This window comes from Undibacterium sp. GW821-FHT11B02, assembly GCF_058808955.1.
Map to the genome: position 1 here is coordinate 230,686 of NZ_JBXASD010000009.1, position 57,671 is coordinate 288,356.

Annotated in this window: 51 protein-coding genes (2 of these 51 only partly in view); 18 read left to right on the forward strand and 33 right to left on the reverse strand. The window is 48.5% G+C overall.

The window, feature by feature from the left end; translation table 11 throughout:
- From AC1RVX_RS20215 to AC1RVX_RS20230, 4 genes are all read right to left on the reverse strand, one after another.
- Nucleotides 1–182: the 5' end (the start) of a type II secretion system protein gene (locus AC1RVX_RS20215; protein WP_493218400.1), read on the reverse strand. Its footprint begins 385 nt before the window's first position; 182 of the gene's 567 nt are visible here — the first part of the coding sequence; the start codon lies at nucleotides 180–182; its stop codon lies beyond the left edge, outside the window.
- 258 nt (nucleotides 183–440) lie between these two features.
- A complete protein-coding gene (locus tag AC1RVX_RS20220; protein WP_493218401.1) occupies nucleotides 441–1,661 on the reverse strand; it encodes a BT3233 family polysaccharide utilization protein in 1,221 nt (406 codons plus the stop codon).
- 31 nt (nucleotides 1,662–1,692) lie between these two features.
- The gene (locus tag AC1RVX_RS20225; protein WP_493218402.1) at nucleotides 1,693–3,099 is read right to left on the reverse strand and encodes a glycoside hydrolase family 88/105 protein; all 1,407 of its coding nucleotides are present in this window, start codon (nucleotides 3,097–3,099) and stop codon (nucleotides 1,693–1,695) included.
- Nucleotides 3,100–3,168: 69 nt separating this feature from the next.
- The gene (locus AC1RVX_RS20230) at nucleotides 3,169–3,867 is read right to left on the reverse strand and encodes a FadR/GntR family transcriptional regulator (RefSeq protein WP_493218403.1); all 699 of its coding nucleotides are present in this window, start codon (nucleotides 3,865–3,867) and stop codon (nucleotides 3,169–3,171) included.
- A 165-nt stretch (nucleotides 3,868–4,032) separates the two neighbouring features.
- On the opposite strand from AC1RVX_RS20230, the gene AC1RVX_RS20235 reads away from it, so the two are divergent.
- On the forward strand, nucleotides 4,033–5,025 hold the full coding sequence (locus tag AC1RVX_RS20235) for an alpha/beta fold hydrolase (RefSeq protein ID WP_493218404.1): 993 nt from the start codon (nucleotides 4,033–4,035) through the stop codon (nucleotides 5,023–5,025).
- 46 nt (nucleotides 5,026–5,071) lie between these two features.
- Here AC1RVX_RS20235 and AC1RVX_RS20240 read toward each other — a convergent pair whose 3' ends face one another.
- Together AC1RVX_RS20240 and AC1RVX_RS20245 are read right to left on the reverse strand one after the other, a co-directional pair.
- Entirely contained in the window at nucleotides 5,072–5,386 is a 315-nt protein-coding gene (locus tag AC1RVX_RS20240; RefSeq protein WP_493218405.1) for a hypothetical protein, read from the reverse strand.
- A 214-nt stretch (nucleotides 5,387–5,600) separates the two neighbouring features.
- The gene (locus AC1RVX_RS20245; protein ID WP_493218406.1) at nucleotides 5,601–7,556 is read right to left on the reverse strand and encodes a sulfatase-like hydrolase/transferase; all 1,956 of its coding nucleotides are present in this window, start codon (nucleotides 7,554–7,556) and stop codon (nucleotides 5,601–5,603) included.
- A gap of 45 nt (nucleotides 7,557–7,601) precedes the next feature.
- Here AC1RVX_RS20245 and AC1RVX_RS20250 point away from each other — a divergent pair, with 45 nt between their 5' ends.
- Nucleotides 7,602–7,838 carry a hypothetical protein gene (locus AC1RVX_RS20250; protein ID WP_493218407.1) on the forward strand — a complete coding sequence of 79 codons (237 nt, stop codon included), beginning with the start codon at nucleotides 7,602–7,604 and terminating at the stop codon, nucleotides 7,836–7,838.
- Nucleotides 7,839–7,852: 14 nt separating this feature from the next.
- Here AC1RVX_RS20250 and AC1RVX_RS20255 read toward each other — a convergent pair whose 3' ends face one another.
- The 4 genes from AC1RVX_RS20255 to AC1RVX_RS20270 all read right to left on the reverse strand — a co-directional run bounded on the left by AC1RVX_RS20255 (nucleotide 7,853) and on the right by AC1RVX_RS20270 (nucleotide 12,191).
- Nucleotides 7,853–8,551, reverse strand: coding sequence for a FadR/GntR family transcriptional regulator (locus AC1RVX_RS20255; RefSeq protein WP_493218408.1), 699 nt, complete (start codon nucleotides 8,549–8,551; stop codon nucleotides 7,853–7,855).
- 193 nt (nucleotides 8,552–8,744) lie between these two features.
- On the reverse strand, nucleotides 8,745–9,959 hold the full coding sequence (locus AC1RVX_RS20260) for an MFS transporter (protein ID WP_493218409.1): 1,215 nt from the start codon (nucleotides 9,957–9,959) through the stop codon (nucleotides 8,745–8,747).
- A gap of 232 nt (nucleotides 9,960–10,191) precedes the next feature.
- Complete coding sequence (locus tag AC1RVX_RS20265) at nucleotides 10,192–11,445, reverse strand: D-amino acid dehydrogenase (protein WP_493218410.1); 1,254 nt, start codon at nucleotides 11,443–11,445, stop codon at nucleotides 10,192–10,194.
- Nucleotides 11,442–12,191, reverse strand: coding sequence for a gamma-glutamyl-gamma-aminobutyrate hydrolase family protein (locus tag AC1RVX_RS20270; RefSeq protein WP_493218411.1), 750 nt, complete (start codon nucleotides 12,189–12,191; stop codon nucleotides 11,442–11,444). The genes AC1RVX_RS20265 and AC1RVX_RS20270 overlap by 4 nt, the downstream gene beginning before the upstream one ends.
- A gap of 147 nt (nucleotides 12,192–12,338) precedes the next feature.
- On the opposite strand from AC1RVX_RS20270, the gene AC1RVX_RS20275 reads away from it, so the two are divergent.
- Nucleotides 12,339–13,322: a LysR substrate-binding domain-containing protein gene (locus AC1RVX_RS20275; protein ID WP_493218412.1), complete on the forward strand. Its 984-nt coding sequence runs from the start codon at nucleotides 12,339–12,341 to the stop codon at nucleotides 13,320–13,322.
- 337 nt (nucleotides 13,323–13,659) lie between these two features.
- The gene (locus AC1RVX_RS20280) at nucleotides 13,660–14,811 is read left to right on the forward strand and encodes a branched-chain amino acid ABC transporter substrate-binding protein (RefSeq protein ID WP_493218413.1); all 1,152 of its coding nucleotides are present in this window, start codon (nucleotides 13,660–13,662) and stop codon (nucleotides 14,809–14,811) included.
- Between the two features lie 57 nt (nucleotides 14,812–14,868).
- Here AC1RVX_RS20280 and AC1RVX_RS20285 read toward each other — a convergent pair whose 3' ends face one another.
- The 20 genes from AC1RVX_RS20285 to AC1RVX_RS20380 all read right to left on the reverse strand — a co-directional run bounded on the left by AC1RVX_RS20285 (nucleotide 14,869) and on the right by AC1RVX_RS20380 (nucleotide 43,433).
- Nucleotides 14,869–18,117: a hypothetical protein gene (locus AC1RVX_RS20285; protein ID WP_493218414.1), complete on the reverse strand. Its 3,249-nt coding sequence runs from the start codon at nucleotides 18,115–18,117 to the stop codon at nucleotides 14,869–14,871.
- Between the two features lie 8 nt (nucleotides 18,118–18,125).
- Entirely contained in the window at nucleotides 18,126–19,466 is a 1,341-nt protein-coding gene (locus AC1RVX_RS20290) for an ATP-binding protein (protein ID WP_493218415.1), read from the reverse strand.
- A gap of 29 nt (nucleotides 19,467–19,495) precedes the next feature.
- A complete protein-coding gene (locus AC1RVX_RS20295) occupies nucleotides 19,496–26,473 on the reverse strand; it encodes a contractile injection system tape measure protein (protein ID WP_493218416.1) in 6,978 nt (2,325 codons plus the stop codon).
- A 2-nt stretch (nucleotides 26,474–26,475) separates the two neighbouring features.
- Nucleotides 26,476–28,977 carry a hypothetical protein gene (locus AC1RVX_RS20300; protein ID WP_493218417.1) on the reverse strand — a complete coding sequence of 834 codons (2,502 nt, stop codon included), beginning with the start codon at nucleotides 28,975–28,977 and terminating at the stop codon, nucleotides 26,476–26,478.
- Complete coding sequence (locus AC1RVX_RS20305) at nucleotides 28,967–29,263, reverse strand: hypothetical protein (RefSeq protein ID WP_493218418.1); 297 nt, start codon at nucleotides 29,261–29,263, stop codon at nucleotides 28,967–28,969. The genes AC1RVX_RS20300 and AC1RVX_RS20305 overlap by 11 nt, the downstream gene beginning before the upstream one ends.
- Before the next feature lie 7 nt (nucleotides 29,264–29,270).
- Complete coding sequence (locus tag AC1RVX_RS20310; RefSeq protein ID WP_493218419.1) at nucleotides 29,271–30,086, reverse strand: hypothetical protein; 816 nt, start codon at nucleotides 30,084–30,086, stop codon at nucleotides 29,271–29,273.
- A 2-nt stretch (nucleotides 30,087–30,088) separates the two neighbouring features.
- Nucleotides 30,089–33,835, reverse strand: a complete 3,747-nt coding sequence (locus AC1RVX_RS20315) for a baseplate J/gp47 family protein (protein WP_493218420.1) — start codon at nucleotides 33,833–33,835, stop codon at nucleotides 30,089–30,091.
- A gap of 15 nt (nucleotides 33,836–33,850) precedes the next feature.
- A complete protein-coding gene (locus tag AC1RVX_RS20320) occupies nucleotides 33,851–34,264 on the reverse strand; it encodes a GPW/gp25 family protein (protein ID WP_493218421.1) in 414 nt (137 codons plus the stop codon).
- 21 nt (nucleotides 34,265–34,285) lie between these two features.
- A complete protein-coding gene (locus AC1RVX_RS20325) occupies nucleotides 34,286–34,585 on the reverse strand; it encodes a PAAR domain-containing protein (protein WP_493218422.1) in 300 nt (99 codons plus the stop codon).
- 14 nt (nucleotides 34,586–34,599) lie between these two features.
- Nucleotides 34,600–36,390: a type VI secretion system tip protein VgrG gene (gene vgrG / locus AC1RVX_RS20330; protein ID WP_493218423.1), complete on the reverse strand. Its 1,791-nt coding sequence runs from the start codon at nucleotides 36,388–36,390 to the stop codon at nucleotides 34,600–34,602.
- Between the two features lie 54 nt (nucleotides 36,391–36,444).
- Nucleotides 36,445–37,143 (reverse strand): CIS tube protein, encoded by a 699-nt coding sequence (locus AC1RVX_RS20335; RefSeq protein WP_493218424.1) that lies wholly within the window; start codon nucleotides 37,141–37,143, stop codon nucleotides 36,445–36,447.
- A 2-nt stretch (nucleotides 37,144–37,145) separates the two neighbouring features.
- Entirely contained in the window at nucleotides 37,146–37,310 is a 165-nt protein-coding gene (locus AC1RVX_RS20340) for a DUF5908 family protein (protein ID WP_493218425.1), read from the reverse strand.
- Nucleotides 37,311–37,324: 14 nt separating this feature from the next.
- Entirely contained in the window at nucleotides 37,325–37,816 is a 492-nt protein-coding gene (locus AC1RVX_RS20345; protein WP_493218426.1) for a phage tail protein, read from the reverse strand.
- Nucleotides 37,813–38,271 (reverse strand): phage tail protein, encoded by a 459-nt coding sequence (locus tag AC1RVX_RS20350; protein ID WP_493218427.1) that lies wholly within the window; start codon nucleotides 38,269–38,271, stop codon nucleotides 37,813–37,815. The genes AC1RVX_RS20345 and AC1RVX_RS20350 overlap by 4 nt, the downstream gene beginning before the upstream one ends.
- Nucleotides 38,272–38,360: 89 nt before the next feature.
- Complete coding sequence (locus tag AC1RVX_RS20355; protein ID WP_493218428.1) at nucleotides 38,361–39,896, reverse strand: phage tail sheath family protein; 1,536 nt, start codon at nucleotides 39,894–39,896, stop codon at nucleotides 38,361–38,363.
- A gap of 17 nt (nucleotides 39,897–39,913) precedes the next feature.
- Complete coding sequence (locus AC1RVX_RS20360; protein WP_493218429.1) at nucleotides 39,914–40,801, reverse strand: hypothetical protein; 888 nt, start codon at nucleotides 40,799–40,801, stop codon at nucleotides 39,914–39,916.
- Between the two features lie 7 nt (nucleotides 40,802–40,808).
- Complete coding sequence (locus AC1RVX_RS20365) at nucleotides 40,809–41,384, reverse strand: Pvc16 family protein (RefSeq protein ID WP_493218430.1); 576 nt, start codon at nucleotides 41,382–41,384, stop codon at nucleotides 40,809–40,811.
- Nucleotides 41,385–41,785: 401 nt separating this feature from the next.
- Nucleotides 41,786–42,382 carry a class I SAM-dependent methyltransferase gene (locus AC1RVX_RS20370; protein ID WP_493218431.1) on the reverse strand — a complete coding sequence of 199 codons (597 nt, stop codon included), beginning with the start codon at nucleotides 42,380–42,382 and terminating at the stop codon, nucleotides 41,786–41,788.
- 185 nt (nucleotides 42,383–42,567) lie between these two features.
- Entirely contained in the window at nucleotides 42,568–42,801 is a 234-nt protein-coding gene (locus AC1RVX_RS20375; protein ID WP_493218432.1) for a hypothetical protein, read from the reverse strand.
- A gap of 296 nt (nucleotides 42,802–43,097) precedes the next feature.
- Entirely contained in the window at nucleotides 43,098–43,433 is a 336-nt protein-coding gene (locus tag AC1RVX_RS20380) for a hypothetical protein (RefSeq protein WP_493218433.1), read from the reverse strand.
- A gap of 216 nt (nucleotides 43,434–43,649) precedes the next feature.
- Here AC1RVX_RS20380 and AC1RVX_RS20385 point away from each other — a divergent pair, with 216 nt between their 5' ends.
- The gene (locus tag AC1RVX_RS20385; protein ID WP_493218434.1) at nucleotides 43,650–43,985 is read left to right on the forward strand and encodes a helix-turn-helix domain-containing protein; all 336 of its coding nucleotides are present in this window, start codon (nucleotides 43,650–43,652) and stop codon (nucleotides 43,983–43,985) included.
- 30 nt (nucleotides 43,986–44,015) lie between these two features.
- On the opposite strand, the gene AC1RVX_RS20390 is transcribed toward AC1RVX_RS20385, so the two are convergent.
- Both AC1RVX_RS20390 and AC1RVX_RS20395 read right to left on the reverse strand, forming a co-directional pair.
- Complete coding sequence (locus AC1RVX_RS20390; RefSeq protein WP_493218435.1) at nucleotides 44,016–44,468, reverse strand: hypothetical protein; 453 nt, start codon at nucleotides 44,466–44,468, stop codon at nucleotides 44,016–44,018.
- Nucleotides 44,469–44,747: 279 nt separating this feature from the next.
- On the reverse strand, nucleotides 44,748–45,803 hold the full coding sequence (locus AC1RVX_RS20395; RefSeq protein ID WP_493218436.1) for an AraC family transcriptional regulator: 1,056 nt from the start codon (nucleotides 45,801–45,803) through the stop codon (nucleotides 44,748–44,750).
- A 130-nt stretch (nucleotides 45,804–45,933) separates the two neighbouring features.
- Between AC1RVX_RS20395 and AC1RVX_RS20400 the strand changes: the two genes are divergently transcribed.
- The 7 genes from AC1RVX_RS20400 to AC1RVX_RS20430 all read left to right on the forward strand — a co-directional run bounded on the left by AC1RVX_RS20400 (nucleotide 45,934) and on the right by AC1RVX_RS20430 (nucleotide 53,038).
- Nucleotides 45,934–47,544: an FAD-binding oxidoreductase gene (locus AC1RVX_RS20400; protein ID WP_493218437.1), complete on the forward strand. Its 1,611-nt coding sequence runs from the start codon at nucleotides 45,934–45,936 to the stop codon at nucleotides 47,542–47,544.
- Nucleotides 47,541–49,199: a glycerol-3-phosphate dehydrogenase/oxidase gene (locus AC1RVX_RS20405; RefSeq protein WP_493218438.1), complete on the forward strand. Its 1,659-nt coding sequence runs from the start codon at nucleotides 47,541–47,543 to the stop codon at nucleotides 49,197–49,199. The genes AC1RVX_RS20400 and AC1RVX_RS20405 overlap by 4 nt, the downstream gene beginning before the upstream one ends.
- Nucleotides 49,178–50,740: an FGGY-family carbohydrate kinase gene (locus tag AC1RVX_RS20410; RefSeq protein ID WP_493218439.1), complete on the forward strand. Its 1,563-nt coding sequence runs from the start codon at nucleotides 49,178–49,180 to the stop codon at nucleotides 50,738–50,740. The genes AC1RVX_RS20405 and AC1RVX_RS20410 overlap by 22 nt, the downstream gene beginning before the upstream one ends.
- 102 nt (nucleotides 50,741–50,842) lie before the next feature.
- The gene (locus AC1RVX_RS20415; RefSeq protein WP_493218440.1) at nucleotides 50,843–51,487 is read left to right on the forward strand and encodes a tetratricopeptide repeat protein; all 645 of its coding nucleotides are present in this window, start codon (nucleotides 50,843–50,845) and stop codon (nucleotides 51,485–51,487) included.
- The gene (locus AC1RVX_RS20420; protein WP_493218441.1) at nucleotides 51,487–52,167 is read left to right on the forward strand and encodes a HEAT repeat domain-containing protein; all 681 of its coding nucleotides are present in this window, start codon (nucleotides 51,487–51,489) and stop codon (nucleotides 52,165–52,167) included. Before AC1RVX_RS20415 ends, AC1RVX_RS20420 begins: the two co-directional genes overlap by 1 nt.
- Nucleotides 52,148–52,417, forward strand: a complete 270-nt coding sequence (locus AC1RVX_RS20425) for a hypothetical protein (protein WP_493218442.1) — start codon at nucleotides 52,148–52,150, stop codon at nucleotides 52,415–52,417. Before AC1RVX_RS20420 ends, AC1RVX_RS20425 begins: the two co-directional genes overlap by 20 nt.
- A gap of 192 nt (nucleotides 52,418–52,609) precedes the next feature.
- Nucleotides 52,610–53,038 carry a DUF4279 domain-containing protein gene (locus tag AC1RVX_RS20430; protein WP_493218443.1) on the forward strand — a complete coding sequence of 143 codons (429 nt, stop codon included), beginning with the start codon at nucleotides 52,610–52,612 and terminating at the stop codon, nucleotides 53,036–53,038.
- Nucleotides 53,039–53,388: 350 nt separating this feature from the next.
- Here the strand turns inward: AC1RVX_RS20430 and lexA are convergent, their stop codons facing one another.
- Nucleotides 53,389–54,045 carry a transcriptional repressor LexA gene (gene lexA / locus AC1RVX_RS20435; RefSeq protein WP_493218444.1) on the reverse strand — a complete coding sequence of 219 codons (657 nt, stop codon included), beginning with the start codon at nucleotides 54,043–54,045 and terminating at the stop codon, nucleotides 53,389–53,391.
- Nucleotides 54,046–54,309: 264 nt separating this feature from the next.
- On the opposite strand from lexA, the gene rpsF reads away from it, so the two are divergent.
- The 6 genes from rpsF to AC1RVX_RS20465 all read left to right on the forward strand — a co-directional run.
- Nucleotides 54,310–54,678: a 30S ribosomal protein S6 gene (gene rpsF / locus AC1RVX_RS20440; RefSeq protein ID WP_110252958.1), complete on the forward strand. Its 369-nt coding sequence runs from the start codon at nucleotides 54,310–54,312 to the stop codon at nucleotides 54,676–54,678.
- Nucleotides 54,679–54,709: 31 nt separating this feature from the next.
- The gene (gene priB, locus AC1RVX_RS20445; protein WP_493218445.1) at nucleotides 54,710–55,009 is read left to right on the forward strand and encodes a primosomal replication protein N; all 300 of its coding nucleotides are present in this window, start codon (nucleotides 54,710–54,712) and stop codon (nucleotides 55,007–55,009) included.
- A 9-nt stretch (nucleotides 55,010–55,018) separates the two neighbouring features.
- Nucleotides 55,019–55,303, forward strand: coding sequence for a 30S ribosomal protein S18 (gene rpsR, locus AC1RVX_RS20450; RefSeq protein ID WP_110252960.1), 285 nt, complete (start codon nucleotides 55,019–55,021; stop codon nucleotides 55,301–55,303).
- A gap of 26 nt (nucleotides 55,304–55,329) precedes the next feature.
- Entirely contained in the window at nucleotides 55,330–55,782 is a 453-nt protein-coding gene (gene rplI, locus AC1RVX_RS20455; RefSeq protein ID WP_493218446.1) for a 50S ribosomal protein L9, read from the forward strand.
- A gap of 190 nt (nucleotides 55,783–55,972) precedes the next feature.
- Complete coding sequence (locus tag AC1RVX_RS20460) at nucleotides 55,973–57,361, forward strand: replicative DNA helicase (RefSeq protein ID WP_422972602.1); 1,389 nt, start codon at nucleotides 55,973–55,975, stop codon at nucleotides 57,359–57,361.
- A gap of 171 nt (nucleotides 57,362–57,532) precedes the next feature.
- Nucleotides 57,533–57,671 carry the 5' end (the start) of a DUF47 domain-containing protein gene (locus AC1RVX_RS20465; protein WP_493218447.1) on the forward strand. 488 nt of this gene lie beyond the right edge of the window, so 139 of the gene's 627 nt are visible here — the first part of the coding sequence; the start codon lies at nucleotides 57,533–57,535; the stop codon falls past the right edge of the window.

The following is a 57,671-nucleotide window of genomic DNA, read 5'->3' on the forward strand; positions in this document are numbered from 1 at the left end:
TCGGCAGCACGCCGTCTTGCTGTGTCGGCAACCGATGCGGTTGCAACCGTTGCGATACCGATGATGGCGACCAGTATCATCGCTCCAACATAGGTAAAGCCGGTTTGACTGGCGAAGCGTGTTTGCGTGTTGTCACATGCAGATCCTTTGGCTGCCTTTGCGAGATCAATTTGGGTAAGCATGTTTATGCGCAATATCGCCCTGCGAAACTTACTGATACCCGGATTCATCAACTCGTATCCTCTTTACGTGCAGTGACTATCTTAAATAAAAGGGAACGTATGCACCGTTTATCGAGGTTGACTGGGATATGGATAGCAAGAGCCGAAGTCAGGTATTTATCTGCAGCCAGCCAAGCGCAAACCGTGGGCAGGAAAATCAATGAAAATGCCTGATGACCATTGCTGCAATCGCCATCAGGCAAGTCAATCATGACGCGATCAAGGCTTGCTGACAGTTGTTACTTTGATCGGGTGTTGCATTCTTTCCGCTGTTTCCTTGACGTAGGCTTGCCATTTTTCATCGCTGTTGTAGGGGCTGGCACGATCCCAGGCAGCGCCTGCGTAATAGCGCAATGGCTTATCGGAAGATACCGTCGCCAGTATCAGATGATTCAGATTGTCTTCGGCAAAGCCTTCTGCATTCGGCAATATGATGGCGGTGCCAATAGAGCCGTTGCTTGACTGATCTACCCATTGGGTGAGTGATGGATTTGACTGATTTTTAGTCAGTTTGATGACGGGATTCTGGCCCTTGTCTGTAGGTGTTTTGTTGAGACCCAGTGCCACTTTCAATTGTGAGGGGCCAGAGAAAGTAAATGTACTTTCTATCTGGTCAAAATAGTGACCGGCATCGACAGTGAAACGCTTGACTTCGGATACCTTCACCCCTGCTGCATCCCAATTGTTGTAGGCTAGCTCAAATACTGTTCGTACCGGGCCATTGGCGATGACTTTCCAGGTGGCGTAATTAGCGCTGGTGTACAGGGTCTGGCCGTCCCAGATGCCAGTACCGCCGCATCCGCGTGATCTGCCGACGTTGTACATATCCAGTCCTTCACCTTCATCCTTGTGGTAATGGTCATGGCCTTTGTTGTACCAGCGGTCGACTATGGAATAGGGTACTCGCTTAAACCAGATATCCAGCCCGCTGCTGCGCAATACTTCTTTGTTGCTGCCCGGAGGAGCGGGAGCCTCCAATGCCGGTCCATAGGTGCGGTGGCCTATCTTGTCATTTTCCCAGGCGAAGTCGTCCAGCCTTTCGGGGATATAACGTCCGTATGCTTTGGATTCAAACACCGGTACCAGTGTGTCGATTTTCTCTACGCTGAACACGGCCTGTTTTTCACCGGGGGCAAAGTCATATTGAAAAATCAGCTCGCCATACGCAATGCCTTCACCTTTGGGGTCTTTGGATAAAGGCGCTATATTGGTTACCTGATGTGCCAATACTTTGCCCTTGGCATCTTTGACAGCAATTCTTTGTATCAGTGCGCCTGGCAAGGCCTTGTTAACTTCTGACCAGGGCAGGGTGATGGTTTCTGATGGGCGAGCTGCATTCAGGTCATGACTGACTTGAATCGTCAGTTTATCTGCAGCATTCGCCAGGCCAGCGGCAAGCAAGGCCAGCGGGAGCGCAAGAAGACGTAGAGTCTGTTTCATAGGTGTGGTTTCCATTGTATGTTTATGCGAATCATGGATGCTCGCGATAATCCGTTCTGCTGTTGCCAGCAGGCAGATAATGGTACGTGCGTACCTTGTGTTGAATTTCAATAGCCGGATTTTTCAACAATTTGATCATTTCAGCGCCAGCTAATAACATCGGGCCGTAGCCATGCAGCGCATCAACACTGGTCGGGCGGTTGTAGTAATACACCTGATCGCTGGCAAACGTGGTACCTACACAAGTGCCTTCAACCTGGCCCTTTGCATTGATGCGGGTTGACAGGGCGTTCCAGCCAGCTTGGGCGATAGAACCATAGGTTGCAGGGCTGATCCAGTTCTGGTTGATGGCATGCGCCATAACATAAACGAACATGGCGCTGGCAGAGGTTTCAAGATAAGAGTCGTTGCGGTCCAGCATCTGATGCCATAGACCCTGGCCAGACTGCAGCTCAGCAATGCCACGCAAGGTGAGGCGTAGCTGGTTCAATACCTTGTGGTAGCCTGGATGATCTTTTGGTAATACATCCAGTAAGTCGGACATGGTCATTACCGCCCAGCCGTTGGCGCGGCCCCAGTAAAAACGCGGCGCATCCGGGTTGTTGGCATTCCAGCCATGGGTATAGATACCTGCCTGTTTGTTGAACATATAGGCAGACATTTGCAAAACGTTTTTGACTGCATCATCAAAATAGGCGCGATCCTTGGTCAAATGCCCTATTTCTGCCAGCGCGGGTATGCCCATATACATATCGTCAGACCATAATGACGATGCCTGCGGACGTTTTCTGGCCAGCGTGCCGTCAGCCAGCCGGTATTGTTGTTTGGAAACGAAATGACTGCAGACCTTGATCATGTTTGACATGTCCGGCCCGATATTGGCAAAACGTGCCCTGATCAGTGCTGCACACATGGAACCACTGTCGTCCAGTGAGCGCGGGTCGAGGAACCGGGCAAAGCTGTTTTCGCGTTCAAGATGAAATTGTTTTTCTTGTGCGTCAAAATAAGGCATGGTTTTGGCAAAGAACTGCAAATGACGCTCTGTCATTGCGGTAAAATGTTTGTCACCAGTGACTTCAGCGGCTTTCAGTAAGCCGGCATGTACTACCCCCATTTCATAAACCATGATGCCAAAATCGCCTTTGGCTGGTTCAAAAATGGCATCGGCTACCGGCTTGTTGAAGTCGGTTACCTCTGCGCCCGTACTCTTGATGATCACTCGCGTAGGTGTGGCTGTGTCCAAATATGCGCGCACACGGTGTAATGCTTCAGTGATTTCAGCAGCGTCCGGCTTTTGGTAAGGGACAGGATAAGTCCCTTCGCCAACATCTTTTAAGTTCTTGTTGTCCCTGTTACGGTAGGGGCCTTCAGCATAAGCGGTACCATACAAGAACAAGGACGCGATGAGTGTTTTAATAAAAATGGAATTTAATGTCATATGTTTGAGCATTGGTGAATATGTTGAGCGATTTTCTCTTGTTTGACAGGATTTTTCTTAGTTAAGCGTCTATCCCCGGGAGAAGGTGCGAGTGACACGTTCCAGATGTTCACGCATCGCTTTTAGCGCAGCAGCCGGGTCATGGCAGGCAATGGCATTGGCGATATTTCTGTGGTCGGTCAATGTTTCCTGACGTAATTCCTCGGTACGGTAATGACTTTTCAGCCTGTGCCAGAGGCCATTACGCTGCGACCATAAATACTCGACTGTACCGAACAATGCACTGTCACCAGTGGCACGTGCTATTGCCATATGGAAATTTCTGTCAGCCTGTTCATTGCTGGAAAGATTATCGTGATTTCTTTCCATTTCAAGTACGGCGTCAAAAATGGCATCAATAGCCTGGTCGCTGGCTTTGCGTGCAGCGATGGCGGCCACTTCAGATTCAATCAGTCGTCTTGCTGCCAGCACTTCAAATGGGCCGGGTCCGAATTCGTGCGCAGCGGGCTGTAGTCCATCGCGGTTTTTGACGTAGACACCAGAGCCGCTACGCACTTCTATCACACCACTTAATTCCAGTGCAATCAATGCTTCCCGCAGGGAAGAGCGGCTGACCTTTAATTGAGGGGCTAAATCGCGTTCTGAAGGCAAGCGCTCCCCGGCAGGGATATTTTCGTCCCGTATAAATTCTTCTATCTTCTGTGCCACGATGCGATAGAGTCTTGGCTCATGCACGATGGCAGTGTCCCCTGCAAGTATTTTCTTCATTCTTTGACGATATACCTGAATTTTGTAATTTTAATTGGCCAGACCATTCTAAATTGGCCTGTCCAATAATGCAATGTGGACTAGCCAATTATTATTTGATTATGGGATAATAAATGACCGTAGTGTGGCAGGCAGGGTATGTCCTGCGTATAAAGGGAGGCATCATTGAGAGAGTGGCACCTGAAATCCATTCTGGCCGTGTTTTGTGCTGCTGTTTTGCTGGCTGGATGTATCTTCCCTGGTAAGCCCGCACCGGCAGAAAATGTCTATACGGCTGAATCTACTTATCAAAAGCTGGTCACTGCCTATCCTTTTATACAGATTGCCAGTCAGATTGCGCCCGTATCCGTTAAGCTTGTCAGAGATATTCCCTATGTAGGTTACGAAACACGGGAATTGCAACTGGACTTGTTTTTACCCGCCAAGCCCCCAAAAAATGCGATGCCAGGGATTATTTTGGTTCATGGCGGCGGGTGGCGTTCAGGATCCAGGGAAAATCTGGCGGCCATGGCCATACGGCTGTCCGGGCGTGGTTATGTTGCGGCTACGATCAGTTACCGACTTTCTGCTGAAGCACAATACCCCGCCGCAATACATGATGTGAAGGCAGCAATACGCTGGATGCGAGCCCATGCGGCTGAATATAATATAGACCCTGATCGTATTGCTGTTGCGGGCGGCTCGGCTGGTGGGCAAATTGCTGCTCTGGTCGGTGTTACCAATGGCATGTCAAAGTTCGATCCGCAAGCGCAACGTAGTCAGGTATCCAGTGTTGTGCAGGCTGTTGTCAACATTGATGGACTGTCAGACTTTACCTCTGAACAGGCACGTTTTTATGAAGATAATCCGGCCAGGAAACCATCGTCAGCCGGCGCCTGGTTTGGCGGCACCTATGCCGAGAAAACTGAATTATGGAAAGAGGCATCTCCGCTGTCACATGTCAGTAAAAATACACCACCCATACTGTTTATAGGTAGTGCACAGAAACGTTTCAGCCTGGGGCGGGAAGAGATGATACAAAAGATGAAGACGCTGGGCATTACAACGCAGGTCGTGTTGGTGCCGGATACGCCGCATAGCTTCTGGCTCTTTGACCCCTGGCTGGATCCAACGGTGGATGCAATATGTGAGTTTTTGGGACGGGTGTTTCACATGTGATGATTTCAGGGGTTCTGAGATCGAGAGGGGCCTTTTCCGCAAGCCCTTACCTGGTCGTGATATTAATTCTCTTCAGCTTTAACCAGGTCAGAAATTCATCAGGGTCTTTGGGGGTTACCAACATTCGCCGGTCCATCCACCCCAGCGTTGTTTCAATCAAAAAACTACGCGCAAAAAACTGATTCCTGGGGTTGCCTGAGTTTTGTGTTCCGCTAAAATTGTGGTCGATTTCTGCTGCAGATTTGATATTTTCAATGCTTAGCGAATGAAATGTCCAAACTCCAAAAAGAACAAAATGGATAGCCTGTGAATCAAGGGTTACGTCGATAGGCCAGGAAAACAAGTTGACAGGTTTTTTCATTCTGGTCTCCCAAATTATTGGCTACCTTATGGAAAACTGGACTTTAACATACCTTGTCATGGACGAACTCATTTCATAATAGGACTCACGCAAAACTGGCTGGCTGAGTTTCAACTCCTCTCCTGTGAGTTGCGTACTAAAGTACCATCTTCGTCGCTGACGGTATAGTCGGGGCCAGCTTTGTGTCAGCCTTGCACAAATATCCTTCTCTTGCTTATGTAGTCGGTGCCTGTCCATCCGCAACGATACCCATGTCTTGCATATTTTTTGGCGTATAACCGGCATGGAGCAATGCGTGATTCAACTCTTTGCGCAGGTGGAGCAGGGCGTGTTCGGTTTGGAGCACAGTCAGTCCCAGTTCAGCAATTACTCCAACTCGTAATACTGGCGCACCAGTGGCTTTGTCCCAATGCAGCAGGTTGTGATTTTCATTGAGGTCGACGTCGAGGTTGTACAGTTCCCACTGGGTGTTGGCGTGATTCTTAGGTTCCCAATAGCGTACCAGTTTCCACGGTTTTTCAAAATACGATTGCACATGGTTGGGCTGTACAACAGGGCCGGGAGCGGTCAGCGGCCTTTTCTCAGTGGGGTGGCCATCAGGGCCGGTCAGGCGCTCGGTGATATCGACGTACCATTGGTATTTGTCGGGCAGGTAATTGGTGTCCAGCGGTGCGGTGATGTTGTCGTCGGACACAAACAGTACACCTTTTCTCTCCGTCTCTGGCGCTTTGCCAAGAATGATCGGTGCCAGATCTTCGCCAGCCAGTGGCTTGACGTCATGCCCCTGAATGAACTTGGCCAATGCCTGTCTGTCATTCTTGTCAAAACCTGCCAGGCCCAGCAAGGTCGGCACCCAGTCGACATGGGTGGTATGGCATTGCACGGTACGCATGGTTTTGTCACCATTGACCAGCGGCGAAGAAATGATGGCAGGAATGTGTATGCTTTCCTGATAAGCTCCAAACCATTTTTCTATTTGGCCACCATGGGCACCGGCCAACTCGCCATGATCTGAGGTGAAGACGACGATGGTGTTTTGATCGAGGCCGGATTCATACAGACGCTCAAGTATGGTGCTGACTTCGATATTCACCAGGTATTGCAGGTACAGATAAAACGCCAGGTAGTTGCGATACCAGTCTTCCGCATTGCTTTGCATTTTGAAAGGATAAGGCGAAGGGATGACAGCATGTTGCCCACGCAAGGTCGTCAGCGCCAGTTGGAATTTGTAGGAATAGTCGTACTGGCAATCCGGCTTGCTGGACAAGTCGCCGCGCCAGCTGGCGGGCAACTTGACTTCGCCCAATTTGAAACCACCGGGGTTTAACGGTACACAATAGGTAGCCTTGAATTGATTGGGGGCCTTGCCATAGGTTGGTGGCAAACTCATTGTGCCCTTTACAGGCGCACCGTAAGGCGCAATGATTTCACCCAGAGTGGGTGGTGTGGTTGCAGATTCTACTGCTGGTTGCCAAGGAAAAGGATAAGCACCAATATCATGTGGATTGACGAAGGAAGCTACAGCCAGCCATGGTCGCAGTTTGAAACTGGCATTGGTGGGGTTGTTGCTGTTAATAATGTTTGCTTCCACGCCTAAGCCTTTGCGACGCAAAAACGTGGTGACCAGATCGGTGTAACTCTTGTCGCGATATACACCCAGATTGGGCGTGCCAAAACGCTGGTCAGACGGGATTGAATATTCCCAGTCACCAAATCCCCAGTTTTCAAGACTGCCAGTAGGTGGGTTGGATAAATCCCAGCGACCAAAGTAATGTGTCTCATAGCCAGCCGCACGGAACCAGTCGCCCATGGTGGGCACGCCATCTTCAGGCAACCAGGGAAAGGCGGGGTCGGTGTCCACCTTGAACATGCCTTCTGTCTGTGTTACTCCGCTATGCGCACTGTACTGCCCTGTCATAATGGTTGCACGCCCTGGTACGCAGGCAATGCTTGAGCAGGTATGGTTTTGCAGCGACACGCCGTTTTCACGTAGTTTGACGAAGCCAGGGAATAGTTCGGCATAAGGGTTGTCGGTCAGGTCGCCTTCTTCAAAGCGCAAAATCTGGTACAACGGGTCCAGTGGATCTGCTGGATAACGTGGCGGATAACGCATCTGATCGACCATGATGAAGAGGATATTGGGTCTGTCGGACTGTTTTTCTGTGCTCATGATGATCTTTCGCTGGTTGTGGGGAAGGAAGCGCCATTGATCTTTATGGCTGCTGTTGAGAATGGGAGGGCAAACGAAGAACTTGCTCCGCCATTGTCATTTTTCGCAATTATCTTATTGATAATAATAACTGTACTTGCAAAAAAAGCAAAGATGAAAATGAGGCAGGCCAAGTTTTTACCCTGCTTTAACCAGAAGAAGCTGGATCAGCAGGAAACAGGGAGGGGCAAGTGGAGAGAGTCAAAGACACTTGACTGCGGCGTGGCAGTCAAGCTGGTGTGATGATGGCGTTTTGCTTAACCCCGGGAGAACGTGCGTGTAACTCTGTCAAGGTGGGCGCGCATGGCTTGTCGTGCAGCAACGGCATCATGAGACGCGATTGCTTCCAGGATGTTGCGATGGTCTATCAAGGTTTGCTTGCGTAATTCTTCGGTCTGGAAATGTTCTTTGAGCTTGTGCCACAAAGTACCACGTTGATTCCATAGATATTCAACCACGCCTACCAGCGCGCTATTGCCGGTGGCACGTGCAATTGCCAGATGAAAATTACGATCGGCCATTTCATTGCTATTGCGATTGTCGTGATTACTTTCCATCTCGACGACGGTTCGCAGTATGGCGTCAATGGCCGAGTCCGTTGCCATTTTGGCGGCGATTGCTGCAACTTCTGATTCTATCAGGCGGCGTGCAGACAGTACTTCAAATGGACCAGGACCGATGGGCTCGGCAACTTCGGCCTCACTGGTCTGTTCACATACATAGACACCTGACCCCCCCCTCACTTCAACAATGCCACCCAATTCCAGTGCGATAAGGGCTTCTCTGAGGGAGGTGCGGCTTACACTGAGCTTGGTGGCCAGTTCACGTTCTGGTGGCAACCGCTCGCCAGCACCGATGTTTTCTTCGCGGATAAGTTCCTGGATTCGGCTTGACACCACCCTGTATAGCCGTGGTTCGGTAATATTTGCTTCTTGAGGAGCAGGATTTTTTTTCATTGATAGAATTCGATTAATGCAATGTTTAATGCAATATAAAGCAGGCGAAACCGCCAACTTCCAATCTTAGTTTGATATGTTCAATGTGGCAAGTTGGGAAAGATAAGAATTGTTGCAATGCGCATTGCCAGCGCCTGTTAACCATCAAATTGATTCGTACTCCCAATTTAATTGTTAAACCGGCCTGGCCCTGTCAGATTTGATCTTCCTGCTTTTGAGAATCAGGCAATTTAAGCCAGAAACAAAGTAATAGCATGGCTAGCAAGGCACATGTACCAGAAAAGCTGAAGCTGGCCAGAGGCGAAATGCCCTGATAAATCCAGCCGAACAAGATGGAGGCGGGTAGCAGCATAATGCCTGCAGTCATATTAAACAGTCCAAAAGCAGCACCTTGCAATCCTTTGGGTGCCAGATCGGCTACCAAGGCTTTCTCTACGCCTTCTGTTGCAGCCAGAAACAATCCATAAAAGGCAAAAAGGGCGTACAGCAATATGTCATCTGCAGCAATGCAACCCATGGCAAAATAAAAAATCGCATAGGCTGCATAACCGCCGATAAGTATGTTGCGTCGCCCAAAGTGGTCTGATAGAGCGGACAAAGGTGCTGAAAACAGCATGGCGATCACGGAAACTGCAGCCCAGAGCAATGGGATATATACCTGTGACACCCCCAACTCGCGGGCGCGCAACAACAAAAACATATTTGATGAGTTGCCCAGTGCAAACAGGGCAATGATGACGAGAAAACGTTTGAACGCCGGTGGCATATTCTGTAGCCGCCAGTCAGTTTTTCTTATGCTTGCCGGACGATCATGGGCGGGTTCCTTAATCATCAGTGCCAATGCAATGCAGAGCAGGGCAGGTACCAATGTCCATAAGAAAATATCCCTGATTGCCATGCCACTACCTAACAGGGCGGCTGCTAGCAAAGGGCCAATCACGGCACCGGCGTTGTCCATCGCCCTGTGTACGCCAAATGCGAGGCCGCGGTGCTTCACATTGACACTGTTTGCGAGCAACGCATCTCGTGGTGAGGTACGCAAGCCTTTGCCTACACGATCAGCAAACCGTATTAACAGCAAGCCATGCCAACTGGTGATAAAGGTGATCAGAGGGCGTCCGAAAGCCGCCAGGCTATAGCCGGACAAGATCCATGGCTTGGTCTTTAGAGTCCTGTCGACCACGATGCCAGAAACTAATTTAAGTAAACTGGCGGTGGCTTCCGCAATACCTTCGATGATGCCCAGTGCTCTTGGGCCAGCCATCAATACCGATGTCAGATACAGAGGAATTAATGGGTAGACCAGTTCGGAGGCAGAGTCATTAACCAGACTGATCAAACCAATCAGCCAGACGGTACGAGGCAACTGCTTGATGGCATCAAGCATGGAATTGGTTTGGCTGGTCAATTGAGTGATGTGCTTAAGTTGAAGAGTAGTTGCTTGTCATGATAATACTTTGAACCGTTGCCAGATGTTAAACACGCAGTTTGTCGCGGTATAACTTGTCTTCAAACGCTGAAAAACAACAATGGCAAGAGCGGTCTCTGTATTTATTCAACAAAATTTACTACAGGCAGGTTTCCATTGAGATCGCCTGCAGGAAATGTCGCTTGATATGGGCCAACACGCCCTAATGTGTCTAACCCGCCTGAGATGTCCGTAACGCAGCAGGGATGTCTTCACCACATAGTTCACTTGCCAGTTTTTCTGCACTACCACAAGCAAGAGTCCACCCTAAAGCACCGTGCCCAGTATTGATATACAGATTTTTCAGCTTACTGCGTCCAATTATGGGAACACCAGTTGGAGTGGCTGGTCTTAAGCCTGCCCAGGGAGATGCATATTCTTGTTGATGGCGTAATGCGGGGAAAAGTTGTTCAGCTTCGGCTGTAATGCTGGCCCAACGACCAGGTTTTAGCGATATGTCATTGCCGACCATTTCCACCTTTCCAGCTACGCGTAAATAATTACCTATGCGGGCGTAGACGATTTTTTTGCTCAGATCAGTTACGCTCACTGTGGGAAGTTGCATGCCGTCGTTCGCTTCATAGGTCAGACTGTATCCTTTCAGCGGATAAACAGGGATGTTAATTCCCATTGAAGCTGCCGTTGCAACGCTGCCGACGCCGTTTGCCAGAACGTATGCATCGGCCATGATGTCACCGGCTGTGGATTTTAGCGTGTTGATTTTTCCGTCGGTGACGGTGGCGGATGTTACGCTGGTATTGAAGGCAAGCCTTACGTTGCTGCCCGGTTGTGCAAGATACTCGCTCAATTGTGAGCAAAAGACACCACAATCACCAACCTGTTCCGACGGAGTATAGACTCCGCCTGCCCACGCTCTGCCTGATAGAGCCAATGACGGTTCCACCTTTAAACAATCAGCCGCGCTCAGCATCTCTTGCTCGCAGCCGTAGCTCCGCTGAAAATCCAGTTGTCTGGAAGCCATTTTCATCGCCTTGCCGGAAGACAGCATGACCAGTTTTCCTGCTGTGCGCAAATCAAAGTTTAAATTCAATTCGTTTTGCAGTTGAGCCAGGCAATCGTGGCTAAAAAATGCCAATCGCAATAATTCAATAGTGCTTTCCCTTGACTTTTGCGTGGTGCAGGCACGCAGAAATTGGACAATCCATTTCCATTGCCCGATGTCCCATTGTGGTTGCCAGCGTAAAGGTGATTGTGGGTCTAGCAGATATCCAGGCAAACTTTCCCATACCGAGGCGTCTGCCAGTGGTGCAACATAGGAATAGCTGAGTTGTGCGCCATTTGCTTTACTTGCACCCTGACCGGCCTGGCTGTGTGCATCAACCAGGATGACTTCGTGACCGCGTTTGCCAAGCGCATAGGCTGTGGTCAAGCCTATGACGCCGGCACCGATGATGCAGATTTTCATATTGAGATCTGGCTTGGCAAGATTCTGGATCTATTTTCATTGGCTGCTGTCGCCAGGGCTGAAAACAGCTTGTGTTCAGATACGTGAGCCTGGTATTCGGGATGCCATTGCACGCCTATGCAGAACGGATAGCCTATGACTTCAACCGCTTCGACGACGCCGTCATCGGCGCTGGCACTGACAAGCAAGCGCTGGTTTCCCTCCATGACAGCCTGATGATGCAGACTGTTGACAGTGCATTCATCCAGACCCAGTATCTGTTGCAGGCGACTGTTTTTGGCAAGGCTGACACGATGGGTAGCAATATTGCATGGCTCCGTCTGCTTGTGTTCTATCTGGCTTTGCATGTCGGATGGCAGATGCTGAAATAATCTTGCCCCCATTTCTACGGCAATCAGTTGCATGCCGCCACATATGCCCAGGATCGGCATGTTTCTTTTCAATGCGCCGCGCAACAGTGCGTGTTCGAACTGGGTGCGGTCCGGCTTGAGGCACATATCATTGTTGTGGGCAGGTGTCGCACCATACCATAGTGGGGCAATGTCAAACATGCCGCCACTGAGGACGATGCCATCCAGCATATCCAGATAATGGTCAATCAATTCCATCTGATACGGCAATATCAGTGGAATGGCACCGCCAGCGGCGACGGCGCTGCAGTAATTTCTACGCAAAAAGAAGTGCGACTCTATGTTGTTAGCTTCGTCATTGCGGTCTGGCGAGATGCCGATCAAGGGTTTGCGCATGGTTTTTCTTCCGTTTTTGTCCTGACGGTATTCTTTTCCAAAAACGTCTGGCAGACAAACCAGAATTCCTATTGTTGGCATTAGTTAGGCTAATGAATGAAATGCTGGGATATAATTTCCCCTCCTTTACTTCATTGCTGGACCATCATGTCGCAACGCCAATTACTGACACCTCTGGTCATGCATGCGATGAAGTATTTCGATGCCGCCGCCCGTCACCGGAGTTTTACCCGGGCAGCAGAAGAGCTGCATGTCACGCAGGGTGCCGTCAGCCAGCAGATAAAAGGATTGGAAGAGCAGATCGGCGTTGCCTTGTTCAAGCGTCTGCCACGCGGTTTGGCAATTACGCCCGAAGGTGAGCGTCTGTACCGGGTGGTGCGCAAGGTCTTGCGCGATCTTGAAACGGAATTGCATGCCATTCAACCAGCAGGCCCCAATAAAACCTTGCTGATACGTGCTTCACCGTCGTTTTCCATGATGTGGCTGATGCCTAGATTAAACAGCTTTAGCCGTTTGTATCCGGATATTGAGATTCGTCTGCGGGGGGAATTGTTTGGCATGAGTGCTGCGCTGATGAATGAAGAAGCCATTGATGTGCTGGTCATGTATGGCCAATTACCAGACGACAGTGATCAGCAGGTGACTTCGCTGATGCATGAATATCTGATGCCGGTAGCTAGTCCCGACTATTTGAAACAGCTGCAGCCTGTGTTTGAGCCAGCTGATTTTCTTCAGTACAAATTGCTGCATGATGATTCACCATGGGAAGGTGCGCCAGCATTTGATGAATGGGCGGCCTGGCTGCGCAGCTATGCGCCAGGTGGTAATGAAGAGCTTGAGGACACGGTCAGGCATGGCAACCAGTTTAACCTGTCGCAATTAGCGATCAATGCTGCCTTGCAGGGGCAGGGTATCGCCATGGCGCGCGTATCACTCATCATTGATGAGCTGCGGCGCAAGCAACTGCTGCCAGTGATACTGCAACCGGCCAAGTCAAGCGCTCAGTATTTTCTGGTTTTTAATCGTGCTACATCAAATCGGGAAGCGGTCAAATTCTTTAGGGAATGGATAGTCGCGGAATGCCATAAGTTTGAACTGGAGCGAGAAGTTTTTTTAGCTAGCCTGGTTTAAGGCTATTGTTTATCAAGATTGACAGGACCCTTGTTGTAAAAAATAAAGCAGTTCTTGCTACCTGCTTTCTTCCTTTTATACCCTGTTCCCAACGGATCGCGGGGTATTTCATCCTTAGATTGCTTTGGTATTAGTAAAGCTAATGGCATTCTATAGAAATTCTGGTTTGTGAATACGCAGTGATCATACCAAGATGCGCTTACGGTAAATGCGATGCACTGAACAACATGCGATACCGGCCCGCTAAAAACTGGGGCTGCTATCAATAATTGAATGCATCGTCCGTTTGGCACCTGTTTCATCAGGTGAATTCTTTTGTCGCATTCTGGAGAAAATTATGATCGTAAAATTTGGTCTGCTTACTGTCGCCACCCTGTCAACACTCACTTGCTATCATCAGGCGCAGGCCCAGGACCTGGTCGTCAAAATTGGCCATGTCAGCCCGCTTTCCGGCCCGTCCGCCCATATGGGTAAAGATACCGAAGAAGGGGCAAGAATGGCGATAGAAGAATTGAATGTCAAAGGCATCACCATAGGTGGTAAAAAGGCCAAATTTGAATTGCTGTCAGAAGATGATGCAAGTGACCCCAAGCAGGCAACGACCGTGGCACAGAAATTGGTTGACGCCAAGGTCAATGGAGTAATTGGGCACATGAATTCGGGAACGACTATTCCGGCTTCCAAAATTTATCAAACTGCTGGCATTCCTGAAATTTCGCCTTCTGCGACCAACCCTAAATACACCCAGCAAGGTTTCAATACCGCTTTCCGGGTAGTCGCCAATGATGGACAACTGGGTGGAACACTGGGGCGTTTTGCCGTCCAGATCAACCATGCCAAAAAAATAGCGGTGATTGATGACAGGTCCGCCTATGGCCAAGGGGTAGCGGATGAATTTGTTAAAGGTGTTATAGGCAAATCAGGGCCGGATGCCATCGTCACGCGCCAATACACAACAGACAAGGCGACCGACTTTAACGCTATCCTGACCATTATCAAAAGCAAAAATCCAGATGTGATTTTCTTCGGCGGGATGGATGCTGTCGGTGGCCCCATGCTGCGCCAGATGAAGCAACTGGGTATTGAAGCCAAGTTTTTTGGTGGCGATGGTATTTGCTCTTCTGATTTGCCCAACCTGGCCAGTGATGCGATTGGCGAAGGCAAGGTGATCTGTGCAGAAGCTGGCGGAGTTGAAGAAGCGAAGAAAGGTGATCTGATTAAATTCAAGGCGGCATTTGCAAAACGCTTTGGCCACGAAGTCGTGTTGAATGCACCGTATGCCTACGACAGTGTCATGACCATGGTGGATGCGATGCAAAAGGCAGGCTCGTCCGAACCGGCAAAATACCTGCCTTTGCTGAGCAAGATTCAACACAAGGGAGTGACCGGCATGATTGCATTTGATAGTCATGGCGACATTCTCGATGGAACGCTGACGCTGTACACGTATAAGGGTGGTAAGCGCGAATTGCTGGCCATTACAAAATAAATGCAATAAATGTTTGAAAGGGTGGATTGGCATCCACCCTTTACTCTATCTGCTTCCCTACATATCTCTAGGCTTTTTATTTTTCTGGTTTACTCTCTCTCGTTGCGGTAGTTCACGTTGAGACCGGATATACAGGTAACTGCCTATGGCGCCGAAAATGATGACCGCCAGAGCAATGATGAAAGGCAGATTACCTTGTGACAAACCACTCCAGGCCGGATCAAAGAACAACAACAAGGTGAAGATAATCAGTGGTGGTACCCGCACGAAAATCAGCATCCACAAGAAATACCGGCGAATGAAATTTTGAATAGAACAATATTTGAAATACAAGTAGGCCAGCACGGCAATCGCAATCAGCCAGCAGTTCATCAAGATAACGAGTGGCCAGCGATAGTCGCAAACTGTACGGGCAATGAGTGAAGGTAGATGATTTTCCGTACCCGGCATTTTAAAATTTTCCAGCAGGCAGATCAAAACCTGTTGTGACTCTATGCAGGATTGCGGTTTATCCGGTGCTGGTTTGGCCAGATTGGCGACTGGCAGTGGCCAAAAACCTATACCACCAAAGTTGTAATTCATATAGGCGATGTCGGCATCCAATTGTTGCCAGTTGCGGTTATCAAATTGTACGACAGGTACGATGCTTTGCAAAAACTCGACCCTTTCAGCACCGGTAATGGCGCTTTCAACGTCAATGTCATGCCGCAAGATTTTTTTTGCATCAGTACTTGGTTCATCCAGCAATATCAGGAAATAAGTTTTCAAGTCATGATTGACTTGTTCTTTGCTGCCGTGTATTTCCCTTTCTATTTTGCGCAATCTGATTAAATTTGCCATGCCAAAAGCACTGTCCGGGTCCGCCAAGCCTTGCCGCGGCAACAGCACATTGACAGCGACTTTATCGTTGGACAAGCTATGTCTGAGATACCCATAAAATTCATTGAATATCTGGGCAGATTCAGCATCTTTTGGATAGTCCTGGAAATAGATGGTAACGCCATCACCACGTTTCGGTGTCCTGCTGAAACCTAAACTCAGGTAGGGTATGGCTTTGGAGAAACTATCCGTCAAAGGTGTATGCAAAAGATTGATGATATTGTTCGCCACTCTGCGGAAAATCGCTTGCTTGCTTTCGCTCGGATATTTGCTCCATTCATCCCAGTCACTTTTTTGCACGACCCAATCTACCTTGGAATTGTAATTGCGGGCTGTTTGGATAAAAGCATTTGGTGCAGCTGATCCATCGTCAATCGTGAATTGGCCACCCTTGACAAGGTCATTGCTTTGTTTGAGTTCACCCAGGTTATCCATGCTAAGCGCGTGATAGGCAATCCTGTTCAACATGCTGAAATTCATCACCTGCTCTTTACCCTGATTTATCCAAAATGGATAAAAACCATAAACCACACCCGTTGCATGATCAAGTGCGCAACCGCATTTGCCGCCATTCCATTTGATAGGTAAGTCAGAATTGGGGTAATTCTTTCTGGCGGTAGCGTCAACGATGCTCGCCAGGTAGCTGTCAAAAATTTTGGTAACGGCATCTGTAGTGATTTTGTACTCTTCATTTGTGCACAGGTTTTGACGCGCACGAAATTTGGTCAATTGGTCAAATGTGGTCGTCAGGTTCAGCTGGGTACTACCTTTAATAAGACTGGCTTCAAGATTGGTCAAATCTGCTTTGAGTAAAGCCAGTTCGTCATCACTGATGCGCAGATTGGAGACATATTGATTATCCTGCGGTAGATTTTTTTTGCATGCTGCAATGGAGTACAGAATTTTTGCGCGTGCTGCACTATTAAAAAGATTGACATCAGGATATTGAACATCTTGAATTTCCTTAAACATTTTTATGATGCCAGTGGGGACGCTGGCATTGTTGATGTCACCTTTTAAATCATTTTTTAAATTGGTTAACGACTGTGCATTCAATTGCACACCATCGAGCACCTCGGCTTGTTTGCTCAGTTTTGTAAATGTCGCTGCGACGTCCTCCGGCGGGAAATCTTTCAGGACATCATTGACGTTCAACTCCAATTCTGATTTGTCCAGAAAATAATTGTCATTGAGTTTCGCCAATGCCTTGAGGATAGCATCGTCAACATTCTGTGTTTTCAAGGCGGCGAGTTTGGAGGCATTTACCTGGTAACCAGTGACATCGACTATCTGTTTTTCTATCAACGGCCACAGATGCTGGAATAACTGCGCGCGGTTACCCAGTGCCTGATTGACAGCAGCTTTCATGGCCTCTACCGAGTCAAATTCCTTGTCTTTCAATGCGGTCAAGGCAAGAATAACCTGATCCTTGCCTCCCAGTACGGCAAGGTCATCGGCAGTCAAGGAGTAGATGTAAACGGTCAGCGGGTCGCGAATGTCGTTGGTGCTGCTGGCTGTTTTGGTTTTAGTTTTCTTTCTGGACAGATAGCGTTTGACCAGCGCCAGCAATTCGGCATCGCTACCTTGTCGCCTGACCTGAAAATCCTGTCCGCGCTGGGGCTCTGGCTCAAGATTGTCCCAACTTTCAAAATCCGGGCTGATCAGGATGCCGGTTTCAGTTGGATATTTTTTGGCAAATTCTGCCAGTCGTGTTACAGCTACTGGTAGCCGGGGTCCCAGATTTTCATCCAGCGGAATTTTAAAATTGAAGCACATGCGTTGCAGCCAGGATGCTGTAATCGGCCCTAGTATGCCGTCGTTGAGAGGCTGTTTGGGTAAGGCGTAATCATGCTTCCAGTCTGCCAGAGGGTAATACACTAATCCCATTTGCTGCTGCATTTGCAGAACTACATCATGACTCAGGTTTCGGAAATTGGATATGCGCCAAATACGTTCATAATCTCCAAAGACTGGGGAAGTAATCGATGTCAGAACGGGACCATTTGCCGGTTTTGATGACGACGTAACGACGGGAACTTTTGGCGGAGCAGACATTGCCGCTGGAGCAGCCACTATCACGGATGCAGTGCTGGCGGGCGCTACAAGCGTCGCTGGTATGGGGCTGACAGGCGTGTTTGCTGTCACCGCTGGCTTGGTTGTGGCGGCCTTGGATTTTTCCTGAGACGTGGGCGTGCTGGCGCTAATGGGGACAGACGCTGTGGCCGGGGCAGACGCAGTGGCTGCAGTAGTAATCGCATGATTCGTGCTGGCCATGCTTGCACTCGCAGTACTTGTGACATTACTTGTACTGGCCGTACTGGCGGGAGCGGCGTCATCAGCCCATACCTGATTGTCAACGATCATGCTGCAGGCAATTATCAGGTAGCTTAACTTAAGTAAATAAGGGCGATGTGAGATTCGCTTCATGATGGTAATCATAATGTTTTTCCATCCTTCATTAATTCTTTTCCAATACCTGCAATCAGATCGTCTTGTACTATGGTCTGACGCTGCATTCTGACTGCACGTATGGCGGCATAACGTGCCACGTTTAGCAGGGCACCGCCAGATAATTCATATTTTTCTGCCAGTCGTTTGAAGTCAACATCTGGTGCGAGACTGCCAGGCTGTGAAAACAGACCTCGCCAGAGGCGTTCGCGCTGCGTGGGATCAGGCATGGCGAAGTAAACTTCACTTTGAAAACGACGCGCAAAAGCCTGGTCTATATTGGCTTTCAAGTTGGTCGCCAGTAGTACCACGCCCGGAAAATCTTCCACCCTTTGCAAGAGATAAGAAATCTCCTGGTTGGCGTGACGATCATTAGAACTGCTGGTTTGCGTGCGTTTGCCAAACAGCGCATCTGCTTCGTCAAAAAACAATATCCATCTCTTGTTTTGTGCCTGGTCAAATACACTGGCCAGGTTTTTTTCGGTTTCACCTATGTACTTCGAAACAATCATTGACAGGTCTATGCGATACACGTCGGCATCGACAGCCGCACCTATCAGGCAGGCGGTCAGGGTTTTTCCAGTACCGGGTGGACCATAAAACAGGCTGCGGTAGCCTGGCTTCACAGTTTTTTCCAGTCCCCAGCGCTGCAGGATTAATTGAGGATGCTTTAACCAGGTAACGATGTTTTCCACTTCTTCCATTACTTCAGGGTTCAGCACCAGGTCACTCCAGGATAATTTGGTGTGCATTAGCTTGGCTGGAAAATTGGCACTAAAATCAGGTTTATGAACCTCGCCGCTACTCAGTCTTTGCAGGTATTCATTTCCCAGCATGAAAGAAGAACCAAAAAAAGGTTCACCATTGGCACCGTGTTCCAACCTCAAGATTCCCTGTCGCAGGAAAAAATGGTCTTCCTGAAACAGGCGGGCGACGTTAAAGCGCTGTTCCAGATCATTGCCCGCCAGAATAAAGGCAGCGGTTTCACAGGTTGGTAAAAAGCCGCCATGAATTTTTCCGCGCCAACCGCCAATTTCACTATAGGCACGCCCGGTTTGCGCGTTTTGCAACATGAAAATATCCAGAGCCTGCGGGCGACAATGAGGCAAAAAGGCCAAAATAAAAATAAGTCTTTCTTCAAAACCCATTTGATATTGCAAGGCCAGTTCCGCATAAGGGCCGTCATCGGTCTGTAAAGCCGGCACAGGACATAATTCTTGTAAAGAACGTGTTTCGTCCCCGTCGCTAAAATAGCTACGGAAGCGCATATCGCAAACCTGGGTAAACCAGGTTATCTCTCGTTCCAGGCAAGCTGCATTGTTGTTCATATTTCTATCTGTCATTTTCGCAAATTGGCTTATCCGCGCCAGGTTGTGTGTATGGGTTCTTCCATCCAGGAGAACCTGGTCAGCGCAAAACTCCAGGGCAGCCTGTCCAGTAACATGTCAAAGGTACCTGGAAGCACCTTCATATGCCAGGCATTGTCTTGCTGGTACAAATGCGCTTGCCTCTGTAAAAAAGTTTCCCTCAAGCCTGCAATAGAAGAGCCGCCCAGTGCCCCCCAGTTGGCAATCACACCTTCCAGCATTTGCTCTATGACTTCATGTTCGCGATCAAGAATGCTGATGCCGCTACATATCGGCGTGCCACCTTTGATGCCACATAATAATTTGTTCAGTACCAGTTGATATTCCGGCGTCTCCAGTTCACCCGTCACGGCGAACTGAAGCAGATGCACGGACCGTTGTGCACTTTGCTCATCAATAAAATCGCCACCTCTGGTCAGTTCCAGAACATCGAACAGAATCGGTATATAAGGCGCCAGCAAGATCAATCCGCCATTGTGGATATGGATATTGTCTACATTGATATCTGCACGATCTGGTATGTCATCGGGCTGGCGCTTGGTTTTATTGGTATTGGTCATAGCTGTGTCGCCAGATTTTTGTTTGGGGAAAGGCGTATTCTGCTCATCTGCCTTTGCTGCTTTTGCTGGGGTGCTCTTTGCATTTGCAAGTACTTGTAATGCTGCATCTTCGGTTTTACGCAGCCAGTCGGCAATATCTGCTGCCTGATAATGGGATGCCAGCCCACGTACCATTGCTTGGGTAAATGCAGTTCCAGGCTGAGTGATGTGGCTGATAAAGATATTTTTGTAGACTATGTGCCAGACAAAATTCGCCAAAGGTGGAACTGCTATCTCCAGGGCTTTTTCCAGTTGCACGAATAATGTTGGCAAAGCCTGAGAGAAAACAGGTAACAGTTTTTCAAGCAGATTTTTGAGGACAGGGGGAGGCAATATGTCAAGCAGCCGACGTATACCTTGCGGCCTGCTCAGTGCGCTGAACATGACTTCACTACTTATTGATTTGCCCGTGTCTGCCTTACCTGCCAACAGTCTTTGCGTCAACAAGATAAAAATCGTTCCTTGTTCCGCATCAGGTTCGGCGTCTTGTTGCAGGATAAATGCAAGTTTCTCTACAGCAGATAGTTGTTGGTCTTTCGGAGCTTGAAGCGGATTCTTGATGGCATCGGATACTGGGTATGACGCAGTTTTTTTCTTTGCCGTTGCATGTGTGAATGGCTCGCTCAAGTCACTTGCTGCATAGGGATTTTCATTTTTCCCGACAACAGGTGCTATATCCATCTTGTGATAATCAGTAAGCTGTTTTGATTTAAATAATAAATCTTGCAGACTTGTCTTATATGCTTCTTCCGGGACATCTGGCCAAAACAGGTTGTGGTCAGCAGGCAATAATGCAAAGCTTGGCGCAGATTTGCCTGATACGCTTTGTCGCATCTCAGTTGATAAAAATTTCTCTTCCCATTGTTTCCAGAAGCTGGCCTGCATTTTATGTGGGAGTTGATTCAGCGCCACAAAGATAATCAGCTGCCATTGTTCCGGTGTAAATCGTGCTTCATTGAGATTCGTGCGTTCAATCTCCTGCAAGAATTCTTGCATCAATTGTGGGAATTCGTTCGCCAGTGTCGTAATAATCAGGTCACGGCCAGTGTTGGTATCATTTGATTCCATTGCAGTTGGTACTGCAGTTGTATGGAGACTTTGCTCACCAGATTCTTGCAGGCTGGTTTGTTGCAACTCTGCTGCCGGCAGTATGCGTTGCTGCAATACACGTAAATAACTGCGACCATAAACCATGGTATTGAGCGCCGAGAACAGGGGTTCTGGCCGACTTGCACTAAAATGCACCAGCCAAGATTGAGCAAGTGTCAGTATGGCTGCATCAGCATTGGAATCTGATGTAAAGACAGCGAGTATCTTTTTCAGGAAATTTTCTGCGTGAAATGTATCTGATGCCGATGTCAGTAAAAAAGACAGGCTGCTCGCCAGCATACGCTCTTTCAATACAGATGCGCTGGCAGATTGATTGCCAGTGTCCTGGCAAGCATCCCAGTTTGCCCAGATGGCATCAAGCATGTCGCCAGCCTGATGTTGCAGTACATCTATCAACTCTCTGAGTTTGTCATGACTTGTCTGCGCCAGCAAACGTCGCTGCTCTTCCGGACGTACCATATAGCGACGCAGACCCTGTTCGAGCAACTCTCTTTCTGCCGTCATTAAGTGTGCCCATACAGGTGCAAGACTGTCCATATTGGCTTGTAACATGGCCTGGGCGATGCGATGCGGCAGATTCGGCATGAGCTGCTGCACAGCCCTGTCCGGCGGTGCATCTGCTTGTTGTGATGGATGTCGAGGTGTCACGCCGGGTATGACGGCTTCGTAAAGAATATGTGCTTCGCCACTATTCTTGCTGATGGTATTGGGCGCTTCGTCGGCACTGGCTTCTGCCTTAGATTCAATTTCTTTGTCGGACTCTGTACCGGACCTGTCTATCAGTTTCTTTGATAGTGAAGATGTAACTGTTTCATCTTCCTGATCAGGTAAGCCCATGATTTCAGCATCAGCTTGCGCCAGGCAAAAGTCAATTTTTTGCTGTAACTGTAACGCTTCGACATCATTGCTTAGCCATGCAGCAATGTGCTGCAGGCTATCTGCGTCGTAGGGGAAATACTGCAATATTGCCTGTCTGAAGGCGTGTTGCTGCTGTTCATCAGCTTGTCTGCGCATCAGCGTCTGCAAAAACAAATATGGCAATAATGCAGCACTCACAGGTTGCGTGGCTTGTTTGACTTGCATTTCCAATGCAGTTAGCCACGCCTGTGTGGCCTGCAGTTGAGGGGTGCTTGTCAGCAATTGCGATAACCAGAAATGCAGCGCCGGTGTGTACCATGCCTGTGCCTGGGCCACGATGTCCTGCATATGCTGGACAGACAACGTATCTGGAATGTTCTTGCTATCTTGAACATTCTCGGTATGTATTATGTCAGACAGAGATTCTTGCCTGATCGATGCAGGCGTAACGGAAGTTGAATATTCGTGCTGCTTATTGTTCTCAAATTCACTTTCAAATTCGTTTCCAAATTCGTTCGAAAAATATTCACTGATAGTTTGTATTTTTAATTGAATGACAGTATCCTGGCTGATAGCCAGTATCTGCTCCAGGTCTATAATTTTCTGTTCCAGCAAATCTTGCAGCACCATTCTTAAATAGGTATGCAAATCTGCTGATTGCAATGCATGACGTTCTATGGATTGCAGGAAGTGCTGTCTGGTCTGGTGACCATATTCCAGATTCAGGTAATCCAGCAACAGTTGATGCAGCTGTGCACTATTGCATAAATTCAGTATGTTGCTGTCTTGCTTTAATTGGACCAGCAGGCTGGCAAATTCAGTGTATTGAACAGGTGTGTCTTTTGCCGTATCAAATTCATGACTATCCTGCGTCAGCCATGAGTACAATTTTTTACCCAAGTCAGATGACCACAAGGGATTGGCCTGAAGACTCAAATGGGTGGACACGTGTTCAGTTTTGAAAACAGATTCAAGTTCCGTTTCAGATTCAGCGCCGGCTACAGTATCCCGTGCTTGTTCAGGCTCGCCTGGATTCGTCACTATTTGTGCGCAGTCGCCTTTGAAAGCGGCAGCTTCTTGCGAGGCAAGTTGTACCGTTTCTTGCAACAAATGATCAAGGTCAATATCTTTGCCTTGCTGTAATTGGGTCAACACCAGTTTCAGGAATAGGACCGGGTATTCTGCCTGGTCGCAACAAGAGATGATCGATTGCCGGAAAAGCAGGTGATGATCCTGGATTTGCTGCACATTGCTGGTGAACCACCACCTCAGCCATTGCTGCAATTGATCATTGGTAAGTTCAAGTTCCCATATGGATAGTTGTCCCTGAGCCCATAGACGGAAATTGGAAAAATCAGGGGTTTTCCCTAATGACCTGATATCTGCGGGTATAGGGTTGCTGTCTGGTTCATGCAGTGCAAGTGCCGGAGCTAAATCTGCATCTTTATTTTTATCTTCATCTGGCGTTTGTGGTGCCATGGATAGTGACGATGCATGCCAGTTTTGCAAAGCGTGATATAGCTGCTTTGCCTGTTGTTCCATATCTGGCAGTTTTTTCCAAACTTGTACTATGTCGCTGGCATGCGCCTGACTCGCCAGCATTGCCAGGATAATCTGTTCTGGCACAGCCGATCCGGCGTTGGTTTGCAACAGGTATTCCAGGGCCTTTTGTTGCAGTTGTTGTGCATATTGTTCTGCCATTTCGGCGGCAGACAGAGGGCGGTTGCTGGCTTTTCTGTTCGCGGTAATATCTGTTGCGACCTTAGCTGCAGTGTCTGTTACGACATCCTGTTGCAAGCTCATTTTATGAGCATGTAATACCTGTGCGACCTGTGCCAGTCGCTTGGCTTGCTGCTGTAGTTCGATAATCAGTTGACTGACTTGTGGCTGAAGAATTTGTGCCCATTCCATCAATGTGACTGCATCGGCTGACAGCAGGATCGCTTGTCGTTGCTGGAGGCGAATCATGGGCCACACCTGCCGCAAGTCAGCTATCTTTTCTGCGCCAGCAGATGTCCATGCGTGCATGATCACTGCTATGTCAGCTGTAGACAAAGCCGCAAGCAGTTGTTTGCTCTGTGCAGATAATTCAATGACTGGCAGGTCTTGATTGTCGCTAGCAACAGTGATATCAAGTGTCGCAATATCTATTGCATTGCTTAAATTAGTATGTGCGTCAGCACTTATATCAATATTTGCATCGGTGCTTAAATCTGCATGTAAATCTGCATGTAAATCTGTATCAACAGCTACTGTCGCCATTGAAACATGATTGACTATGTCTGATTCTGCATGTGCGGTTTCGCTGTTTTGCTGAATATCACGCAGTTGTGGAAGCAGTCTGAGCAAGTCTGCAATGTGTAGAGAGTCAGGCCTGGCTTGCAACAGTAAGGGGATTGCCGACGTCAGTATTGACTGTCGAACACTTAAGGGAAAATGACCAATCAATTCTTCAAGGTCACAGGCGGCACGCGCTTGCAGTACAAGACTAAGATCATGCAGTTTTTGCGGCGGCAGCGTTGCTAGCCACAATGACCATGACCCTGCTTGCGCTTGCCGGACGATGTCATCGTGTTGATGTAGCAGTTTTTGCCAATGGGAATCCAGTTGCTTTAGATCGGCATTCTCAAGTGCTTTATATAACTGGGTCAGGGTAATAGTGTCATTGTTGACCGCTGCTTCAATGGTGGAAGCAGCCAGTTTTGAATTCAGTGCTTTTGACTTTGCTGAAGTCAATGTGGTTTGGCCTGGTTCTTTCGCTGGTGAAGAGAGCGCTGCTTTGTTCCTTGTTACTTCTTTGTCGCCTGATTCCTTGTTAATCCTGGCGGATGTATTCTCGTTTTCTTGTAAAACCTCAACTTGGGCATTTTCAGGTTCAGGCGAATCAGGTCTGTCAGCCGTTGCAGGTGACGTCTTTGTGTTTGCATCTTTCGGCAAGTACCTGTGCAATTCTTCCATGCCAGTGGCAATGTCACGTAACTGTGGAAGTTGTCTTAAAAACTCTTCCGGTTGCAGTTTGGATGGTGCAGCAGCCAGCAAAATTGGCAAGCTTTGTTCCAGCCATAGTTTCGTCTGACCTGTCTGTATGGAACGAGGCTGTCTAAGTATTCTGTCGAGCACCCAGCTTGCTCGTGGTTGCAGTATTTGATTGATGACACGTAATTGGTCCGGCGGGAAATTTTTTAGCCAATATGCCCAGCCTTGCGCATGAGCACGGCGCAGCATGTCCGCGTGCTTGTCTAGCAATTGCTGCCAGCGGGGTTGTATTACCGGCCATTCGCCTGCACAAAGGGCTTGATAAAGATGATCGACTTCAGCCGCTGCAAGTGAGGTATCAGGCGGCGGGTTCGCTTTCTCCAGTTTCTTTTGCGGAGAGCTGTCGCTTGACAGATTTTCCGTCTTGTTTTCCGTTTGAACAGGCTGTTTTTTGTTTGTATCCAGAGTTAGGACAGGTCTTTCCTTAATTCGGGTAAGAGCCTTGCTGTCATCATCAGAGCCCGGTGCCTTCTTCTCGATTTCTTTTTGCTGGCCTAGAATAACTGTTTGCTTGTCAATTGCACTATTTGCGGCTGATATTTGCGCAATCAATTTCTCTCCAAATAATTCAGACAGAGAAACCTGACCCCTTTCAGGCTGTTGAATGACTCTTTCAATATGTTGTTGATACAGTGCCAGCAGTTCACTATTTGTCTTTTTGCTGATCAAAGACCATAAGTGCAGGGCTGCATCCATCTGCTGAGCTTCCCCGGCAGATAACTGTAGCAGCCAGTGCCAATAAATTTGAGCAGCTGTTGTTGTCGTACTGTGAGATGCCAATTCCAGATGAGCCCATTGCTGCATTTTTTGTGACAGATGCACGGGCCAACTGGCGAGTAGTTTTTCAAGTACCTTGAATAAATGTCTTTCGCCAAATTGCAGAAGCAAACGCAGGCGCATTTGTTCGTTGGTTACAATTTTTTGCATGGCAACCGCGCCATTTCTGCTTTTGAGTACTCGTTCCAATAACTGGATGTGCGCTTCGCGTGGATGAGTGGAAGCTACCCATGCCAATTGCCCTGTTCGTAAAAAATCTTCCAGATATTGTTGATCATCGGCGGCAACTTCTTCGACAATGACAGGTTCGGTCGCCTGTTCGCGCGGCATGCTTAGTGCAGAACTCAATTGGGCATGCAGGCGTCGCGGAAACTCTGTCTGTAATTCTTCTTCGGTCATTTCACCGAGATCAATTTCCAGTTTTTCTATACGATAGATACCTGTCCCGATATCGGACTGTGTCATCACTTCATCAATCAATGCAGGTATGCTGGTGCTGATCCAGTCGGACAGCGCCGATTCTTCCATCTGCCCTTGGGAAAATGAAAAGTCAAATATCAGATCATCGATAGCATGGAATGGTTTCATGGTCATAACCAATGCTGTGGTGAATAATTCTGTCTGACGACACGGAGCAGGGTAATGATGTCATCTGCCGTTTGATCCAGCCCTTCCGCAGGTTGACCTGAACGACGGGTCTGATTCAGCAATTCCAGCCAGCTGTTATAACGTTGTTCAAACTGACGCATATAGACATAATCAAGCCAGTGTATTTCGGGCAGGATATGGGCAGGCAGATTTTGTGCAATAAGTTCTTCTACCCAAGCCCGGCAGGCAGGATCGGCAAAACGTGCGGTGTAGCTGGGCAGCACGATGCTGACACGATGTTCATAAAAACCGTCTTCAACATCTCTGTTGAGTTGCTGGTTGGCAGGGCGCAACAGCAAGTGTTCAAGCACATGCAAGCCTTCGCTTTGCTGACTGAGTTCTACCAGACGCTGGCGCAAGCCATGTGCATAATTGACCGCCTGATCTCTGGGCAGTGGAATGAGATGCCAGATAGGTTTGTCTGGCTCTACTTCCAGACATAGCCAAACTTTTTTGTCGGCACGTTCCACCAGACGGTAACGCTGTAAATCTACGCCTGCGCGCAACAACTCCACACAGATCATATCGTGCGGCAATCGTTTAACTACGGTTGTTTCCCCGGTTTTTTGCAATGGCAGGGGCAGGGCATGGCTATCGTTGGCTTTGTATTTTGGATGCTCACCCAGTTTTTTCTCATAGGTCTTGGCACTGACAAAGGCGGGGGAGGCAGACGAAAAATGCGCTGTCAAAGAGCGACCCAGGCTGGTTTCACCACATCCTAACAGCAATAATAATTTATGCTGCAAGCAAGCCCTGTTGGCTCCTGTCCAGTACGGTGCGTGCACATTCATGGCAGCACCACGCTGTGCACTCAATTCGCGTATATGTGCCAAAAATTTGATTTTGCTGTCTATGACGGTTTGGTCGTCGTGTTCATGGTGATACACATTAAAACGACGCAAAGCATCGGCGGGAAAAGATTCACCATACATGGCCAGCATGCTGTCCAGCACGCGGTTACGGCGGTCAATGAACGGGTCGAATTTGGACAGGATTTCAGCTGGCAGGCTGGGGCTCAGGGTATTGCGATATAAAGTCTCAACCAGTGGTATTTGCTGATTACCCAGCAGTTGAGAAAAATAACTTTGTTTTAAATCCGTATCCAGGGAATACAGATCAGGAATGCCCTGCAATGATTGCAGGTAATTCGCCATCATTTGTTCAAAAGCAAAAAGAAACCCCTTCAATTGCCTGGCGCGGGCATGTACTTCCGGTGGTTCTGAACCAGGCACACCATAGTGATTAATGCCGTAAATGGCAGGGGAGTGTTCTGCTATTGAAGAATATTCACGCAGAGGACGATGTTCACCTTGCGGCAGTTCGATTAACTCTTCCAGATTAACATCGTGCCGGCGAAAAGCATGGTGATTGAACTCGTGCTTCTTCAATATGATGCGCACTTGCTCCAGCAGGCTGACTTCCTGGGGGAGCATGAATTTTTGTCGAATGGGGTGATGCGTGGAAAATTGCTGATTGCCAGTCTGGGTGTAGACCAAGTGCATCAAATGCATCTGGTCCACACTGCGCGGAAAACCCAATACCGAGCAGCGCCTGGATTTCAGGTTGAGGCTAAGATGATCATATTTTTTACCCTGAGAATCGATCAATTGCAGATGGTGCACCTGTTTTACCCCTGGCATGCGACGCACCAGGGCGATCAGGCTGACGACATCGATGTTATTCGATGTCCGCGTAAAATATCTGTCATCAATGTAACCACGCCTGGTCAGAGGGCCATCCAGTAATTCTTCCCAGCTTTTACCTTCTGCCACTGCTTCTTCAAAACGGGTAAGGCGTGCACCGGAAGAAATCAGGGTCGCGCACTGGAAATAGATGTCGGCATATATTTCTGCAGCCGGTCGACTGTCATCAATTTCAATTTCGCCTGTCAGAAAATAAGTATCGGTTTGGACGATGTACACCTGGTCCAGATCCTGGCAAAGATTGCGATTATTGGCATACAGGGCAATGATGTCTTGCCTGACATCTTCAGGGCTGCGCTGTTCTATTTCAGATAAAGGTTGGTGCAATTTGACATAAATAGAAAACAGGCCTTCCAGTTTTTCACCCTGGTTATCGGTCTGTATCCAGATGTCGTCAATTTCCGGTACATGGTCGTAAATCAACTTGCAATAATCGATGGCGGTGACCGGGCGAATCGGCAATATGTCCTGAGGACGGTATAGCGCCTGGTGTTCAAAGTTGATACCGCCTGATTCCTGAGTCAAGAAATCTGCCACCGAAAATCCTGACCGGTACACCAGATCAGTCAAGCCATAGCACAGCATTTCCAGCAAAGTCACGCCTGGGTCATGGATATTGTAGTCTGTCCATGTCTGACCAGATAAAGCTTGCAGCAGTTCTACACCCTGACGGCGAAAGCCATCAAAATCAATTCCATCAAGATCTGCCTGCAGGCGCTTTATGTGGTCATCAGCCAGCATGTCGTCGCACCTCGCTCAATTTCAGTTGAGAATGCAATTGCTGGACTAACTGATGTACTCGGTTGTAGGGCATTTCCCCCAGCACTTCAATGATGAGGCGCAATTCGGCTACTGAAAATGTAAATTCTGCACTTCTGTCTAGAGGACTGCCAGCAGGCAGCAACTGACCGGCCTGCTGGTTCAGGTTGCCGATCAGCCCAAAGACCTGCTTGAATGGCCGTTCTACCAGACCCTCCAGTATCAGATTGCCTTGCGCCAGCGAGATAGTGATATGAATAGGGTTCATACTATGTTCACTTCTTTGTCTTTGCTGTCTGCGCCAGAGGGCGAGGTGCCAGTTTGGGCTTCTGGTCACTCTCCAGCATTTGGGTATCCAGCCAGAGTTGCGTCATGTGGTATTTGATCCAGACCTCATTCCCAAAGGTGCAACCCACCCGCATTTGCAATTTGAATTCAAACGGAGAATTGCTGTCAGTACCTATCCAGCGCAATTCTATGCGGCTGCATTTATTACCAAAATGGGTTTGGTGATAGGTAATATGTGGATTGGAATTGAAGGCATTCATGGCAAAGGCATGCATCAGGGCATAGCGGCCTTCGGCATCCTTGCCGCCCACACCGGCGACAACTTCCCAGGCCTGGCAACCAGTCATGGCCACGCTGACGTCATACCAGTTACCATCTGCCGGAACGGCCATTTTCCCTTCACGTCCCACCCGTCCGCGCGAAGCAATAAATCCGCCGACATCCAGTTCATGTCGTGGTGTACTTTGTCGTATGCCGACGCGGCTATGGGTCACGCCGTCATCATCGATCTGGCTGGACAGTGTCAGCAAGGGGCGATTTTTTTTCGCCTGAAAACTCAGGTTATTCGTACCCACGTCCAGACCCATGGACCACAGAGGTGTTCCTTCTACCGTGTTTTGATAGAAACTGAGCAATTTCCCATCACCCAACTGCGCAACTTTGAAGCCTTCATTCGCGGACTTTTCGAAGCCTTCGTCGAGCATGTTCAGCATGGATTCGATCAAATCTCCGAAGTCATCTTCGGTAGGCATTTTGCCGTGCTCAAACTGCTGCCTCAGCATGGCTCGGGTTCGTTTTTTCATAACTATTTCCTTGGCGGAATAATAAAGGTGGAGCCAATTCTCAATTCATTGATACCCACAGGTTTTGGTTCGGCTGATGCAAATTCATCCAGCAATACGATCCAGTGCTGATTCATGGGGACGGCAATACTCCACGGATAAATCGGATACAGGCTTTTCGTGCCGTGCACTTTCCTCGCATTGTCATCCATGCGAAAACGTAAATCAGTGCCTTGTCCAGTCGGGGTGATATGCAGCATGGAAAAACCGGTCACCGCCTCGACATAATCGAGATCCAGCAAAAAAGAGATCAAATCATGTTCACGTATACACCAGCCAAAATGCTGTTGATACCCAACCGGATGCCAGGGAGATAAAAAATCACACAGATATTGATTGATCTGGCTGCTGTACCAGCCGCCACGCAGTCCTGGCTTGAGTTTGATCTGGCAACGAACCTGGATTTCTTCATACACTGGGTTTTCCACACTGACCGTGGTGAAGGGGGGCGCGCAAGTTTCAATGAATTGTTGTACTTCATGGATCAGGTGACCGCTCAGCAAAGGGCGCTGATTAAAATGCCCGCCCATGTTCAGGTAGGGGAGGGGGATGATCAATATCTGACCACCGCGCAAGCGCTTGGCCGGATCGATGTCGCTGGACAGATTGGCAAAACACTTCACCTTGTGAATTTCAGGAAATTGCTCCAGTATCAGTAATTCATAATCACTGGCGGTCAGGGCACGGTTCTTGTGCCGCAATCTTTCGCTGACACGGGTGCGGAAACGCCTGACTGTTTCCGCGCTTTTGCCACCCACCGAATGTCGTATCTGCATGACTCGATCAATGCCAGGAACATTTTGCTTGCTGCGCGTAATACTCATTGCAGGCAATACCGCGCTGGCTTTGCTTGCCTGGTTGGCGCACCAGGTGAGCTGGATAGCCTGCGCATAAACGGAATACACGCTGCAAAAGCGTTCCATACCCACATTGGCCGAAACGCGCAGCCAGTAAACGCCTGCGGGCATGATGGTATTGTTGGTGTCTATATCGTCGGGCAAATTCAGACTGACAATGCCGCTGGTCATGAAGCCATCGGTAGAATCATCAATGATGTTTGCCCGTTCCAGTTTTTGCCAGCTGTTCCCCGACAGATACCACCATGACAGCCCGCTGTCTTTGATGCGGGTCATGGGTAGCGAATCTTCACGCAAGTAAAAATACAAGGTCAGGGCACCGCTCAGATCGCTTCCCTGTAATCCTATAAACAGATTGGCCGGATAATCATACTGGGGTACTTGATAGATCGCGCGCGAGTTGATGGCGACCATGGTTTCCGTACCCAGTGGATGCAAATGCACCATCTTGTCTTGAGTTGGTCTTTGTTCCAGCAGACGACTTTGCTCAAAGCGAATGGTGGAATGCGCCTTGTAATTCAGCACTATACTGCTGATCTGCGGCGTATACGGTGGATTGGGTAAGGCCTGCGCAAGACTAGCTTTCTTTTGCCTGGCGTTGTCGGTCAGTATCTGTGCCAGCAGCATGGGGTATTCCTGATGGCCGAATGCACCCTCGGGCGCTTCCAGAGTCAGTTTGAATAAACCAGCCATCGTTGCCGGTGTATAAGAGAAATTCTGCAATGCCGAGTCACTGCTATTGTACGGTAGCGGTTTATAGAACTGCAGCGCTGATTGATACGACAGCACACTGTCAGTCGCCAGTTGACTACTCTGACTGCCGTCGTCGCGCGCCATTTCGTCAAACAGGGTGATTTCCTCCAGACCCTTGATCCATTTGCCACCAGACAGGACAGAGACACTGGCCAGCACTTCGCCGCTTTTCATGGGATGGGCGTAGCCACGGTAATAAGCCGAAATACCGCCCAAATTGGTAGGCAGGCCATTCCATTCCACCTGAATTTCTGCATCATCAAGTTGCTTGCTAAGCGTTTCTTCGCAACCGACAATCAGATAGGAACCGACATTGGGTAAAGGGCCAAACGGCATGAAAGGTGACATGGCACTTAACTGGCCGATCTGATTGTGCAGTAATAACTGCCTGCAACCCTGTACGTCGACTTCCAGACGAATGTGATGCAAGACCCAGTTCTTTAGTAAATCATAGGGGTAACGATATTCGTTTTCGGTCATTTCAAACCGTGCTACCGGCAAATCTGTCCCATAATTATCACCATGCAGGCCGGCCTTGTAATTGCAAATGGCGGCAATGTCAGGTGGTAGCGAAAACTCTATGGACAGGCAGTCATCATCAATTGCACTATTGAGGCCAGTATATTCAGGACGATATTCTGTCACGCGATACCAGCCGGTAGCAGTGGTAAGTGAAATACGGAACATGCCCCGCAGCAGCTTGACGAAAATATCGTTCATGCGGACTAATTCACTCTGGGATGTATCGTATTCGTGTGCATTTTCAAGTGCAAAACGCCGCAAGCAGTCTTTTATGGTGTCACCTGCAGCATTTTGATATTGCAATAGCACGCGGACACGGCGCTGGCCTTCGCGTAATAAAAGCGTCTTGCTGGCGATGGCAAAACCGAATCTGGCTGCGGTGGCCCCGAAATTGCGCTCACCTGGCTTGGGCGCGCCCAATAGTGGCAGAGGGGGTAATTTCTCATGGTCTTTTTCGTTGCTGCCATCTGCCAATGCATTGACAGGCTGGGTATGGCAGGAAACCGATTCCAGTTGATGATCGATCACGCGCTGGTCAAAAAACAAGGTATGCAGCGCGGTGATTTTTGCATCATTCAGGGTGACTGCCTGGTCGTTGGCATAGATGATTTCATGCTGGTTATTGTCTATGCCGGCGATGAACTCCGTGGCTTTTTCAACAAAAATATGGCGCACCCCCGGCTTCGGTTGTATGACCACAAATGTATAGTCGGGGCGATGTGGGCGCTGTTCCATTTTCAGCATCTGATAATAATAAAAATCCAGATGTGCCTGCCCGAACTGATTCAGTCGTATCTGCAGTTTTTGGAACAATTGTATGAAGGTAATCAACAAGCTGCTACCAGGATCATGTTCCTGACTGGTCATTGATTGTGGCAACAGATGTCGCACACCGTTTTGCACGATTTGAATTGCTTGCGAAAATGCATGAAAATAGCTGCGCGTCTCAGTGACGGTATGCGCGCTGCCGGGTATTTTATCTTGTACGTTGGCGGGTTTGACTGCCAGCGCATTCAACAGGGGTAAGGCTGGGCGGCTGCGTGCAACAGATGTATCCCCGGAGCTGAGTTCAGCGGTCAGGTCAAGCATGGCCAGCATTTCCTTGTTCAGACCACGCAGTATGCTTTCCAGTAATTTGGTGATTTCATAGCCGGTGCGGCCATCTGTGCGCTTGGCGCAAGACAGCCAGTATTCCAGCAACCGTGCTAGCAGCAGCGGTGAATCCAGCGGGATAGAGCAGATTTGCGGAAATTCTATAGTCAAGTCATGTTGATACCAGGTCTTGCCCGGACTATAGTTTTGCAATCTTTGTTCAAAGCGCATCGCCAGTTGCTTCAGGTCCAGTGACAGGATATTTGCCAGCAAGACCACTTCATCTGCATGGAAGTATTGCTGCCAGTGACCGTCTTCACTGAGGTCAAGCTGATAAAACTTGACCATGCTGGCGTAGTCAACTGCCATGGTCAGTAACTCTTCAAAACGCATTTCATTGAGTTTGAAGTAATCACCGCTCAAAGCTGGCAAACGACGTTGAGCCTGGCTGCGGCCATCACTGATCAAGAGTCTGGGCTGCGTCACGTCGGCACCTCATGCTTATTCCTGAACATTGGTGCCTTCCCGGAAATAGAACGGATACACCAGGTTATAACGGGTGTTGGTCGTGACAATGCGATAAATCAGTTCAATATTCAGCCGTCCTTCGTAGATATAACTGTGGTCGGTTTCTATTGCCTCCAGTACTACCCGGGGTTCGTAGAAAACGACGGCGCGCCGTATCAAGTCTTTCAGTACGGTAATGGTGCTTTCATTCAGATTTTCGTAAATCTGTGCTTTCAGCCCGCAGCCAAAATTGGGCTGCATGACTCTTTCCCCTGGCGTGGTGGATATCAGTATCAGCAGGCTTTGACGAATATCTTCCTCGGCACTGATCATCCGGACGTTGCCGCGCTTGCTGAACTCGGGAGGGAAGCTCCAGCCTGTGCCTAAAAATGAAGCATTGTTTTCCATGGTCACGATTCCGAATTGAGCCTAGCCACCGATAATGACAGTTGGAAAACCAAAGACGATATTGCCGCCATGTGCCGTATTGTCACCTATCCTGGCGGACGGCATTTTGCCTATGAATACCGTCATTGACCCCTTCACGATACTGTCAGGAGGCCCGACACAAACACACATGTCGCCTACCACGGCGGCTGGCAAGCCGCCAATCAATACTGTAGGAACACAGGGGCCGCTGATAGGGCCGCCTACATGCGGAACCGGTGGCACGCCGGGCGTTACCATCGGGCATGCATGCATATCTGTTATACGTGCGGCTGGGGGCATCGCTTTTCTCCGTTTCAGTTAATCATCACGATGGCGCCGCGCACGGTGGTCTGGCCACTGGCAGACAATTCTGCCGTAGCGGTTCCTTTGGCTGTGAAGCCTATATTCGCAGTATTGGTGATATTCAGTCCCTTCGTCGTGACATCCATCTGGGCAGTGGTATCCACATTTTGCACCGCTGAGATCGTGATTTTTCCTGCTGCATTAATAGTGATGTCTTTCGGGCTGTCCAGCAAGATACCGCTTGGACTCAATTCCACCTTGTTCATGTTCTCGTCTTGTAAGAGAATGGACTTGGTATCGTCGCTGATGACTATCTTGTTGTTGGCGGGGGTGATCAGTGTGATGACTTTTTTCTCTTCATCGAATTCCATCTTCAGTTTGCTGCGCGTCACCAGTGCCTTGTAGTTATTCGCGTCCGCCAGGACATAGGCAGGCGTATGCTTGCTGCTGTACAGGCTGCCGAGAATGACTGGGCATGATGGGTCATTATTAAAAAATCCCAATATGACTTCATCGCCGATTTCAGGAATGATGAAAGCACCAAACCCTGCCGAGCCGTAAAAACTGGCAAACCGGGCCCATACGCCGACCGTTTCTGCGTTCATCAAAGGGACTGAAACCTGGATCTTGTATTGATTTTCCGGGTCACCTTCCAATTTCAGGACGACGCCAATATGCAGGCCGCACACACCGGATGTCCAGCCCGCTGCTTCGGGCGCGTGGGTCTGGTAGTCTTCCGTGAACCAATACGGCGGCATCCCAAATTCGACTTCTGTCACCCAGTTACCGTCGATCAGGTGATGAAACACATTGGTGGCCAACACGTTGCCATTAAAATGCTTGCCTACGTTTTTTAGTTCCAGCACCACGCCAGGTTTGGTGCTGGCATTTCCCTGATAACGCATTCTGCCGCGTATTCTCGACAAGCCGGATTTCAATTGCTGCGCCTTGGCCCAGTTGGTCAGTGTTGCAGATTCCAGGTTGGCAGCTGATTGCAAACCGAAATCGGCTACACCCAGGACCTTGGCTAGTTCTGCGGCAGCGATATCGCCCTGAGTGGTTAAACTTGCCGGTGTTGCTGTTCCCTGAACGATAGCCTGGGTTGCCATATCCCAACTGGTGCTGGTGACATTGCTCAGTTGCCAGCGGGCGTCCAATTCGGCATGGAACTCCATCAGATCGATACCGTAGGTCAGTGTCAGGACTGGTGTACCGGTCGTCAAAGGGGCCTTGATACTGACAGTGCCGGCATCAACGATTACCAGAAAGCCGTTGACTTCGGCCCGGGCCATCATATAGTCCCAGTCAGTCACATAGTATTGCACCAGTTCTTTATAGGTGACTGTGGTTGCTGCCACATCAGCGGTCAAGCCGTTATAGTTACCGATCAGCGCAGTCATGATGTCACTGTCAGTCTGATTGACAAAATTGGCATTTTTTCGACCAACTGTCATTGCCAGCGCCTGGTCGCGGCATTCTATGACCAGCCGAGCATAATTGTCGCCGGTAATCTTGACGGAATGTTTAATCACCACGCCGGTGAAAATGACCTCAGTCGTGAGGTCATAGCCGGCATTGATCACGATCTTGGTGCCGGGTTTGAAATTACCTGCATCGGCGATGGGAAACAGGCCATTTGGCATGTCGCCATCCAGTACCGTGATGATGGCAGTGGGTATGCGGTTGGTACTATGATTAGTCTCTACTGACACGATTTGAGCCGCGTCAGGAGCTGGCTTGCCATCACAAGTGATGGTCAATGTCAGTACGCCAGTGCTATTTGTAAATGGGGAATTTGCCATCTGCTTTCTTTTCTTGAACAATCATTTCAGCGCATCTGCTCAGACAGGCTTACGCTATGAAAGCGGAGGAAAACGTAATTTTGTTCCAGGTTGCAAGGTCCTGAAACAGGTCAGACGGTTGATACGGGCCACTTCCAGGTAATAGGAGCAATCGCGATAAATTTTGTAGCATAAAAGGGGCAGGGTATCGCCTGCTTTGACTTCCACCAAATGCGTCAGGTCGGGAGAATTAATTTTGGCCTCATTGACGATTTCTGCGGCACTGACATATTCGATAAACGTCAGCGTGACTTTGGCCCGCAGTGGTTCGCCGCTGGGTTTGAACAGGGTATAGTCAAATTTAAGGCCCTCAACACGACCGTAGAAAATCAGCATTCCCCATACCACTTGCACAATCGGTGCCTCATGCTTGGAGCCGACATAGGTGTACACGGTGTTACGCAAGGCATCAATCTGCTGGATGACTGTCTGGGTAGTACCCGGCACGGCACCTGTCCCATCCAGTACCATTTCTTTCAAGGTCAGCTTTTCAGGCTGGCTGGCAGAAAATTTTGTTTCATTGCCAGGCTGACCCAAGGCCTGATTTTTTGAATAGCGGATCGTAAAATCATGACCATAACCAGATGGATTCATCAACGCCGTAAACGCAGTACGGCTGCTATCAACACTGATGGTCCCTTCGGTGGATACGGTACAGGGGGCTATGGTCAGCAGGGTTTTTTGTCCTGATGCGGCCGCGGTGGTTGCTGGCATATTCAGCGCTCCCCACGTTCGCGGAGCAGGGATGCAATCAATTGTTTGCATTCCATTAGGATTTCGTCTTTCAGTACCTGTTTTTCCTGGAGATTGATTTCTGTATCCAGGATTTCACGTTGCACGATGGTGGACTTGATCAGCAGTTGTTTGATTTCAATTGACATATCATGCTCCTGATCTATTTGGTACGTTGTGAATAGGTATAACTGAATGTGATCTTCTCGATTGCGACATCATTTTTGGTAGAGCTAAAGCTTTCCACGTCCCATTTGATTGGATAGGCACCAAAGAACTCCCAAGTTCTGAGTACTTCGGTTGCTGTTGTACTGCCGGGTGCCATAGTGTTACTTTTAAGATTGACAATGATCGTTTGAGGAACGATCAATTGCATGAATTCACCCTCCAGTACCGCCTTGCACCAGACTACCAGCGGCGACTGAAGGGTGGCTATACCGCGTTTGAGTTCCAGATTGCCATGTTTCATCTTCACCGGCAGTTGGTGCACAAAGCGGTTTTCACCACCTTCCACCACGGATTCGGTTTCAATTTCTGTGCCAATTCCCGACACTTCACTGAACGAAGTATCGGGAACCTGAACACCATTGCCAATCGTTACTGAAAAATAGAACGCTGGTGGTGGATATCCATTATCAAAAAAATCATTGATCATTTATTCTTGATGGTCAGGCCTTCGTGCACGATTTCTATGGTTTCTATTGCCACTTCATTGCCTTCTGACTTCAGGTCTGTGCTGGTGATCTTGGTTGGCCATGCATTGCTCAGTTCCCAGATCATGGCGTCACCACCTTTTTCATCCAGCAAACTGATCGTTACACTGATACGCTCAATGGTGTTGAGCTTGATCTGATCCAGCCAATCCCAGAACTTGTTATCACCCTTGAAGACACCTTTTTTCATGGTGATATTGCTGTATTTTTTCATGCCAGGCATTTTGACTACTGAAAATATCGGACTGTTTCCAGAGCGGTATTTGATCTCTTCTGATTGCACATCCAGACCAGATACTTCCTGAAACGCCATTTCATTTTTGCCCCACATTACTTTGAAATAGAATTTCGGCATGGGCCATACTGTTTTCGATTGCGTCTTTCCGTCGTCTGCCATAATTTGCCTCTATCTTTTAAAAATTTAAAAAAATTAAATGAGCCCAGGGCAAGCTAATGTTTACCTTGGTGCCATATCAAAATACTGGATCAGGATTTTTGCATTTGCTGCTGGAATGTGATTTCAATAAATTCGGCAGGGCGGCTGATTGCAACCAATACGGTAATGCGCATGATGCCTTCCAGAATATCTTCCGGCGTCATGGTTTCACCCAGACCGACGTGGACGCTGAATGCATCGTCCGGGCTTGCGCCAGCCAGACCACCACGTTTCCAGATACCGTTCAGGAAATTGCTGATCATGCTCTTCATGGTGACCCAGGTTCCAGACACATTGGGTTCAAACACGAAGGCTTTACTTGCCAGACGAACAGACTCTTCCAGCATGATCATGGTGCGGCGTACATTGATGTAGCGCCAGTCAAGACTATTGCCGTCCAGTGTGCGTGCACCCCATACCAGCGTGCCTTCGCCAATGAATGGACGAATGGCATTAATGGATTTTCCTGATGTGGTCACGTTCAGGTCTTCCTGTTCGTCATGGGTCACATTGACGGCAGGTGCAACAACTTCATTCAGGCTGACATTGGCAGGTGCTTTCCAGACGCCGCGGGAATTATCCACCAGCGTGTAGATGCCAGCCATGGCACCGGAAGGTGGCAGCAAGTTGAGTTTTTTCTTGATAGTCAGCAAGATATTGCCGTAACCAGGGCTGACCACGAACAGTGTTTTATGCAATTCTTCATGTGACAGATAGTCAGGCTTGCTTGGGTCACCTTCAACACCGACTTTGGCGATGACAGCCAAAATGCTATCTTTCTTGTCTTGCGCCAAGGGGCTTTGATTAACTTCAGCAGTCAGCACTTCCTTGAACTTGGCGACGTCAGTCAGATTGTTGTAATCGAGATCTGATGTTTGAACAATCGATGTATCAACCCATGGATAATACGCTGCGCCGTAGTTGAGGAAGTTGGTGCCTAGAGCATCGCGGAAATTGGCGATGCAGTCACCCACAGTCGGGTCTTTGCGATCGCGATAACCGTTATACACGTCCAGGATAGCAAAGCGGTTTTTCATTTTGCTGCCGCAGTGCATGAGGCTGGCTTGTTGCAGGGCGATGCAGTCTTCCTGAGCCAAAGACATGGCGTCTGGAATGACGACCATGGTAGGTTCCTGTTCTTTGAGCAGCTTATCAATACCGCTGGCCAGTTTGGGTTTCTCTATGCTTTCACCATAAGTGCCGACGGAGACGATATAGCAGGCACCGCCGCCATTCTTGAAAAACAGCATCATGCTGTAATACAGAAAGTAACGAGCATCTTTTTCGGCCAGCACGTATTCATTATTGCCAATTTTGAAATCACTTACCGGGGTAGGCTTGCCTTCTTCCTTGGCTGGCAAGTCCTTAATGTCGAATTGATCTTTGGGCCTGTATCCATAATATTCATGGAATTCAGACATTGAAGTAATGCGCCACGGTTTGTCCGCCAGGGAAGTGCCTTTGTTGTCTGCTTTCTCGGTATAGCCGATGAAGGCAGGAACTGCAGTAGCGACTTCAACTACTGAGTTGGGAAAGGCGTTCTTTTCAACGATATAGACACCGGGGGTTTTATACGCGCCAGCCATATGTGTTCCTTTGAAAATTATTGATGAATATAAATTTCCGCAACAAGCAAGTTTTGCCCATCCGGACCTCTTTCTTTGCCAATTTTGTTAACATTTGCGTTTGGCAGTCGCTTGATCAAAACCTTGCCCGCCATACCAATTTCCCGCAATTGAAACTGCTGCACCGGCATGTACTGCATGGGAATCGCCGTTTGAGAAATCAAGGCAGAGCTTGAATCAGTAGCTGTCTGCGTTGAAGCTTCAAAAACGATGCCGGTCTTTCCTTCATTTGCATCCAGATCCACTATCTGCATTTGTTTTCTGGCTAGGGAGCCAGTAAAAAAATACTTCCAGCGTATCGTTTTGGATTTCAGGTGAATTGCATAACACCTGGAAACCCGGTCCTGCTGTACTGCCTGGTTGAAAACTTCTGCTTCTGATAAAAGAATGTTGATGGAAAAGTGCGCTTTCTTAGATTGAAATCCGAGGCTTTGGCGCACCGTTTCCGGTCGGAAAGGGGGGCTAATTGAGGTCGGCTGCAGGTTGACAATATCTTCCTGCACAAGTCCTTCGTTGCTGAAACAAACTGGGGGATTCAAAGGCCAGTCAGTATAAAAAGAAAATTGTGGGTCGTCACAATGGATTTCATAACTGAATCGCAGGGAATTATTCCCAGCAGCGCGTGCCAGTGTGGCATCACGGGTGTCGTCCGTATTAAGGTTTTGTTCAGCACCAGAGGAAGTAATTGACTGGTCTGATTCTCGCCATATTTCGATACCCTTATCAACCGGGCGCACGACCAGCCTATACTGTTTTTCCAATGCTGCACATTCTGGCGTTGGAGTAAAACGCCAACGTGCTCCAGAGCTGCCAGCAAAAAAATCATGCTCAATGGCAATGGAAAAAAGAGGTAGGAAGCGTGCCATAGATCACCTAGCCCGCAACTTGATTTCGGGTATCGATAATGACCGGAACCTGTCCTATGACAGTTGCGGCATCCATGCTAATCATGCGTACTTTATAGAATACCGAGGGCAGATAACGGCCACCAAGCAAACTCCAAAGATTGTTCAAATCAGGGATTTTTAGATTTTCAATATCCAGTATCAGTTTTTCTATCCTGGTATCCAGTCCTGGGCTGTTATGCTGGTCGAAAATGGCATGTTGCTGGAAAAAACTGACTGCATTGGAAATGGTCTTAAGGGCTTCTGCATAATTGCCGCCACCAAAGTTGGCTGCCATCATCAGGTACAGGTTCAGATAAAGTGGGTTACTGTGAACCAGAACTCTTTCATCGTTGCTACGTTGAGGCAAACCAGTGCGGTAGGGAAGGGTATCTTTTTCAATGTTAACCAGCATCAACACCAGCTTGTTGCTGGCGTGGGGGGCGACACTGCCGTCAAGTTCAACCAGATTTGATACAACTACCAGGTCTTCAACCGAGTGATAATTGTTTCTGAAGTGTTGATTTAACTGACCTGCCAAATGACTGATTGCTGCATTGATCATTGCTTAATCCTGCGTCACAAACTTTTTTGTTCAGCCGCTCGACCAGAGACGGGTAAGACAGAATTGCCAGATTTTTATTGTAAAAATCTATTACAAATAATACATACAAGAGTAACATGTTACTTAATTTACGCACAATATATAATTATTCGTTTTTTTATTTCTGATGTGGCAATTTTGCCTCATGACATCTTGTCGTTAACTTGGTGAGATTGTATGGAAATTGAACTCCAAAGAATCAGAAACGGTCGCGTTTTTGATTGTTTTGGTAAATAGATTCAAGCTTGAATCTACGCCAGTGAGAGGCGCAGTTGATGGTAGTGTGCTGGCGGTAAATGTAGTAATGCACCGAGGCAACTATGGCATCAGCGTGTCAGGTAAAAAACTGGAGTGATGCCGTCTTACTTGCGCATCAATATAGTGAAGTCGTCAGGCAAATAGCCACTGATGAGTTTGGTATGAGGATCGAGCTTGCGGCAATACGTCAGTACTTCATCCTTGAGATAACCGCATAGCATTTCATCCTGTCCAAATACCTCTGCGTCCAACAAATTAAACGCGACCCCCTTGCCGGCAATTTTCCACATTTGAGAAATAATTTGCCAAGGATGTAACACATTTTCAGAGCGGTAATTCAAGCTGCCAGAGGCAATGACGATATCGACTTCAGGCAAGCCAGTGGTCAGAAAATCGGATTGAAAAAATTGCGTGTTGGGAAGATGTCCCAGTCGGTCCTGTGCTGCTTCGACGAATTCTTTCAGAAAATCCACGCCAAGGTAAATGAAGTTCTTAAAGCGTTCATCCAGAAATGGTTTCAGATCACCATAGCCGCAACCCAGGTCTAATATAGAGCAACCAGAAAAATCACCCCAGGTACACAAGGTCTCAAAACGTTTGGTCTGGCTTTCCGGACCACGAAAACCCAATGCCTGCAATGTGCTTCCACCCAGGCGATGTCTGTGAAAGGCTTGTACGCTTGCTTTTTCCAGGAGTTTCATTGCTCGGCACCAGCAGTTGAAAGGTGATCCTGATTTTAATCCATAAGTTGCAATGACAACATGGCTAACGCTCTTGTTGAATAAATAAAAAAGCGAAGATCTGGATATTTCCAGAATCTTCGCCTGCAAGCCAGAACATACTTCAGTTGAACAGCATTCGGGGCAGGGTTGCCATGAATATGCATTTATGCGGCAATTTTATGTTCAGCCCAATGATAGGACATTGCTGCGCTAGGGATGCCAACTGAATTGGTGTTTTCCGAAGACATGGTGATATGCCGCAAATATTCTCCGGCAGCCTGTCTTTGACGTAACTCATCTGCAAATTTCAGGGCGGCAACCATGTCGCCTGATTGAAATTCCTTGCATTGAGACATTTTTATTTGGTTATGGATTTCTATCCAGAATACAGCAAACATGTTGACCTCCCTTCCTTAAGATAAAAAACAATAGAAGCAGGGATGGAATATCCCTGAACTCCTGAATATGCTGACGTTGTCATGCTGTACTTGCCTGACCGCCAGCCCCGGTAAATTCCGGGAAATATATGAAGCTGTTGATAAAGATGTTTCCGTGATTACTTGCCAACCACGACCGCTTGCGCGGGTTTCACTGCTGAGCCTGCTGAAACATATCCAGCAGAAGGTAAAACAAAAAAGCCCGAAGCTTTTAAGGGCATCCGGGCTTTTCAGCTTGGGGTAAGTGGGAGCTGGTTTTAACTTGCTCCCGCTACCTGAAGGTTTTCCCTTCGGATGCGGCTATACGGTGTTGAATACGCTTTAAAACTGATTGACTGGGACTGCTCGTTGCGAATATGTTTGCTGCGGCGGTTGATATTGCCAATGCCGTTGCTAATATCGTTATCAACGCGCGTATTCAGGTTCGTATTCAACTTATTAATAATGCTTGCAGCACGGCTATACATTGCGACGACAATTTGTGCCACGCCCACATCGATTGTTAGTGTTACCGGCAGGGCACACGCTGACGCCAAGCCCTGCGCTGTTGGGCGCATGCTTTGTTTCAGTTGTGGGAGCCAGGTAGTCTTCACTATCAATCCTAAAAAATTAGCGGCCAAATGCCGGAAATGTCTTGTATGTTGGAGCCGTTTATGCTTACTACATGTGATGATTTGATCTTGCCATAGTTAATTAAAAAAATCTAGCTTGTCATGGCGAAATAATGGTATTCAATGTTGTTTTTATGCGGCATCCGCAAAACGCATGCAAGTCCTGTATCATCGCAGCCGTCGAAGTGAGGTTCGATCATGCCCAATATACATACCGAAACACCGAATTCATCAGCACCACATCAGCGTATTAAAGCTGAGATGCGTATCCGCGAATTAATGGCGGAAAACAAGATACGCTCGGTGTCTGCTCTGCATCGTTTGCTGATAGCCAAACGGGTGACGGTCTCGCATTCCCAGTTGTTGCGTATTGTTGATAACAAGGCAGAACACTGGAAAGTGGAATTCATTGAAGCTTTTGCCGAGTTGTTTAATTGTTCGGTGCAGCAACTGTTCAGGTTTGAGCTGGTCAGACAAACTGATGCCAGTAATATGCAGCCTGGTGACGGAGTCAATCAGCAATCAGCTGATTGAACCTTGGTATCCCGGCATGCAAATCAACATTTAAAGACGCGATGCTGCCAGTTTGGCCAAGTCCAGCAATTGTGCATCGCTCAGATTGGCTTTGCCTGCTTTATTCCATCCCATGGATTGTATCCAGACTGCCTTGCCACTCTTTTTAAACACCACGTAGGGAATGGGGGAACCAGGCTTGGTCTGAAATGCATCCGAACCCAGTCCGCTGATGCTGCTGCCAAACTTGCCATATTGCTTGTTCCAGAAATCAAACATTGAGGCATCTTGTATCATCACCATGGTGATCAGTTTTTTGTCGGTGTTGGCAAAGTTAAGTTCGCCACCCGCACCCTTGGCCGGGTCTTTGGCAACTGATTGCACACCAGTTAATCCTGTCGTTTTTTCTATGTCTGCTGTGGTCAGTAAGTCGGCAGCTGTGGCGGTGCAACTCAGTGCCAATAGTAACAGGCTAACGAAAAGTGATTTCAGGTGCACGGTCATGGTATTCCCTTTCAAGTAGCGAGACGTGAAGAGCAAGTTCTATAGTGTAATCAAAATTGAATTGTTTTTTCTGCATCCTAACATAGGCTATCAGCATCAACTGGAATTTGATTTCAGTTCATGAAGCCGTCATAAAAAAAGTGTATAGTACTCATAGCTGCTGTACATGCAACCGATATGCATGATGGCAGTGAGGTGGGCCTTGTTCGTGTTCAAACGAACAAGCCACCGTCCGGATACCTGATTTTGACGTGAAAGCATTAGTCTGCTTTCACGTTTTTATTTGTGCGTGGCATATTGCTCGCGGAAATTGCCCGGGCTGGTGCCTGTCCATTCCTTGAACGCATGATTGAACGTGCTTTGTTCCTGATAACCGAGCAGGAAGGCAATATCAGTCAGGCTGTACTCTGATGTCTGTAGGTAATCTTCCGCCAATTCCTTTCGAACATTATCCAGCAATTGCTGGAAGCTGATGCCAGCTTCACTAAGCTTGCGTTGCAGTGTGCGCTGGCTTAGCGCGAGCTCTTGCGCAATCAGCGGCAGTCTGGCCTGGTCTTGCGCCAGTTTGCTGGCAATGGCTGCACGTACCAATGCAACGACGCCGCTTTCAGTTTGTAAACGCCGCTTTTCCCTGAGTAAATGTTCTGCATGCTGCTGTAATACCGGGTACATGCTGACATCAGTATTCGGCACCTGCCAATCCAGCAAGGCTGTCGGGAAGCGAGCGCAATTCAAGTCAGCATCAAAATGCACGTCTGGCCCAAATACTCTGTGGTACTCATCCAGTTTGCCGGGTGAGGCATGCATAAAAAGAACCGGGACATACGGCAAAGTGGATCCGGCAAACCAGTTACCAAATATGCGAACGCCAGCGAAGACACTTTCTACCAGATGTCTGCTGGCATGTGGGAAATGGCTATGCCATTGATATTCTGTCAGATCGGCATCCGTCACCAGGCTGGAACGACCCAGATCATGCGCCAGGCTTTCATACCGCATGGTGTGCTGGAAGGCTTGCCCAAAATCCTTACAGCTCATGAGTATCATGCCGTACACATTATAGGTACCCAGCTTGACACGCTCGCCGGTATGCAAGCCAAAAAAAGGGTCGTCGCTAAGCAGGGCAGCTGCATCCAGCAATTTTACATAGTCTGTCGCAGCTATCGATTCACGCATATGTGTCAGCGCATTCTCATCCATACCTGCCAGTGTCGCCAAACTGCGCAGGCACAAACCATGTTCTCCGGCCAAATCCAGCAAAGGTTGCAGGTATGCAGCGGCAACACGTCCAGATGACGTATTGCCCAGATGCATAGTGCTGGCGTGATTTGGCATATTAAAACAAAACCCCTGTCATGAATGCACAAGACATTCGTTGAATGCTTGCTTAAGCTGGAAACCCTGCTTGTGAGTCAACAGACGATGCAACAAGTATACCAATTGAAACTTAAATGGAAGAGTAAAAATGCGACGTTGGAATGGCTGGGGGGACGACAGTATCACATTTGCCTTGAATGCAGATGCACTGGAATTTTTGCGTGACCGCATAGGCATGGGCGTTGTACCGACTGACGCAAAGCTGAATCAGCTTTGCCAGCAAGTACCAGTAAGCAGGCTGCTTGAGCACGCCCTGATTGATACCAGTCCAGAGATTCGCCTGCGACACAGCAGCGGACAGAGCGTACCAGACTGGTTAAAAATGCGTTACGGTAAAATACAGCCCTTCCCCGATGGCGTCGCCTACCCGGAAAGCAGTGAAGAACTACGTACGCTGCTGAATTATGCAAGCCTGCACAATATCACCCTGATCCCCTACGGTGGTGGTACCAGTGTTGTCGGCCATCTGCAAGTCATCGCGAATGATTATCCGGTACTGAGTGTAGACATGTCACGCTTGTGCGGCCTGCTTGACCTGGATAAAGAAGCGCAACTGGCACGCTTTGGTGCTGGCACATTCGGCCCTGATATTGAGGCGCAACTGCGCGCGCATGGGTATACCCTCGGGCATTTCCCACAATCGTTTGAATATTCCACCTTGGGTGGATGGGTGGTTACACGTTCTTCCGGGCAGCAATCCCTGGGATATGGCCGCATAGAAAACCTGTTTGCCGGTGGCAGGGTGGAAACACCGCAAGGGCGATTGGATATCCGCTCATTTCCTGCTTCGGCAGCCGGGCCGGATTTGCGTGAAATCCTGCTGGGTTCTGAAGGGCGCATGGGCATATTGACAGAAGCCACGGTACGCATACGTCCTTTACCGGCATGTGAAGAATTTCATGCCGTCTTTTTTCCTGACTGGGATGCAGCACAATCAGCCATCAGGGCCATTGTACAGGCCGACCCCGGTTTATCCATGCTGCGCTTGTCCAATGCTACCGAAACGCTGACCAGCCTGACATTGGCAAGCCACAAAAAAATGATAGGCGTGCTGGAGGCTTATCTGCGCCTGCGTGGCTACGGATCAGAAAAATGCCTGCTGTTGCTAGGAGCCAGTGGCGACGCCGCACATGTGCGACATGTCATTAAATCGGCAATAAAAATTGCACAACGCTGGCAAGGTGTACATGTTGGCCGTCGTATGGGCGAAAAATGGAAGCAGGGGCGTTTCAAGAATGTTTATCTGCGCAATAGCCTATGGGAGCAAGGCTATGTCGTGGACACAGTAGAAACTGCCTGCGACTGGCCCAAAGTCAAAGGCATGATGCTGGGTATGGAGCAGGCAGGCAAAGACGTTATGGATAGCGAAAATGAGAAGCCACATGTATATACCCATTTGTCCCACCTGTATGCGCAGGGGGCCAGCGTCTATACCACCTTCGTCTATCGGCTGAGTGGTGATTTTGATCGCGATCTGGCGCGCTGGTACAAACTTAAAACCGCCGTCTCCAAATTCATCGTGTCTCATGGTGGCACCATCAGTCATCAACATGGCGTTGGTCACGATCATGCTCCTTATCTTGCTGCAGAAAAGGGTGTGTTGGGCATGTCCAGTATGCGTCAACTGTACCAGCATTTTGATCCGCAAGGCATCATGAATCCAGGCAAACTATTGCCGACAGAAAAAGCCTTGCCATGAAAGCAGAAGACAGTAAACAAGACAGGCAAGCCGACCATATCGCGGACTTGTTGGGCGAAGACTGGGATGTGCTGGTGATAGGTGGCGGCATTACCGGTGCTGGCATTTTGCTGGAAGCAGCAAGACGAGGCTGGAAGGCTTTGCTGGTCGAGCAAAAAGATTTTGCCTGGGGTACGTCAAGCCGTTCTTCCAAGCTGGTGCATGGTGGGCTGCGCTATATGCAGCAAGGAAAAATGGGACTGACGCTGGATTCTGTCCGCGAAAGACAACTGCTTTTACAATCGCTTGCAGGCCTGGTTGACCCGCAAAGTTTTGCTTTTGCCCATTACAAAGGGCGCAAGCCTGGGCGCTGGCTGTTTTCTTTCGGGTTGGCCATTTATGACTGGATGGCAGGCAGACACGGACAAAAAAATACCCATCGTTACCACCAGTCACAAGACTTTTTGATGCTGGCACCGCATATTGAGCGTCGTGAACTGCTGGGGGGCTTGTGCTATCAAGATGCCAAAACCGATGATGCACGTCTGGTATTACGGGTCTTGCAAGGAGCCAGCGCAAAAGGCGCGCAAGCATTGAATTATGTATGTGTCGAAAATATCTTGTATCGTGATGACCACGCTTACGGCGCATCATTGATCGATGCACGCGACAAGCGGCGGTATGAAGTAAAGGCGAAAGTCATCATCAATGCGACTGGTGCATGGGCCGACAAGCTGTCCCCGCAACAAACGCCAGCTTGCACATTGCGCCCCTTGCGCGGCAGTCATCTGCTGTTGTCCGCCTGGCGCTTGCCTGTGGCGCAAGCCATCAGTTTCATGCATCCGCACGATGGCAGGCCAGTATTTGCCTACCCATGGGAAGGTATCAGCCTGGTGGGTACCACCGATGTTGACCACCGTGACGGTTTGAAGACCGAAGCAAGCATGACAGCAGAAGAGGTCAGTTACCTGATGCAGGCACTGGATTTCCAGTTCCCGCAATTGCAGATCACACAGGACGATGTGATTTCCTGCTACGCTGGCGTACGCCCTGTCATTGATGGTGGCAAGGCAGACCCATCGAAAGAAGGGCGTGACCATGCCATATGGCTGGATAAGGGATTATTGACCGTCACCGGCGGCAAGCTGACGACCTTTCACCTGATCGCGCTGGATGTTATGAAAAAAATTACACCTTTGCTTCCAGTGTCGACATCTGGTGTCACAGACATCGCTTTATTTCCTGACACACTCACCTTGCCCAACGATATACGGCTGGACAAAACAAAGAAGATGCGCCTGCAAGGGCATTATGGGGCTTTGGCCACTGCCGTATTGACCGCAGCAAGGGCCGGGGAGTTGGAATACATACCTGGCACCCTGACCATGTGGGTAGAGTTACGTTGGGCTGCACGTTGCGAAGCCGTTGTGCACCTGGAAGACTTGCTGTTGCGCAGAACCCGCATAGGTCTGCTGTTACATCAAGGTGGGCTGGCCTTGTTGCCACGTATCAGGTTAATCTGTCAGCCGGAATTACAATGGCATGATGCACGCTGGGACGCAGAGCAGGCGGATTATCTGCAACTATGGAACAGGTATCATGCATTACCAGCCAGCAGTACGCAAAGTTTTACTGACATCAACACAAAAGATCAATGTCCGAACAAACAATTTTAGCCATAGACAATGGTACTCAGAGCGTCCGGGCCATCCTGTTTGATTTGCGCGGCAATATCGTTGCCAAATCACAGGTGCCGCTGAATGCCTATTTTTCGGCGCATCCCGGGTGGGCTGAACATCACCCTGAAGATTTTTGGCAGGCAGTATGCCTTGCCTGCCAGCGCTTGTGGCAAATGCCAGGTATTGCGCCAGCCAATGTGCTGGGCGTAGCAGTGACTACACAGCGCGCTACAGTGATCAATCTGGATAAGCATGGGCAGCCCCTGCGCCCGGCCATGACGTGGTTGGATCAAAGACGTACCGACATAGTGCCTGCCGTGAATCCCCTGTGGCTTACCGCTTTCAAACTCGCCGGGGTTGCCAGCACCATTAATTTTTTCAGAAGCGAGGCAGAAGCCAACTGGATCAAGGCCCATCAACCAGAAATTTGGGACAAGACAGATAAATACCTGATGCTGTCAGGCTATCTGAACCATCGTCTGTCTGGCAATTTTATCGATTCCGCAGGCTCGCAAGTCGGCTATATTCCTTTTGACTACAAAGCCCTTAAATGGGCTGGCAAGCTCGACTGGAAGTGGCAGGCACTGGCGGTCAGGCGAGAAACCTTGCCCGAACTGGTAGCGCCCGGCACCGTCATGGGCCATATCACCGAAGCCGCCGCTGCCGCAACCGGCATACTTGCCGGCACACCTTTGTTAGCGGCAGCTGCCGACAAGGCATGCGAAGTTATTGGTGCTGGTTGCCAGCAGCCAAACATAGGCTGCCTTAGCTATGGCACGACAGCCACCATCAACACCACCAGCAAAAAATATTTGGAAGTCACACCCTTCATACCGCCTTACCCGGCAGCGATTCCCAATTTCTATAGCACCGAAGTACAGATTTTCCGTGGCTATTGGATGGTCAACTGGTTCAAGGAACAATTCGGTCATCACGAGCAATTGCAGGCAACAGAGCAGGGCATCGCCCCCGAAGCGCTGTTCGATGAACTGGTGAATGCCGTACCACCAGGCTCGATGGGCCTGATGCTGCAACCGTACTGGTCACCAGGCATCAAGATACCGGGGGCAGAAGCCAAAGGAGCCATCATCGGTTTTGGTGACGTGCACACCCGTGCCCATATGTACCGCGCCATACTGGAAGGGTTGGCCTATGCCCTGCGCGAAGGCAAAGAACGTATAGAAAAACGTAGCGGTGTCGCCATTACCGAATTGCGCATTTCTGGTGGAGGCTCACAAAGCGACGCAGCCATGCAGCTCACTGCCGATATTTTTGGCTTGCCGACTTCACGTCCGCACGTCTATGAAACCTCTGGTCTGGGGGCTGCAATTGATGCAGCAGTAGGCTTGGGCCTGCATCCGAATTTTGATGTCGCCATCAAGGAAATGACACGCATAGGCAAAACGTTCGAGCCGATTGCCCACCACCATCACATCTACAACGAGCTATACCATCGCGTGTACCAAAAAATGTACACCCGCCTGCAACCTTTGTATAAAGAGATACAGCAAATTACCGGCTACCCCAAAATGCATTGATATGGCATGGGAGCATGGTTTGCTGTTGGATGGATTTATTGGGTTGGGTAGGTGCAGGTTTTACACATTAAAGACTTTTGCCCATAACTAGAGACATTACCTATGAGTAAAATTGATTTAGAGTTTCTGGATGAAATTTTTCATCGGGCTAAAGTAGAGTCAGAAATTCCAGGACATCAAGTTCATGTAGTGGAATTATTGCAACTATATTTGGTATGCAAACCAGAACACGCCAGTGCTTGGGCGATTTACGGCGAGGCATTACGCGAACTTGGCAGGCATAATGAGGGCTTAAGCGCGTTAACACAAGCTTATGAACTTGCTCCGCAAGGTTACAAGGGATTCATTGCAATGCAAATTGGTGTTCTTATCAAGGATTACCGCTCTCCCAAAGAAGCGGATGCTTGGTTTGACATAGGCACCAAGTGTTTGGGGCATAACTCGGGTTGGCCTTGGGTCATAAAAGGGGAAAATTTAGTTTCTCTAGGTAAGTTTGATGAGGCAATTACATGCTTTGAGACTGCGCAATTTGGTGGGCACGATCAAAAAGATGAGGCTCTATTTAATTTAGGGCTAGCTTACCGAGCCACGGGAGACTACAAAAAAGCAATTCTTTGCTTTGAGAATGCAATACAAATCACTCCAAATTATGAAGATGCAATAAATGCGTTAGAGGGCTTGAATGGATTGGATGAAACACTGAAGTTGGCATTGGAGTTACGAAAAATTATTAACCAAGTTCATTAATGAAGGTTGCAAACCTTCCCGAGTCTCAAAAGATAAAATCACGAAGAAGAAATGCTAAAAATAAAGCGCTAATGGATTTAATTATGTTACCTAACGAATCGCAGTTGGGCGATATTGAGTCTGATTTATGGGCGGAAATGAAGATTTTTGATAATGAACAATTATGTACTGAGTTAAATGGGCAGGACATAATGAGGCAATTTGCTGCTGCGAAGCAGCTTCAGTTGAGTGGAGCAACTAATGAGGTCTTCAAGTTTCTTATTGATCTTCTGAAGGACGTAAATAGTTCACGTCGAAAGGTGGCAGCATTTTGCTTGGGCCAGTTAGGTACGCCTGATCGTCCTTTTGCTGATGAGACTGTCCCGTTATTGATTGAGGTAGTAAAGAGTGATGCTGAATCGAACGTCAAGGCTGAAGCAATTACAGCACTTGGTTATCTTGGTGACTATCGAAGTATCGATTGTTTGATAAGCGCAGCAAATGAAAAAGATACAGGAATGCGAATTTCCGTTGCTTTTGCTCTAGGGAATATTCGTGATAAAAAATGTCTTGGTCCATTGCTAATGTTGACAAATGATGCTGATCTTGAGGTGGTTTCTTGGGCCGTTTTAGGCTTAAAACTCCTTGATGTCGATTCCTGTGCTGTGCGAGATCGTTTTTTTGAATTGGCTGTATCCTAAGGACGATGAGATATCGGAAGAGGCGATTTGTGCTCTCGCAGGGTGGCACGATTTACGTGTATTGCCTGCAATAATCGATAAGCTTAGCCAATATGAAATAAGTATCGCTGTTTTTGAAGCGGCGGGTAATTTGGGGGATAAAAGACTGCTGCCTGTATTAAGTGAGTTACTTAATGATTTTGGGGAAGATTCACCGATTCCTCTTAAGCAAGCTATTTTGAAGCTTGAAGCGATAGAAAATCGAATTTAATTGTAGTATCTTCGATTTGATCTAATTTCAGAAAATCTGACCAAAAAGGCGAGGCTACCTGACGCCCCAGACCAGCCAGAGCTTCAGCTATGACGCCGTTGCTAACCGCAGCACCAAGACAAATAAAATGGCCTGAAAAAAAGTGGAGAAGAATGATCGAAAAGGGAATGGAAATAAGAGGGATGATTGTTGATGACGGCACCACACAAGAATAAAGAATTTTCTCTATCTTTAAGGATGACGCATCCTGAGCTAGATTTATTGGTATTTTCTGATCTTATTGGACTGATTCCATGGAAGTGGAATACTGCCGGGGAAGTAAGAAAAACTAAAGACGGCAGATTGTTGGGTGGAGTACACAAACAGTCTTTTTGTACATGCACATTAGATTTTGATCAGGATGATACTTTGGAGGCTGCCATCAATCGAACGCTTGACCTACTGGAGTCGAAAAAGAGCGACATTGTTAAAATGACGTCTTCCGGTGGTCAAATGAACTTTTTTATTGGATGGTTTTTTGAAGGGACTGCTGGATTAATCTTTGATTGGCAAATCCTTCGCAGGATTTCTGATTTAGAGATTTCTATTCAATTGGATGCATATGGCGCATTTTTAAAGTAATGCATCATGTAAATACCGTTGACGCGATAGTGTAATAATTTGCGGGCGCGTGGCACACCTCGCTCCCATCGTATTTTCTCCCGAATTGGCATCGTCCGATTTTTGCGAGATTGAGCAGACTTTTTTTCACTTTGCCGTCATGGCATTTAGTGTGCCCAGCCTCACTTAAATCATACCGACAATAAATTGTCCTCATGTTGAATGCTGTGTGAAAAAGAGAGGGGCATGACGCCCCCGAACGATATGATGATTGACTGCCTATTGACCTTTGATGTTGGTACTACCAAAAAAGTTTGAGGACGAGCCAGGCGTGATCCGGATGAGAGGGGAGGATCACACCCAGGCTGTCCTCAAACCCAGTTTCTCATCAGGCCGACTGCCAGGCCTTCCAGAGCAAAATCTTCTTCGGTATCGCCAACCCTGATGATGGGATAATCGGGGTTTTCTGGCATCAGTTCGATCAGGTCGCCGGTTTTCTTGTAGCGTTTTACAGTCACATCGTCGCCCAGGCGGGCGACAACGATTTGGCCATTGCGGGCAGTGTCGGTTTTCTTTACTGCCAGTAAATCGCCATCAAGTATGCCGGCATCGCGCATGGACATGCCGCGTACTTTCAGCAAAAAGTCAGGCTTGGCAGAGAACAGGGCGGGGTCCACATGGTAGGTGGATTCTATATGTTCGCTGGCCAGTATGGGGGAGCCGGCAGCGACACGGCCAACCAGTGGCAGGCTTAGTTGCATCAGTGCCGGATGTGGCAGGGCCATCTGTATGCCGGGGATGTGGCTGGATAGTTCGGATTCCAGCAGGCGTATGCCACGCGAGGTGCCAGCGGCGATCTCGATCACACCTTTGCGCGCCAGTGCTTGCAAATGTTCTTCTGCGGCATTGGTGGAGCGGAATCCCAGTTCTGCGGCGATTTCTGCACGGGTAGGGGGAAATCCGGTGTTTTGGATGGCGTCCTTGATCAGGTTAAGGATTTGTTCCTGGCGGGCAGTAAGTTTTAGCATGGTGATTTCTAATGTGAATGTGCTGTATAGGCAAGCAGTCTGTATTTTTATACAGTAAAGCTGAATATGCAAGTCAAAATCCGCAAAGAGCAGCAAAAATGTGAAAAATTACGTCATTCAAACAGGCAAATGGTGGCTTTGCCTGGCTAAGTCACTGATCTAATTGATCAAAATGAAAAACTGGGTTATTATTGTCGGCTTTCCTCTTCCCGCACTCGTCTTGACGCCGAGGCGGGCTATTTTTATTGTCCACAAGGAGAATATATGCGTCATTATGAAATCGTATTTATCGTACATCCCGATCAGAGCGAGCAAGTTCCTGCAATGATCGAACGCTACAAGGCAAGTGTTGTAGCTCGTGGTGGTCAAATCCATCGCGTTGAAGACTGGGGCCGTCGTCAATTGGCTTACATGATTCAAAAACTGGCGAAAGCGCACTATGTTTGCTTGAACATTGAATGCGATGCTGAAACTCTGCTCGAGTTGGAAACAGCATTCAAATTCAATGATGCTGTCTTGCGTCACCTGACAGTCAAACTGAAAAAAGCAGAAACAACACCTTCTCCAATGATGAAAGCTGTTCAGAAGGAAGATGCTGCAAAAGCGCAACGTGTTGAAGCGCCTGCTGCTTAATTATTCATTGACAGAGGTCGTGTAAAAAATAGTGAATCAGCTGAAGCTTGTAGCCCGGATCGTAGAGAAAACCGCATTGCGGTACACACCGGCCGGTATACCGATAGCTTCTGCGACATTGATGCACAGTTCGGAAACTCGTGAGGCGAACACAGTTCGACAGGTTGAGTTTGAAATTTCAGCGGTAGCGGCAGGGGAGATTTCCCGCCAATTCAATGAAATTGCTCTGGATGTGCCGGTGGAATTTACTGGTTTTTTAGCACGCAAAAATCGCAATAGCAAAAGTCTCGTTTTTCATGTCACTGAATTCGGGACACCTTTACTAGATTAGGAGCCAAAAATGGCATTCGGTAAAAAATTCGACAAAAGCAAATTGAAGCAAAAGCGTCAGCAACAAAATCCTTTGTTCAAGCGCAAAAAATTCTGCCGTTTCACTGCGGCACATGTAGAAAAAGTTGACTACAAAGACATCGACACACTGAAAGACTTCGTGCAAGAAAACGGCAAAATCATGCCTGCACGTCTGACAGGTACTAAAGCGTTGTACCAACGTCAAGTTGATACAGCAATCAAACGTGCACGTTACCTCGCGTTGCTGCCATACACTGATTTGCACACAGCGTAATTGACGACAAGGTAAAGGAGAAAAATATGCAAGTTATTCTGTTGGATAAAGTCGTTAATCTCGGCAATCTGGGTGATGTAGTTCGTGTAAAAGACGGCTATGCCCGTAACTTTTTGATTCCTCAACGTATGGCTCGTCGTGCTACGACAGCTGCTGTTGCTGAATTCGAAGCAAAACGCGCTGAACTGGAAAAAGCAGCAGCCGCCAAATTGGCAGCAGCACAAGCTCTGGGCGAAAAACTGTCTGGTTTGACAGTGCAAATCACCCAGAAATCTGGTGTTGATGGCCGTCTGTTCGGTTCCGTTACTAACTCTGACATCGCTGAAGCCCTGACAAAACAAGGTTTTGCGGTTGAAAAAGCACAAGTACGTTTGCCACAAGGTCCTTTGAAGATCGCTGGCGATCACAGTGTTTCCGTTGCATTGCATACGGACGTAGTTGTTGACGTTATCGTTTCTGTATTGGGCGAGCACGCTTAATTTGCTTTTTGCAAATTGCTGAAGAAAAAGCCGGGAAATCCCGGCTTTTTTGTTGTGTGGGGGATGTTTTTTCTTGTTTTGTTGCTTTGGTGGTGTTTGTCACAATCTTGTCACAATCTTGTCACAAACAAGCCTATTTCCCTCACGTTGTATTGTCTGGCAATTTGATTTAACGGTTATAATGCGCGCCATGAAAGCTGGTTCTGATCCTCAAGTTGACGCGATACGCGTCCCCCCTCATTCCATAGAAGCAGAGCAATCTGTCCTGGGAGGCTTGTTGCTTGACAATGCCGCCTGGGATCGTATTGCCGACTTTATCAGCGAAGAAGATTTTTATCGCTATGACCACCGCATCATTTTTCAATGCATGGTCAAACTCATCAATGCCTCCCGCCCTGCCGACGTGATTACCGTGTTCGAAGCCCTGAATGGCATGAACAAGGCAGAGGATGCCGGTGGCCTGAGTTACTTGAATGCCCTGGCCCAAAATACGCCTTCCGCCGCGAATATCCGTCGCTATGCCGAAATCGTGCGTGACCGTGGTGTGCTGCGCAAGCTGATCACAGTGTCCGATGAAATTGCTGGCAATGCCTTTAACCCGCAGGGTAAAGAAGTCAAGCAAATGCTGGACGAGGCTGAATCCAAGATTTTTGCCATCGCCGAAGAGGGGGCCCGTGGTGCCCAGGGCTTCCAGGCTATCCAGCCTTTGCTGACCCAGGTGGTAGAGCGAATTGATGAGTTGTATAACCGCGACAATCAAAACGATATTACCGGTGTGCCTACCGGTTTTGCTGATCTGGATAAAATGACCTCTGGTCTGCAGCCTGGTGACTTGATCATTGTTGCCGGTCGCCCATCCATGGGCAAGACTGCGTTTTCGCTGAATATCGGTGAAAACGTGGCGATCGACAGTGGTTTGCCGGTTGCCGTGTTTTCCATGGAGATGGGTGGCGCCCAGCTGGCCATGCGTATGCTGGGTTCGGTAGGGCGTCTGGATCAAAGCCGTCTGCGCGTCGGTAAGTTGACGGATGAAGACTGGCCGCGCCTGACGCATGCCATCCAGAAAATGAATGATGCGCAGCTGTACATCGATGAAACCCCGGCGTTGAGCTCGATAGAATTGCGCGCCCGTTCGCGTCGTCTGGCCAGGCAGTGCGGCAAGCTGGGTCTGGTGATTGTCGATTACTTGCAACTGATGTCAGCCAACTCTGCCGGTGAAAACCGTGCGACCGAGATTTCTGAAATTTCCCGGAATCTGAAGGGCTTGGCGAAAGAATTGCATTGCCCGGTGATTGCTTTGTCACAGTTGAACCGCTCGCTGGAACAGCGCCCGAACAAACGTCCCGTCATGTCCGATCTGCGCGAATCCGGCGCGATTGAGCAAGATGCCGACGTCATCATGTTTATTTACCGCGACCAGGTTTATAACCCTGATTCGCCGGACAAGGGTACGGCAGAAATTATTATTGGTAAGCAGCGTAATGGCCCGATTGGCAGTGTGCGTCTGACCTTCCTGGGTGAATACACCAAGTTTGATAACTATGTGGGTAACCTGTCGATTTACGGTGATAACGAATAAGTTTTAATGTCAGGAATTTCGTTTTAGTAGTTAGTGGTGGATGCAGCAAAGTCTGAAACAGTGAAAGTGGTATCAGCAGCACAACCACGTTGTCTGGTCCCAGATGTTGTTTTTATTTGTTTGCATTTGCCTGAGCAATTCTAGAAATCTTCTATTTTCAGTGAGAATAAAATGTTTGGACGCTTGATGCCCACTGAGGGCAAATTTTTTGAACTCTTCAACCAGCACGCCGAGTTATGTGTCAAAGGCTCCAAGGAGATGGTTGCCCTGATGAAGAATTTTGACGATCTGGAAAATCGCGTGCATGCGA

Bases quoted from the DNA above. Each gene is read 5' to 3' on its own strand.
- AC1RVX_RS20220 (WP_493218401.1), bottom strand. From the start codon at position 1,661: ATGAAACAGACTCTACGTCTTCTTGCGCTCCCGCTGGCCTTGCTTGCC.
- AC1RVX_RS20225 (WP_493218402.1), bottom strand. From the start codon at position 3,099: ATGACATTAAATTCCATTTTTATTAAAACACTCATCGCGTCCTTGTTC.
- AC1RVX_RS20230 (WP_493218403.1), bottom strand. From the start codon at position 3,867: ATGAAGAAAATACTTGCAGGGGACACTGCCATCGTGCATGAGCCAAGA.
- AC1RVX_RS20240 (WP_493218405.1), bottom strand. From the start codon at position 5,386: ATGAAAAAACCTGTCAACTTGTTTTCCTGGCCTATCGACGTAACCCTT.
- AC1RVX_RS20245 (WP_493218406.1), bottom strand. From the start codon at position 7,556: ATGAGCACAGAAAAACAGTCCGACAGACCCAATATCCTCTTCATCATG.
- AC1RVX_RS20250 (WP_493218407.1), top strand. From the start codon at position 7,602: ATGGCTGCTGTTGAGAATGGGAGGGCAAACGAAGAACTTGCTCCGCCA.
- AC1RVX_RS20255 (WP_493218408.1), bottom strand. From the start codon at position 8,551: ATGAAAAAAAATCCTGCTCCTCAAGAAGCAAATATTACCGAACCACGG.
- AC1RVX_RS20265 (WP_493218410.1), bottom strand. From the start codon at position 11,445: ATGAAAATCTGCATCATCGGTGCCGGCGTCATAGGCTTGACCACAGCC.
- AC1RVX_RS20270 (WP_493218411.1), bottom strand. From the start codon at position 12,191: ATGCGCAAACCCTTGATCGGCATCTCGCCAGACCGCAATGACGAAGCT.
- AC1RVX_RS20275 (WP_493218412.1), top strand. From the start codon at position 12,339: ATGTCGCAACGCCAATTACTGACACCTCTGGTCATGCATGCGATGAAG.
- AC1RVX_RS20280 (WP_493218413.1), top strand. From the start codon at position 13,660: ATGATCGTAAAATTTGGTCTGCTTACTGTCGCCACCCTGTCAACACTC.
- AC1RVX_RS20285 (WP_493218414.1), bottom strand. From the start codon at position 18,117: ATGAAGCGAATCTCACATCGCCCTTATTTACTTAAGTTAAGCTACCTG.
- AC1RVX_RS20290 (WP_493218415.1), bottom strand. From the start codon at position 19,466: ATGAACAACAATGCAGCTTGCCTGGAACGAGAGATAACCTGGTTTACC.
- AC1RVX_RS20295 (WP_493218416.1), bottom strand. From the start codon at position 26,473: ATGAAACCATTCCATGCTATCGATGATCTGATATTTGACTTTTCATTT.
- AC1RVX_RS20300 (WP_493218417.1), bottom strand. From the start codon at position 28,977: ATGCTGGCTGATGACCACATAAAGCGCCTGCAGGCAGATCTTGATGGA.
- AC1RVX_RS20305 (WP_493218418.1), bottom strand. From the start codon at position 29,263: ATGAACCCTATTCATATCACTATCTCGCTGGCGCAAGGCAATCTGATA.
- AC1RVX_RS20310 (WP_493218419.1), bottom strand. From the start codon at position 30,086: ATGAAAAAACGAACCCGAGCCATGCTGAGGCAGCAGTTTGAGCACGGC.
- AC1RVX_RS20320 (WP_493218421.1), bottom strand. From the start codon at position 34,264: ATGGAAAACAATGCTTCATTTTTAGGCACAGGCTGGAGCTTCCCTCCC.
- AC1RVX_RS20325 (WP_493218422.1), bottom strand. From the start codon at position 34,585: ATGCCCCCAGCCGCACGTATAACAGATATGCATGCATGCCCGATGGTA.
- vgrG (WP_493218423.1), bottom strand. From the start codon at position 36,390: ATGGCAAATTCCCCATTTACAAATAGCACTGGCGTACTGACATTGACC.
- AC1RVX_RS20335 (WP_493218424.1), bottom strand. From the start codon at position 37,143: ATGCCAGCAACCACCGCGGCCGCATCAGGACAAAAAACCCTGCTGACC.
- AC1RVX_RS20340 (WP_493218425.1), bottom strand. From the start codon at position 37,310: ATGTCAATTGAAATCAAACAACTGCTGATCAAGTCCACCATCGTGCAA.
- AC1RVX_RS20345 (WP_493218426.1), bottom strand. From the start codon at position 37,816: ATGATCAATGATTTTTTTGATAATGGATATCCACCACCAGCGTTCTAT.
- AC1RVX_RS20350 (WP_493218427.1), bottom strand. From the start codon at position 38,271: ATGGCAGACGACGGAAAGACGCAATCGAAAACAGTATGGCCCATGCCG.
- AC1RVX_RS20355 (WP_493218428.1), bottom strand. From the start codon at position 39,896: ATGGCTGGCGCGTATAAAACCCCCGGTGTCTATATCGTTGAAAAGAAC.
- AC1RVX_RS20360 (WP_493218429.1), bottom strand. From the start codon at position 40,801: ATGGCACGCTTCCTACCTCTTTTTTCCATTGCCATTGAGCATGATTTT.
- AC1RVX_RS20365 (WP_493218430.1), bottom strand. From the start codon at position 41,384: ATGATCAATGCAGCAATCAGTCATTTGGCAGGTCAGTTAAATCAACAC.
- AC1RVX_RS20370 (WP_493218431.1), bottom strand. From the start codon at position 42,382: ATGAAACTCCTGGAAAAAGCAAGCGTACAAGCCTTTCACAGACATCGC.
- AC1RVX_RS20375 (WP_493218432.1), bottom strand. From the start codon at position 42,801: ATGTTTGCTGTATTCTGGATAGAAATCCATAACCAAATAAAAATGTCT.
- AC1RVX_RS20385 (WP_493218434.1), top strand. From the start codon at position 43,650: ATGCCCAATATACATACCGAAACACCGAATTCATCAGCACCACATCAG.
- AC1RVX_RS20390 (WP_493218435.1), bottom strand. From the start codon at position 44,468: ATGACCGTGCACCTGAAATCACTTTTCGTTAGCCTGTTACTATTGGCA.
- AC1RVX_RS20395 (WP_493218436.1), bottom strand. From the start codon at position 45,803: ATGCCAAATCACGCCAGCACTATGCATCTGGGCAATACGTCATCTGGA.
- AC1RVX_RS20400 (WP_493218437.1), top strand. From the start codon at position 45,934: ATGCGACGTTGGAATGGCTGGGGGGACGACAGTATCACATTTGCCTTG.
- AC1RVX_RS20405 (WP_493218438.1), top strand. From the start codon at position 47,541: ATGAAAGCAGAAGACAGTAAACAAGACAGGCAAGCCGACCATATCGCG.
- AC1RVX_RS20410 (WP_493218439.1), top strand. From the start codon at position 49,178: ATGTCCGAACAAACAATTTTAGCCATAGACAATGGTACTCAGAGCGTC.
- AC1RVX_RS20415 (WP_493218440.1), top strand. From the start codon at position 50,843: ATGAGTAAAATTGATTTAGAGTTTCTGGATGAAATTTTTCATCGGGCT.
- AC1RVX_RS20420 (WP_493218441.1), top strand. From the start codon at position 51,487: ATGAAGGTTGCAAACCTTCCCGAGTCTCAAAAGATAAAATCACGAAGA.
- AC1RVX_RS20430 (WP_493218443.1), top strand. From the start codon at position 52,610: ATGACGGCACCACACAAGAATAAAGAATTTTCTCTATCTTTAAGGATG.
- lexA (WP_493218444.1), bottom strand. From the start codon at position 54,045: ATGCTAAAACTTACTGCCCGCCAGGAACAAATCCTTAACCTGATCAAG.
- rpsF (WP_110252958.1), top strand. From the start codon at position 54,310: ATGCGTCATTATGAAATCGTATTTATCGTACATCCCGATCAGAGCGAG.
- rpsR (WP_110252960.1), top strand. From the start codon at position 55,019: ATGGCATTCGGTAAAAAATTCGACAAAAGCAAATTGAAGCAAAAGCGT.
- rplI (WP_493218446.1), top strand. From the start codon at position 55,330: ATGCAAGTTATTCTGTTGGATAAAGTCGTTAATCTCGGCAATCTGGGT.
- AC1RVX_RS20460 (WP_422972602.1), top strand. From the start codon at position 55,973: ATGAAAGCTGGTTCTGATCCTCAAGTTGACGCGATACGCGTCCCCCCT.